Origin of the sequence: Gilliamella sp. wkB171 (genome assembly GCF_001693755.1) — a bacterium.
GTDB classification, from domain to species: Bacteria; Pseudomonadota; Gammaproteobacteria; order Enterobacterales; family Orbaceae; genus Gilliamella; species Gilliamella apicola_F.
Window position 1 is genome coordinate 115344 of sequence record NZ_LYST01000031.1, and the last position, 57671, is coordinate 173014.

The window sequence follows — 57671 nt, forward strand, 5'->3', positions numbered from 1 at the left end:
AAGCGCGTATTCCTGTTATTCAACGGGCAGAAATGTTAGCCGAACTAATGCGTTTTCGCTATGGTATAGCCATTGCTGGTACACACGGTAAAACCACAACAACAGCCATGGTCACAGCCATCTATGCTGAAGCAAAACTTGACCCTACTTTTGTTAATGGTGGATTGGTTAAAGCAGCAGGTACACATGCGCAACTAGGTAGCAGCCGTTATTTTATTGCCGAAGCAGATGAAAGTGATGCTTCATTCCTTCATTTGCAACCAATGGTATCGATTGTCACCAATATTGAACCTGATCATATGGATACTTATCAAGGTAATGTCGAAAATCTTAAACAGACATTTATCTCATTTTTACGTAATCTTCCTTTTTATGGTTTAGCAATAATGTGTTATGACGATCCATTTAATCGTGATTTATTACCTATTGTAGGGCGTAAAATTATCACTTATGGATTTAGTGAAGAAGCGGATGTCGTCATTAAAAATTATCGTCAGGAACAAGGTATCAGCTATTACACGGTGTGCCGACCAAATCATGAAGATTTACAGATAGAATTAAATGCACCAGGAAAACACAATGCGTTAAATTCAGCTGCTGCAATTATTGCTGCCACAGAAGATGGTATTGACGATGAGTCAATTATTCATGCATTAGCTAAATTTGCGGGCACCAGTAGACGGTTTGATTTATTGGGGGTATTCCCTCATGTCAATGGCAGCGATATTATGATGGTGGATGATTATGGTCATCATCCAAGTGAAGTTAATGCAACAATACAGGCAGCAAGAAATGGTTGGCCCGATCGTCGATTAGTCATGCTATTTCAACCCCACAGATATACTCGAACACGGGATTTATTTGATGATTTTGCGCAAGTTCTTTCTCAAGTCGATGCGCTGGTTATGTTGGATGTTTATTCCGCCGGTGAGCAACCTATTGCGGGAGCGGATAGTCGATCTTTATGTCGTTCGATTCGTAATCGGGGTAAAGTTGATCCGATTTATGTTTCCGATTTAGATCTTCTACCTGAGATTATGCAGGAATTATTGCAAGGTGGTGATTTATTATTAACACAAGGTGCTGGTAGTGTGGGTCGCATTGCTCGACAATTGGCCAGTGCTCAATTATATTCAAAAGAGGTATAATAATCATGAACGATAAAGTAGCTGTATTATATGGTGGTACCTCTGCGGAACGTGAAGTATCGATTAAATCTGGCCGTGCGGTGCTAGCCGGATTATTGGCCAGTGGGATTGATGCTCATCTTATTGATACTAAAGATCATGCAATTACGGATCTAAAACAACAAGGTTTTAATAAAGCTTTCATCATACTGCATGGACGTGGCGGTGAAGATGGTATTGTTCAGGCCATTTTAACTTATCAAAATATTCCTTATACAGGCAGTGATGTGTTGTCATCTGCATTGACAATGGATAAATTAAAAACCAAATTAATTTGGAAAGCAATGGATTTGCCGGTTGCCAATTATGTTATGGTTAATAAAACCCAACCTGTTGATGTTGAGTCTATTGTTAAACAACTTGGTTTACCGCTATTTGTAAAGCCAATTCATGAAGGCTCAAGCGTTGGGATGGCAAGAGTTAATGAAATTTCCGAATTGAAAGATGCTATAGATGTTGCTTTTCAATATGATGATGCGGTGATGGTTGAGTCATTTTTATCTGGACCGGAATTTACAGTAGCAATTGTTGGTGAAGAAGTTTTACCTGCAATTTACATTAAACCCGCTACCAAATTTTACGATTATGATGCAAAGTATCTATCTGACTCAACACAATACTTTTGTCCAAGCGGGTTACCAGAAAATAAAGAACAAGAAATTCGTAAATTGGCGCTTGATGCTTATAAAGCAGTTGGATGTCGAGGATGGGGAAGGGTAGATATTATGTTTGATGATAATCAAAATCCCTATTTACTTGAAGTCAATACTGCTCCAGGTATGACAGATCATAGTTTAGTGCCAATGGCAGCCAAGCAATACGGTTGGTCATTTAGTGAATTAGTTACACGAATTTTAAAACTGGCAACTATATAAATGGCCCTATTTCTATGAAACAAGTTAGGCAAGCAGCACATCGACGAGAAGACAAAAAAAGAAGGCGGCTGCTTATATTTCGTAGTACAGAACAATTAATGGGATTTTTGTTCTTTATTATGATTATTTTAATTAGTGCTTGGATTGTGCAAAGTATTAAAGACTGGATGGATGATCCTGAACAAATGGTATTGTCCCAGTTAACATTGAGCGGAGAACACACTTATACAACGGAAAATGACCTTCGGGAAGCGATTTTAGGTTTAGGTCTACCTAATACTTATATTGGACAAGATGTTGATGATATTCAGCAAGAGGTCATGCGCTTTCCATGGGTTAAGCATGCCAGTGTACGAAAACAGTGGCCGGATCGATTGATTGTTTATGTCGAAGAGTATAAACCGGCATTTTATTGGAATGATTTATTTTTACTTGATGAAAATGGCGTTGTATTTAGTGTACCTTTGGATCGTATTAGCGATTTAAAATTGCCAAGGCTATATGGTCCTGAAGGTAAAGCAAAATCAGTACTCGAAACATACTATAAATTAGATAATTTATCTAAAAAACTGGCTAATAATCAGTTGGCATTAAAGATTGACGCGGCAATATCCGATGAGCGAAATGCTTGGCAACTGATGGTAAAACAATGTATTGCTGGTATATGTGTTGAAGATCAGGAAATAAAATTGGTGTTAGGAAGTGAAAACATCGAAGAGCGTTATCAACTATTTATGAAATTATTTCCTGAAATACAATCAAGAATACCAACAAATGAAAGAATAACGGTCGCTGATTTACGTTATGAAAATGGTATTTCAGTAACAAGAGAAAAAATAGCGCAGTAAGGAATAAATAAAGGCTGAAGTATGAAAGCAACAGAAAAAAAATTGGTTGTAGGACTAGAAGTTGGTACATCAAAAGTACTTGCTCTTGTTGGTGAGGTTCTTCCCGATGGTATCATTAATATCATTGGTGTAGGGCATTGCCCATCAAAAGGCGTTGATAAAGGTGGTGTTAACGATCTAGAATCTGTGGTGAAATCAATCCAACGAGCTGTTGATCAAGCTGAGCTAATGGCAGATTGCCAAATATCTTCGGTTTATTTAAGTCTTTCTGGCAAACATATTCGTTGTCAAAATGAGATTGGTATGGTGCCAATTGCAGATGAGGAAGTGACCGCCGAAGATGTTGAAAATGTGGTGCATACAGCAAAATCAGTCAGAATTTTAGATGAACATCGAATCTTACATGTTATTGCCCAAGAATATTCCATTGATTTACAAGAAGGGATAAAAAATCCGATTGGTTTGTCTGGCGTACGTATGAAAGCTAAAGTGCATTTGGTCACTTGCCATAATGATATGGCCAGAAACATTGTAAAAGCTGTTGAACGTTGTGGTTTAAAAGTTGATCAGCTTATTTTTTCTGGTTTAGCATCGAGTTATGCAGTATTAACTGATGATGAAAAGGAATTAGGCGTCTGTGTTATTGATATGGGCGGCGGCACAATGGATGTGACGGTGTATACGGGTGGTGCTTTACGTCACTCTGTTGTCATTCCTTATGCGGGAAATGTTGTCACTAGCGATATCGCTTATGCTTTTGGTGCACCGCCAATGGATGCTGAAAATATTAAAATTCGCTATGGTTGTGCTGTCGGTTCATTAATCGGTAAAGATGAAGTCATCGATGTACCGAGTGTTGGTGGTAGGCCATCTCGTTCTTTACAAAGACAGACACTTGCAGATGTCATAGAACCTCGTTATTCTGAACTTCTTTCCTTAGTTCAAAAAGAATTACTTTCGCTACAAGAAGAACTCAAAAAACAAAATGTCAAATATCAACTCGCAGCCGGTATTGTATTAACTGGTGGTGCAGCTCAAATTAAAGGTATGGTTGAGTGTGCGGAAAAAGTTTTTCAAAATCAAGTGCGTATAGGTCAACCTTTAAATATTTCGGGTCTAACTGATTATGTACAAAAACCTTATTGTTCAACGACAGTTGGGTTATTACACTATGGGAAACAGAGTTTATTAAATGATGATGGCAAAGATAGTGACAAATCATCATTAAAAGGGATAGCTAAACGTTTGACCGGTTGGTTTAAAAAAGAATTTTAGCTAATATATTTCAAGAACTTCGTGGACATTGTAGACGGTTATCTGTACAATGTTCTAAGATCGTAAAATTGGAGATAAGTTATGTTTGAGCCTATGGTTGCAGATGATGAACCAGCAGCAGTCATTAAAGTTATTGGTGTTGGTGGTGGCGGTGGTAACGCCGTTGAACACATGATTGCTGAACATATTGAAGGTGTAGAATTTTTTGCGGCAAATACAGATGCACAAGCATTAAAAAGAATTAAGGTAGGTCAAACTATCCAAATCGGTACCAATGTAACCAAAGGACTTGGTGCTGGTGCTAATCCTGAAGTGGGTAGAAATTCTGCCGAGGAAGATCGTGAGGTCATTCGTAGTGCTATTGAAGGCGCTGATATGGTATTTATCGCAGCGGGAATGGGCGGTGGAACAGGTACAGGTGCTGCCCCAGTCGTTGCTGAAATCGCTAAAGAATTAGGTATTTTGACCGTTGCTGTAGTGACAAAACCATTTGGTTTTGAAGGTAAAAAGCGTATGGCTTTTGCTGAGCAAGGTATTGCTGAATTAGCCAAGCACGTTGACTCGCTTATTACTATTCCCAATGATAAATTACTAAAAGTATTGGGTAGAGGCGTTAAATTATTAGATGCTTTTGCGGCGGCAAATGGTGTGTTAAAAGGTGCGGTACAAGGTATTGCAGAATTAATTACTAAACCTGGCCATATCAACGTGGACTTTGCCGACGTTAGAACAGTGATGTCAGAAATGGGATATGCCATGATGGGATCAGGTCGCGCAAGTGGTGATAATAGAGCCGAAGAAGCTGCTGAAATGGCTATTTCTAGCCCATTATTAGAAGATATTGATTTATCTGGTGCGCGCGGCGTCTTAGTTAATGTTACAGCCGGTTTAGATCTTGGCTTAGAAGAATTTGAAACAGTGGGTAGTACAGTTAGAGCATTTGCTTCTGATAATGCAACTGTTGTTGTCGGGACAACTTTTGATCCTGATATGTCAGATGAAATTCGTGTTACTGTTGTTGCAACAGGCATTGGTATGGATAAGCGTCCAGAAGTTAAAATTGCTAAACCAATTTCACAAAACTCACTATTTGGTCAAAGCAGTAATTTAGGACATCAAGAAGAGAAATTAGCTAAAGTGGTTAACGAGCAGAGCATTTCTCCTCTGGAAGAAAATAAAATTTTAGATATTCCTGCTTTTATCCGTAAGCAAGCGAATTAATGTTGAACTTATTTGGTTTTTTATTGTCTAATGTCAATAGAAACAAATAGAATAGTAGGTGTAAAGTGAAACAAAGAACATTAAAAAGGACAATACAAGCAACAGGTGTTGGTTTGCATACCGGCAAAAAAGTTACTTTGACGTTACGCCCTGCGCCTGAAAATACAGGTGTTATTTATCGTCGTACTGATTTGAATCCATATGTTGATTTTCCGGTGGATGCAAAATCAGTGCGTGATACTATGCTTTGTACATGCTTAGTGAATGAAGATAACGTTCGTATCTCAACTGTTGAGCATATTAACTCAGCGCTAGCAGGTCTTGGCATCGATAACATTATTATCGAAGTTGATGCACCTGAAATTCCAATTATGGATGGTAGTGCAAGTCCGTTTGTTTACTTACTGCTTGATGCAGGTATTACCGAACAAAATGCACTTAAACGATTTTTACGCGTTAAAGAAACCGTTCGCGTTGAAAATGGTGACAAATGGGCTGAAGTTAGACCTTATAATGGGTTTAGATTAGATTTTACTATCGATTTTCATCATCCGGCAATAGATAGTAGTTCACAACGTTATCAGTTGGACTTTTCGTCTGAATCATTTATTCGTCAAATTAGCCGAGCAAGAACATTTGGTTTTATGCGTGATATCGAAGCATTACAATCAAAAGGTTTATGTTTAGGCGGTAGTTTAGATTGTGCAATTGTGGTTGACGACTATAAAGTCCTTAACGAAGATGGTTTGCGTTTTGAAGATGAATTTGTTCGTCATAAAATGCTTGATACTATCGGTGATTTATATATGTGTGGCCATAATATGATTGGCGAAGTAGTTTGTTATAAATCTGGTCATGCTTTAAATAATCAATTATTACAAGCTTTATTAGCAAAACAAGATGCGTGGGAATATGTCACTTTTACCGAAGAGCAAACTGTTCCACTTGCTTTAGGTACGCAGCAACTTGTTTTAGCTTAAAAATTTAAATACATTTATTTATCTAATAAGCGCTTCCATATATTAATGGAAGCGTTTTTTATTTTTAAATCAAAAAGAGTTTTCCATATGAATACTAGTCATTTTTTTGCTCATTTGTCACGATTAAAATTGATTAATCGCTGGCCTTTAATGCGTAATGTGAGAACTGAAAATGTATCTGAACACAGTTTGCAAGTGGCTTTTGTTGCACACGCCTTAGCTATTATTAAAAATAAACGATTTAATGGTAATGTTAATCCTGAAAGAATTGCACTATTAGCTATGTATCATGATGCATCAGAGGTTATCACGGGTGATTTACCCACACCAACAAAATATTACAATCCTCAAATAACGGTTGAATATAAAAAAATTGAAAAAATAGCACAACATAAACTCATTAATATGTTACCCAAAGAGTTACAAGACGATTTTAGATGCCTAATTGATGATGATTTTTATACTGAAGAAGAAAAAAGCATTGTGAAACAAGCTGATGCTTTATGCGCATATCTTAAAACAATTGAAGAGTTAAGTGCGGGTAATAACGAATTTAAACTGGCAAAACAGCGCCTTAAAAAAACTTTATCTGAGCGAAGTAGCCCTGAAATGGATTACTTTTTAGATGTTTTTGTACCGAGTTTTAATCTTTCTTTAGATGAGATCACCGCATAGAGGATTATTGCTATGTCGATTTGATGATGCTCTTTTTTGAAAAAACATTAGAGCATCATCTTTGTCTAGTTAGTTTCAGTGATTAAAAACTAATTTTTGTAAGAGCCGTAATATAATTTGAATTTCTTTTACTCTCACCAAAGTATTGATAATTAATATTTACATCAACTAAATTATATTTATAGGTGATGCCGCTAGCAAAGTTATATTGATTTTTGCTACGGTTGGATGAGTAGGCACGCATTTTAGATAAATTATCAATGCCATTAATAGTGATATCACTATCAAATTCATCATTACTCAAATTAAATGCATAACCGGTTTTTGCGGTTAACAATAATTGACTATCCTGATTTTGCCAAACTAAATAATTTGCTGTTAAATCGACAGGAATCAATAATGATGAATTAGATGATTTATCATATTTAACTAAATCAATACTGTTATAACTGACATTATGTGCGCTATTTTCAGTATACGCATAAGTTAAACCAATCGCAGGTGTTAATGTTAATTGATCAGTACTTTGCCAGTCATAACCAATCGAACCACCAATATTCCACGTATTACTATGGAATTTTTCTTTGATAGTATTGTAATTGTCGTCTGCTTTTAATCGGTTTTTTCCATAAGAGTAGCCGGCGTAAGTTGATGCAATGATATTTGTTGGTGATTTATAAGTAGAATAAAGCTGAATTTGATAATTATCGATATCTGAATCATTGGATGAAGCTGCTTTATTTTTATAATCACCTGACGAATAACCGATTGCCGAGCCTACTAGTAGGTTATCTAGCAACTCTTTGTCATATCCCATCATAAATCCGTTAGAAGAGTATTTATAACCAGAAATACCATCATGGTTATCGGTATTTTCATCATGATGGGTAAGGTTTATCCATAAATTATCATCATTACCAGCTAATTTTTTATTTTGAAAATATTGTCCAACTTGTTTGTCTAAGATTGATTTAGTGTAATTGAAGTTGTTAAGTGCAATTTCAGACAAGTGTAAACCTTGATTATTATTATATAATCCAGCTAAAGCGCGATTAAATTGTAACGTCGTGCCACGATTTTCAATAGCTAAATTACCTCGTCCTATTGCGCTTAATACTGCCCAGTTTAAATCGCCAGCTAACGATTTATCAGAAATCACACTGCCATTGTTAGTCGGATTATAGAATGATTCATACGAAACTTTAGCTACATTTTGTGCAAATCGTTTTGCTACATTTTTTGAATTAGTACCGACTTGTTGATAATAACGGGAAATTTGACGATCAGCAGCAGCTTTTGTTTGAGCGGCATTACTAAAGTCAGTGACATTAGTCGCGTTAACAAATTTTAACTCATTGCCTGTTAATTTGAAGTTCAGATCGCCATAAATGTTTTGAATAAGTGCTTTTGTTTCATTATTTTGAATATTAGCAATTTTCAAAGAATTATTTGCTGATAACACGGTGGCATTGGCTTCAGAAAAGGTATATTTAAATGCGTTCTTTATAAAGTCATCTGTAGCAGAAAATTTTGCTGTTGCATTAACATTGACATTATCACCATTAATTTCATTAATCTGTTTTGTATCAGAAACCCCAAAACTGATAATGCCATCAATATTTAATTGTGATGTTTGGTTATTTTGATCACTAATGAAAAGAGAACCTTTAGATGATTCGATTGTAGCATTTTTACCGATATATACCTGTCCATTTGATGCCAGTTTGACAAAACCATTACCTCGGCTAGCACTTAAAATACCTTGATCAATCACGTTGAAATTACCACCAATGCTGACATCAACAGTTCCCCCTCGCATAATAATCATTTTACCGGTCTTACCTATGGTCACAGAAGACTTATTAATATCGTTATTGGTTGTTTCTAGTACTGTTTTTGCTCCGATGATTTCAATATCACCACCGGTTAAATTAAAGCTACGAGTGATTAACTTAGCTGGTGCTAAAGCGGTACCGGCTAAATGATTATCGCCACTGCGAATATTGGTATCGCCATCTACTTTTACGGTGGTTTTACCTGTCGCATTTACTCCTGTACCCATGACATTACCAGCCAATATCATGAGTCCGCCTCTTTCTTTATCTGCACCTAATTCAACATTAATATCGCCTGTTACATGGACATTAATGTCTTGATTGATAGGGTTAAATGGATAATCTTTATGCAACCCTAAATATTGAGTAAAGAATTTTGTATCAAATTTACCAATCCAAGTATCATTATAAATTTGAAAGTTACCGTTGATATTCATATTGATATCACCTGCAGCAAGTGAAGCTGCTTCACTATCGGTTTTACCACTAAAACCTAAGTGAAATGAACCATCACTATTAACAGTCAAACCGTCAGGAACGCTAATATTAATCGCATTAGTACTATTGTTAGTTATGAAATAACGTTCATTAATTTGGTTAAAAGGTAAAATGACATCAGAGGAAGCGTTATAGTTGTAAGCTTGTGCTTGATTGGCACTAAATACTGTGATTATTAATAAAGAAATTGATTTGAGTTTCATGGTTGATCTAAAAATCCTTTTAAAAATGAGAATAATAAACTATCAATAATAATCAATAATCTTTATTTTTGACAATTAATATTTATTATCAATATGTTAAATAAAAATGATCACAAATTACTTTTGATAAGTATAACGTTTTACAGGCCTACCAATGGATAAATAGGTCAAATAACTTTCAATTTCACCTAGATCTTCTAAATAATCAAGATATTTTTTTAATGATATGCGTGATAATGGTATTAACTCGACAATATCGCTCATCGAAAACTCATGATTATAGTTAATAATAGTTTCACGGACTTTTTTTAATGTTTGGCTATCAATTCCTTTGGGTAATTCTTTATGGTTTATCGGTGGTTTAGCAAAAATACGATCGTCTAATTGATGTTGATTAAGTATTTTTGATGAGGACAATAAACGTACTCGTTCTTGATATGAAATAAGTGCAGTTCTTAAGCGTTCAAAGGTAAATGGTTTGACAATATAATCAATTACGCCCAAACGTAATGCGGTTTGGATATCACTGGTATTACATGCTGCTGTCACCATAATAATATCAATTTGAGGATAACTGATACGAATATGTTGCAACAATTCAAGCCCATTAAGTTTAGGCATAAAGACATCGAGTAAAATGAGATCTACGTGATTGTCATGAATAAAATGTAGTGCTTGTTCGCCATTACTGACATTGGCCATTAAATGAAATCCTGTCATCCTTTGTAGGTATTTTTTATTTAACTCTGCCACCATTGGATCGTCTTCAACAATCAATACATCAACCATTACTCTTTCTCTCTATAAAGTTCACAAAGTGGTAATGATACTTTAAAACAAGCTCCTTTTTTATTAATTGGATCACACAATTGAATATGTCCACCAAGCTCATCAAGGCTAGCCAAAACTAAATAAAGTCCTATACCTCGGTTATCTCCTTTGGTTGAATAGCCTTTGTTGAAAATATATTGTATATCTTGTTGCGCAATACCTTCACCATTATCAATGACTTCAATTTCAAAAATTTCATGGCTTATCAATAAATTAATAATGATCTGTTTATCATCTAAAAATTGAATCGCATCTAATCCATTATCGATGAGATTGCCAAGAATGGTAATTAAACTGTGAGTCACAGAGATATTCGGGATGAGTTTTAATTCACCTTTAACATTTAAAGATAATGATATACCGAGCTCTCGAGCTCGACTAAATTTGCTATTTAAAAATCCCGCAATAATGGGGTCTTTTATCGTTTGACTAATTAGCTTAGATTCAGCTTGTTTGTTACCTATTATTTCTTCAAGATAATCGATTAATTCTTGTTTATTATCATTAAATGCTAACCCATAGATAACATGTAATTTATTATTAAATTCATGAGATTGTGAACGTAATGCATCAGCATAACGATTCACCCCCGTTAGGTTTTCGGCTAATTGGCGTACTTCAGTCATATCCCTAAATGAGGCAATAGCGCCAACGAGTGATTCTTTTACAAATAATGGTGTTCGGTTAGTTAAAATAACAACACCATTGATGTTTTGTTCACAATCATATTCAGGAATACCTGTCATCATGACATCACATAATCGAGTATTAGGAATAATCTTTGCAATTGGATAGCCGATAATATTATCTTTACTATCTGGTAAGCGTAATATTCTTCTCGCTTCATCGTTAATTTGAGTTATCAGCCCTTCACGATTAACAACCACAATCCCTTCTTTGACTGTTCGTATAATTGCATTTCGTTCTTCAAATAAGTGAGCCATCTCTAATGGTTCAAGTCCATATAATATTTTTTTTATGTTTCGAGATAGTAAAGAGGCTAAGATAATGGCGATGATTAATGATGCGGCTAATGATAACCAAATAGGTTGACTGGTTTTAGCTGCTGAATGATTAATTTTTTTTAGCGTTTGTCCAACTAGCACGCCACCAATTTGCTGGTGTGATTGATTAAAAATAGGTCTAAAAGCACGCACTGAATCGCCTAAGGTTCCCTTGGCAATTGATGAATAAGATTCACCTTTTAGTGCTGGTTGCTCATCGCCGCCAACAATAAGTTGCCCAATTTTGTTTTTATCTGGATGGGAAAGGCGTATGCTTTGCATATTAAAAATAACCACAAAATCGACTTGAGTCATTATCCGTGCTTGTTCAGCAATAGTTTGAATGGATGCTAGATTTTCTGGTGTTGGAACTTGCATTTTATTGATAATATCATCGGAGGTTGAGATGATATTAGCAATATTTTCAACCCCTTGACGTGAATGCATTAAATATTCGTCATTAACAACATGTACAATATAAATATTTTGGGCAATAACCGATAGTATAAATACCAAACAAATTAAGCTAATTAATTTAATTTTTAGTGTTAATCGATTAAAAAGATACTTCATATTCATCATTCATGTTAAATCACTAATAGTCTGATTATATTAACTTATTAATGGTAAAAACCTACTACCCAATTATTTTGATAGTAGGTTTTGATTGTTAAGTTTATTTATTAATTCTCTATTACTTATTCACTTTTAGCCGCATTTTTTACACTTTCGGCTACGACTTTGGCGACATTAGGCTCAAAAGCGTTGGGTAATATACACTCTACAGAAAGTTTATCTGGCGTAATAATGTTGGCTAAACCTTTAGCTGCTGCTAACTGCATGGCTAATGTAATATTTTTGGCTCTCGCGTCAAGCGCACCTCTAAAGATGCCTGGAAAAGCCAGTACATTATTAATTTGATTTGGATAATCACTACGCCCTGTCCCGACAATGTAAGCGCCAGCGGCTTTTGCTTCATCAGGAAAAATTTCGGGTGTCGGATTTGCCATTGCAAAGATAATTGATTTTTCTGCCATGGTTTTGACCCAATCGGCTTTTAAAACCCCAGGTGCAGATACGCCAATAAAAACATCGGCATTTTTTACTGCATCTTCAAGTGTTCCTTTTTGTTTTGATTTATTTGTTCTTTTGGCTATCGCTAAATGATGAGGAGGTAAACGTTGATCATCTTCAGATAAAATACCAATTTTGTCGACGATTTTTAGATCGGTAACACCTGCCGCTAAAAGCATATCGGCAATAGCTAAACCGGCAGCTCCACCGCCGTTAATAACAACTTTGGCCGATTCAATTGTTTTACCCGCCACTTTTAATGCATTATATAACGCGGCTAAAACAACAATAGCTGTGCCGTGTTGATCATCATGGAAAACAGGGATATCTAATATTTCTTGCAATCTTTTCTCAATTTCAAAACATCTTGGCGCGCTAATATCTTCAAGATTAATTCCGCCAAAAGATGGGGCTAATGCTGCAATATGCTTAACTAACTCATCAGGATCTTGAGTATTGAGTGATAATGGAATGGCATCAACATTGGCAAATTTTTTGAATAATATCGCTTTGCCTTCCATGACGGGTATTGCCGCTTCAGGTCCTATATTTCCTAGCCCTAATACCGCTGAACCATCAGTTATAACCGCAACCAGATTGCGTTTGCTGGTATACTCGTATACTGATTCAGGATTTTTAGCAATTTCAGTACAAACTGCAGCAACCCCAGGGGTATAAGCCACACTCAAATCCGACATAGAGTTAACCGGGACTTTAGCATTTATTTCAAATTTGCCATGCATTTGTTTGCTGATAGCTAAGGCTTTTTCTTGCACTGTTGTCATAATTATTCCTTTTTAATTATACTCAATCAATTTTTTATAAGAGGTTAGATAATTGGATATCTAAACTGTTAACCTAATCATGTAACATGATAATTATTACTTATTTTAACTCATCTTTTTTGCTACTACATATGTAAATATCTTAATAGTGCTGTTGTGCATATCACCATTAATGCGCCTCCTAAACGTGTTGCGACTTGCGCAAAAGGCATTAGGTTCATTCGATTAGCGGTTGAAAGTATCGCAACATCGCCTGTTCCCCCCATACCACTTTGACAAGATGAAATAATCGAGGCTTCAACAGGGTACATTTTTAGGAAGAAACTACATACAAAACCGGTCATCGAAACAGTTAATACAACCGAAATGATGGTAATAAAATAAGGCACGGTTAATACATTGACTACACTGCCTAAATCAATATACAACAATCCTAATCCTGCCATTAATGGGAAGGTAAAATTACCAGAAATAAACTTATACCATTGCTGGCTACCCCGTTCTACACTTTCAGGTAGCAAACGGAAGTATTTCACTATTGCTGTAGCAATGATCATTAAAACTGGTCCAGGGAAGTGAGTTATCTTTTCTAAAATCATACCGAAAATAAATAAGGTAGCTAGAATCATTATCGCACCGCTCATGGCTCTAGCATCTAATGGTGTTTTATCCTCTTTTAATGCGTCGGCAAGTCCATCAAATTCAATTTTGACTAATTGACCATGACCACTTAACTGCGGTTTTAACTCACCAACTCGACTCATAATAGCGGTGAAAGTAATAGCAAAGAAGTTGCCTACAACTGTTGCTGGGATTAATGCACTCACAAAGGAATCATAATTTTGATTCAGGATATTACTATAAGCATTAGAGAGCTGTAACACACCTTCACCGATTCCGCCAGCCATAACTGGGGATACTGTGTAGAAAAATGCATGTTCCCATGTATCACCAAAAGCGACAGCTACTGCAACGCCAACAACGGCTGCAATGCACATGCCAAGCAGCATAGGAATCATCATACGAATAAAACCTTGAATCAAAATGACTCGATGCATACCAAGAATGCTACCACAAACTAAACTTGCAATATAAAATAGGAGGAAATTAGAATCCTTCATCAACATTTTTGTGGCGGCTAACGTGTTTTCATCAAAAACGCCATAATATACAAGGATTGATGGCACAATTAAGGAAAGTATAGCTGGCGCACCAAATTTTTTAAAAAAAGGAATATTTTGCCCAATAGTGCCTAAACACCATCCAAGGGGTAAAATCACTGCAAAACCACCAATTAATGTTTTAGGTAGCATGTTTAACTGGGCTGCAATGATAACAATAATTGAGCACACAATAAAAATTGGTAAGGGTAACGAACCTACATAAATTTTATTTTCTTGTATTTTCTGCATCATGCCCATAACTGTATCTCTCCTTTCTGTCATTTTATTATTTCTCTAAATAACAGTAGTATAGTTATACAGTTAGAAATCAGAAGAATATGAAACTTATCTAACTAGTTTTGTAATTAATGTAAGTAGTTAATTTGTCTTTATGTTCGTTATTTTACTAAAGCCATTAGCCATCAAGCAGTTTTGGCCTTTTTCACTAAGTAAAAAACCAATAAATAATTTCGCCATTTTATGAGCCGGTTTAAGTAAGGCAATACTATAATCTATAGCAGGATTAAATTTGGCAGGCAAATTAATAATAGTTAATTTCGGATTTTGTAAAATTGTTTGTGCGTAATTAGCATAACCAATATAGGCGTCAACGGTGTTGTTTAGTAAAAAAAATTCAGCCGGATGCATTGCTTTAGGGATATGACTCTCTAGTGATCCCCCGACTAATTGTTTTGCGCGGTGTTTTAATTGCTCACCCATACCCGCATAACTGGTACCTATGTTATCAAATAGCTGAAAAGTATAATCTCCAGATGGATCTTTTTGCGGAGTAGACATACCAATACGTGTTTCAGGATTTAATAATAATTTGATGATATCGCTTGATGTCCATTTTGATTCATTTCTTACTGTTACACATAAGCGATTATGAGCAAAAACATAATCAGATATAGCCTTTCTGTGATCTATGAGTGTTTTAGGATGCAACGTGTTTGCCGATGCAAATAAATGAATATTATCGTCAGGGGTTTTCTGCAATAGTTTTTCACATAGTAATCCGGCCGGTCCAAATTTTATATGAATTTCGGTTGAAAAGCTTTGTTTGAATAGTTCGGCTAATGCAGGAAATGCAATACGTAAACTTCCCGCTGCATAAATATTAAGTGTTGTCATAATGATTACCCATTGTGTAAAGGGGAATGATGGTTTGGCAGTCAGAAAAAACTATTTTTTTCATTGTGATGTTATATAACTGGGTTAATTGTGTCTCGGTTAACAACGTTTGGGTAAGACCATATTGGTAACCTGTTTCATCAAGTAATAATACTTTGTTAGCTAAACTCATTGCATGAGCTGGATCATGAGTCGTAAACACAATAGTTAAATTTTGTTTCTGTACTAATGATGACAAAATGTTTAACACTTTATTTTGATTATGTAAATCTAAGGCACTTGTTGGCTCATCGAGTAATAAAATTTTCGATTCACTCATTAATGCACGGGCAATAAGCACTAACTGTTTTTGACCGCCAGAAAGCTGTGAAAATAGGTGATGACTATAATGTGCTAATCCAAATTGGGCTAACTTATCTTCAACTAACTGCAAAGTGTGTTTATCCGGTTTTCCAAATAATCCCCACTTTTTAGCGCTTCCCATTACTACAATTTCCCATACTTTATAATCTATATTGGGCATGAAATTTTGTGGAACAAAGCTACAATAATAAGGATTGGTGATAGTGCCACTTAAAGGCTTAAGGGTTCCCATTAATGTATTGAGCAAAGTACTTTTTCCTCGGCCATTCACGCCAAGAATGGCGATAATATCATTGGTATGAATTGTAATATTTATCGCTGTAGTTAAGGGCTTACTCTGTTGATAACCACAAATTAAGTTATGTGTTGTTATAATGGCTGATGTCATATTAGGATTTCTGTAAAATTTGATGTCGTAATAACAAAACAAAACATGGTGCACCAACCAGCGCTGTAATAATACCGAGTGGTATTTCAGCCGTGTTGATGGTTCGTGCAATATCGTCAACAATAATCATAAAAGTACCGCCGAACCAAAATGTTATAGGCAGTAGTCGTTGATGATTACTACCGACCAATAATCGCGCGGCATGAGGAATGATTAATCCTACCCAGCCAATGCAACCACTAACTGCAACTTGCATAGAAATAATTAAGGTACACAAAATTAAAATTAACCATCGAGAGAAAAGAATCGATATACCTAAATTTTTAGCTTCACTGTCCCCTAATGATAAAATATTTATCCGCCAACTTAACTGGATTAAAAAATAGCTAGCAATAACAATTGGAATGGCTAATGTCATTAATTTATCCCAATTAGCTGTTGAAAAACTCCCTAATAACCAAAATACAATATTGGGGAGTGTTTCTTCACTATCTGCGAGGTATTGTATTAAACTCACCAGTGCATTAAAAAAACCACTTAATATTAATCCAACTAATACTAGAACTAGCACATTGTTTTGTTTAATAACGTGAGTTAATAATAAGATTAAAAAGAGTATTAATAGCCCAAATGAAAAAGCTGAAACCATCAGTCCAAACGTTGAAAAATTTAACAAAATGGCTAAAGTCCCACCAAAAGCTGCACCTGATGTCACACCAATGACATGAGGATCAACAAGCGGGTTATAAAATAACCCTTGTAATACTGCGCCACAAATTGCTAATCCTGCACCAGCTAGAAAAGCTAATAAAATACGTGGCAACCTTACTTGCCAAATGACTTGATTATCAACCACCATTGTTTGATCTATTTGTGATGTTGGCAATGAAAGCAATACATGGATAACTTGGCTAACAGATATTGAATAGTGTCCAATAATTAATGAAACAACTATTAATATTATAGTTAATATAATCAGGCCAACATGTAAATGGCGATAGGAAAAGCCGATCATATTATCTTGCTATTCCCCTTGATAGTTGACGCGGTAAAATCGCCAGTAATAATCATTGGCTTGTTTTTGCATATCAATATCTTTAAACAAATCTGGGTAAAGTTTTTTTGCCATCCAAAGCTCACCGATAGCTAAAGCTTCAGGCATAGGATATCCCCATGCTTTTGCGTATTCGGGCATTAAATAAACTTTTTTTTGCTTAACTGCATCAATATTTTTCCATAAATCATCGGATAAAATTGTTTCAACGACTTGTGGATATCGATCTTGCACAAAAATAACTTGTGGATTCCATTGTATGACATTTTCTATCGAAACTTGTTTAAAGCCCTGAATCGTTGCCGCAGCAACATTAATGGCGCCTGCATGTTCCATCATTAATCCAGTATATTTGCCCGAACCATAGGTAGTGAGATCTGGGTTAGCCATATAAACGCGTATGCGTTTTTCAGGTGCTATACGTTGTAATCGATCTGTGACAATTTTTCGATGCTCAAAAGTATAGTTGATTAAGTCCTCGGCTTCATTGTTAGCATTAAGCACGTCACCAATTAGGCGTATTGCTTGTTTTAATCCTTCATTGTAAGTTGTCTCTTCATCAACCATAATGGGATTTAGTTTATCTGCCTGCGAGGCTATATCTTTGCGTAACGAGATAGCAATAACCGGAATGTTGAGTTTTTCAATTTGATCGATAACCGCTTTGGGCATGTAGTTTGTGACAAAGACAATTTGCGGTTTGAGAGCAAGTAAACTTTCGATATTAACCGAAGTTAGATCGCCCGGTGTCGGTAGGTTAGATAAAGTTGGAGCAAATCTGACAAAGTCTTTTCCTAATAATTTTTGCCAAGAAGACAAAACACCTACAAGGGTCTGTTGACGGTTTAGTTGTACAATTAGATTTAATGTTTGATGTTGCAAAACGACTACTCTTTCCACTTTATCAGGGATTTGAACAGTGCGGTTAAGTTGATCAGTCACTTGTTTAGCTTCACAGGTGACTGTTAAGCAAAGTGATAAAAACAATCCAAATAGTAGTAAAAACTTTTTATAAATTTCCATCGTTCATCCTAATAGACATATAATGTGTTAATTAATAATTAATTAGTTTAAAATTATATTCGCTATATAATTTTAAATATAGCGAAATTTTAGTTTAATAACAATTAATATTCATTGATGTTTGGTGATAATGGGTTTATGAAAATTCTTTAGCTTCAGATGGGAGAAGTATAAAATCAACGTTATACTGATTCTAAATTAAGCAACTGTAACTAAGGTGAATTATGCTATGTGTTAACGGAGTAAACCTTTACTATCTAAAAACGGGTACAGGTGAGCCTTTGATTCTATTGCACGGTAATGGGGGAGATCATCGGGTTTTTTTGCCTCTCATTGCCAAATTAACATCACATTATACTATTTATGCAGTGGATAGTCGTAATCATGGACGCAGTGATAAGACTGATGTTTATGATTATAACGTTATGGCTGATGATGTTGAGGCGTTAATTAACAAACTAAGTCTTAAGTCAGTGAATATCATCGGTTTTAGTGATGGCGCCATTATTGCATTATTGTTAGCATTGCGTAATAAGAGAATGATTAAAAAAATGGCATTATTGGGGGTGAATTTGAAACCATCCGATTTTACTCAACAAAGCTATCAATACGTACAACAGCACTACGAACAAACAAACGATCCATTATTTAAAATGATGCTTGAACAACCCAATATCGAACTCAGTTCGTTAACTAAAATTACAATACCAACTTTAATTATTGGTGCAGAAAATGATATTTATAATCCTGCAATGTTCGTTGAAATTGCTGACAATATACCCAACTCGCAATTGAAAATTATGACAAACCATGATCATGGTAGCTATATCATTAACAATGATATGTTATATCCTGATTTGGTTAAATTTTTTGAAATAGATTAAGATGTCATTATTTAAAATAGAAGATTGGAAGTTTTAAAAAAATAGTAAGTTAATGTTTATAAAAATAAAACTAGTCAATATCGAATAATGACTAGTTATTTTTGTTACAAAATATGTTGAAACGTATAATCTTTAAAACATATCTTTACAAGATAAGTGTATTGCTTAATTTTGTATTATCGCAATAAGCAAGCTTGAATTTTATCAACCTCTTTATTTAATGCATCAATAACTAAGTTTGGATGCGCGCTTTCTAATGTTTTTACGTTTTCAAAGCCGTCATTGACCACTGAACCAGTAAATTGCTGGGCTTGTTTAATATTACTAAACAGATAACGGATATCATTTTGATTGCGTGTTGTTGTCAGGGTATAACTAACAAAATACTTAATATAATATTCGTAGTCTGTAACTGCGTTAGCGACAACACTATTTCCTTCAACTAATTTAATTGTATCACCACCACTGACTGTGACGGCCTGTTGTTGAACTGGCATGTTATAATATGACCACCAGCGTGAACCAAAATAGTTATCACTGGTTAATACCACAGGGCTATTATCAAGTTCTTGAGCTATACACAGTGCTAAAGAGGAGTGAAGGGCAGTAATAGGGCGTGAAGTAGTATATTTATTCACTATATCAACACCAGATGAATTTTGACCGATTTCTACACCTTGCGTTTGATAAATTGACATCATCTTTTGAGATGTACACCCAGTTAGCATCGTAAATATTGTCACAATACCAATTAACTTTTTCATACCACACCCTTATTAGAATTAACTGATTAATTCTAGCTGGTTATACATAGATTTGCTAGTGTTTCTATGGTTTGAAAAACGAATAAAATGATAATCTATAAACTAGATGGAGGGCTAATTTTTACTAATTAAATCTTCAAAGGCAACAGTATGTATTAATAAATTAAGAGAGAAGTTTTACCTTCTCTCATCTGGTTAATTTAATCTTTTTTACCACGTATTTTTCGTGATAATTTTTTAAAGCCATGGGTAAATTTTTTAATTGCCATTGCTAAAACAGGGACTTTGATTTTGATATTGAAGCGTTCTTTTAATTCAATAGCATCATTCGCTTTCGTTAACCAAATAAAACCAGAATTAGTTAAATCAATCGCTTTAATTTTGCCGTCAGGTGTTAAAATAAAATTACCACCATGTACGTCATTAGAAACTAAATTATAACTGTGTAATTTTTCAATACAGTCTTTTATTTGATCGCCATACTGCTCCATTTCTTCCCATTTTAATGAGCGGCCTTCAATAAAATTGAAAATCATATAATGGCGCTGTGTTTTTTTGTCAAAAGCAACCAAATAAAGCTCATAAGCAATATCACATTTATCTAATGATATTTTTGCCAACTTTCGAATGAGGTTGAAATAAAAATCGCCAGTAATTTTGGCAATAAGCTTGCGCTCTAAACGATGTTCGATCCCACCATCAATTTTAAAGATAAATTTGCTTTGATTGTGATTGATCAAATAAGTATATCGCTCTAGTTTATCACTGGGGTCGAGGAGTTCGCGATGCCCTTCTTCTGCCAGAAATTGGTCAAAAAGGTCTAAATAATTAATTTCATCATTATCAACATAAGCGAATTTCATATCGCCACGTTCAACTTCAATAATTTTTGCAAAGTTATTCAAATTTTAACGCCTCAAAATATATAACATGGGGACTATCTAGAACAGTAAGTTAAATAAAGTAAAAGAAGTAGTAATCTTACCTAAGTGACTATTCTAACAAAATTCACGCAAATAGGCACATGCATATAATGAATTAATAATGATAAACTATAAAAGATAAATGAATTTATCAAGTTGAGATAACTATGAATAGTAAATCAGTTATGTGGTTTTTATATATTATTAGAACCGCTAAACAATCATTGTACACCGGTATCACAACAGATACGAGCCGACGTTTACATCAACACCAAAGCGGTAAGGGCGCAAAGCATTTAAAAGGTCATCAAGATCTTGCAATTGTGTATCAAGTTTGTGTAGGTGATAGATCAACAGCTTTAAGGCTTGAGTATCGGATTAAACAACTTTCCAAACCCAAAAAAGAACAATTAGTTCAACTTCAGCCTAGTTTAGATGTGTTATTAGAAAAGTTAGGACTTTAACATTACAGTGACACTGGCTGTTTTTTAATTTTAGTTTGTCTATTTTATTTACCTAATTTATTTATCTAACCGATAGCAATTGAATTGCTGGTGATTTGATAGCAATAATTTGCTGTCTAAATGTTGCTAATTGTTGAAGCCAAAAATCCTCATCTGTTATCCATGTAAAAGCGGGCGGAAAAGCGGGATCTTGCCATCGCATTATAATCCAAGCTAGATGATGCACCATACGCATTGCTCTTAAAGGCTCGATTAATTTGAGCTGTGCAGTGTCGAAATCATAAAATTCTTGATAGATTTCAATCAAGGTATCTAATTGTAAGCGTTGTTCTTGCTCGGTTCCATAAAGTAGCATCCACATATCTTGGACTGCTGGTCCATTACGTGCATCATCAAAATCAACAAACATAGCATTATCACGCCATAAAATATTACCAGGATGACAATCGGCGTGAATACGAATAGGTTGCCAATCGTTATGCCAATGCTGTTCGATTGTTTGGGTTAATGTTGATAACGTTTCCGTGAGTTCAAATCGTACTTTATTGGGGACCAGATTACTCGATAATAGGATTTCTTTTGGGTGATATAAATACTCGTCTAATCCGATAGTTGGACGATGTAAAAACAGTTGTTTTGCGCCAATTTGATGAATCCGTGCAAGTAAGGTGGCAACCGATTCCATTTGGTTAATATTATCCATTTCATATTGCCGTCCACCTACGCTAGGAAAAACAGCAAACAAATAGTTCTGATTTTCATGTAATGTACAGCCATTGAGTGTTAATGGTGCAATAGCTGGAATTTCTGCGTCAAATAGTTGCTTAGTAAATTGATGCTCTTCAAGGATCTGCTGCCGATTCCAACGATTGGGCCGATAAAACTTTACTACATAGCGAACACGTTGTTCATCCATAAATTGGTAGACGCGATTTTCGTAACTATTGAGCGCTGTTAAGCCTGAGTCAACATCAATACCAATAGTTGCCAAACTATCGATGATCAATTCTGGTGATAATGATTGAAATGAAAAATCTAATTGACTCATCAAATGGTTTCCTTACTGTTGATTAAACCATTGATCTAGTTTTTGCTTTAATGCATCTAATCCAATTCGTTTAGGTGATGAAAAAGGCGCAACAGTAATATCACCTTGAAAAGGTAGGATTGCCTCTTTAACCATATTGACTTGTTTTTTTAACGCGCCAGACGCAAGCTTATCGGCTTTAGTTAGCAATAACATCACCGGAATTTCAACCGATACAGCCCAATCAATCATCTGTTGATCGAGATCTTTGAGTGGATGTCTGATATCCATCAGTATGACTAACCCTTTTAGGCTTTCTCGTTTTTGTAGATATTCACCCAGTGATTTTTGCCATTTTCGTTTTATTGCTTCAGGCACTTGCGCATAACCATAGCCTGGTAAATCGACCAAACGGCAATTTTCTTCTACTTCAAAAAGATTAATTAATTGGGTTCTGCCTGGTGTTTTACTGGTTCGGGCTAATGTTTTTTGATTCGTTAGTGTGTTGAGCGCACTGGATTTACCTGCGTTAGATCTACCAGCAAAAGCAACTTCAACGCCACTATCACTTGGTAGGTGTGATATATCTGGCGCACTTAAAATAAAGTGTGTTTTTGCGTAATTTAAGGGGCGAATATCGGTCATAACAAAGTATCCTTTAAGTGCATTAACGGCACCTAATTGATTAAAATGCCGTTACTGTATAGAAAAACTTAAGCGTTGACAACCTTTTCGACGGCTTTTGCAAAGCGCATCATGCCTTCTTGTATTTCATTTTCAGAGATGATTAGTGAAGGTGTAAATCTTAGTACATTGGTGCCCGCATTTAAAATCATAACTTTAAATTCTGTTGCAACATTAAGAAAGTCTCTTGCTTTATCATGAAATTGCGGTTGAAGTTCGGCGCCTAATAATAAACCTTTGCCGCGATATTCTCGAAACACTTTAAATTGATCATTAATCTCTTCTAGTTTTTCAATAAATATTGCTCTTCGCTGTTGAACGCCTTCTAGCACTTCTGGCGAGTTAATAATATCAAAAGCCTCACAACCAACGGCACAAGCTAAAGGATTACCGCCATAGGTAGTACCATGCACTCCAGGGTGCATTACCGAGGCTATTTCATTGGTGGTCAGCATTGCGCTAATAGGGAATCCCCCCCCTAATGCTTTAGCCGAAGTCAATATGTCGGGTGTTATTCCATATTGTTGATAGGTAAATAAACTACCAGTACGTCCCATGCCGCATTGTACTTCGTCAAAGATTAACAGTGCTTTATATTGATCACAAAGCTCACGCACACCGTGTAAAAATTCTGGGGTTGCGGAAGTTAAGCCACCTTCGCCTTGTACCGGTTCTAATACTACTGCACAAGTATGGTCATCGATTATTGCTTTAACCGCATCTAGATTGTTAAAAGGAACATGAACAATATCTGCCGGTTTTGGTCCAAAACCATCGGAATATTTTGCTTGCCCACCCACAGATACAGTAAAAAAAGTACGACCATGAAAAGATTGATAAAAGGAGATGATTTTTGTTTTATAAGGGCTATATTTTTCAGTTGCATAGTATCGAGCCAGTTTAAATGCTGCCTCATTGGCTTCAGCCCCTGAATTAGCGAAAAACACACGATCTGCAAACGTGTTATCAATTAGTTTTTGCGCAAGAGTCAAGGCCGGTTCATTAGTAAATACATTACTAACATGCCATAATTTTTCGCTTTGTTCCTGTAGTGCTTTAACTAATCTTGGATGGCAATGACCAAGGGCATTAACCGCTATACCACCAGCAAAATCGATATAATCTTCACCATGCTGGTCCCAAACACGGCTGCCTTGACCTTTAACAGGAATAAATTGAGCTGGCGCATAAACAGGTAAAATAACTTTATCAAATAATTCTCGAGTGATTTTGGTGGTCATCATTTTATCCTTATATTTTATCTAAATTGTTACATCTATTTTATGTAATTTAAATGTTTAGTAAAGTAAATAATTATTCATTATATTTGAATTAAAATTCATTTTCCAAACCGTGAGAACGAAATTGATTAAGGCAACAATTTTATTGTTTTTATCGTACCATTTTCGGGTATAATCGTTGGTCAAATGATAATTGTCTCTCAATAGGAATTAAGATGAGCCGTGTTATTTATTGTCATTATTTAAAAAAAGACGCAGAAGGTTTAGATTTTCAACTTTATCCAGGTGAACTTGGTAAACGAATTTATAATGAAATCTCTAAAAGTGCTTGGCAAGAGTGGCTAAAAAAACAAACTATGTTAATTAATGAAAACAAATATAATATGATGAATTCTGAACACCGTAAAAAAATCGAAAGTGAGATGGTAAAATTTTTATTTGAAGGTGAAGATATTGTCATTGACGGATACAAACCTAAAAACTGAGAACTCAAATGAAAAACAAAATAAAAATTATTTCATTATTCGTGACAGTGAGCCTTTTAAGTGGTTGTCCTAGTAAAAATTCCAATAAAATCGACGAAGATTATTATGTAAAAGATACCAATGCGTTTAATATTTTAATTGGTCAATATGCAAATAATATCGAACAAATATGGGGTCCTAAAGAGGTGCTTATAGCAGGGCCTAAAGATTATGTGCAATATGAGGATAATTTACAAACTCGAGTCCATATTAATTTTGTTTCTGGTGTCATTACTGTTGAGACATTATCCAGTTCTCCACTTGATAATTTAAAAGAAGCCATCGTTTCAACACTATTAATGCCTGAACCTGTTGATATTATACGTAAAGATAAAATCAGTCAGGACTTGTCAAAAGAACCTTTTTTATATAACCAAGTTCTTGACCAAGAACGGCAGCCCATTCGTTGGAGTGCGCGAGCTAATAGCTTTGCTGATTATGTGTTAGCGAATAATTTAAAACAGCGTAAATCAGGTTCTCATTTAATTACTTATGTTGAAATCAAACTTGTGCCTAACCACATTAATCAACGTGCTAAAAAGTTTTTACCACTTGTAACTGAAGCTTCGAATCGTTATTTTATTGATGAACGATTAATTTTAGCAATTATGGAAGTTGAGTCAGCATTTAACCCGTACGCAGTAAGTCGAACCGACGCATTAGGTCTTATGCAAGTTCAGCAACATACAGCAGGTCGTGACATTTTTAAATTAAAAGGTAAGTCAGGCGAACCAAGCCGTAAGTTTTTACTCGATCCTCGTAATAATGTCGATATGGGCACAGCCTATCTATCTCTATTAAAGACTAAATATTTAGCAGGCATTAATAATCCAATTTCTTTAAGATATGCCATGATTACTTCTTATAACGGTGGAGCAGGAAGTGTATTGCGTACGTTTTCTAATGACCGTAACGAAGCCATTAACATTATTAATTCTATGACACCACAGCAAGTTTATCGAAAATTAGTGACTTCGCACGTTTCTCAAGAATCCCGAAATTACTTAATAAAAGTGAGTCGAATTTTAGATAATAAATAAGCGGGTTATAGGGTGATAACGCTTCATTTGCAAAATTAGTAATGAAGCGTAAAGGATATATTTCAAACAATCACAACAAATTTGTAAGAATAGTTCTGAAGTGAATCTATCGATTATTTTAAACGGTATTATAACCGTTATATTTTATAAAAATGTTTATATGGATGCTAAAAAAATAAATTTAATTAATTAGATATTTTAAATTTTGGTGAATAATCTTAGATTAATTATTTATAGTAAAAGTGATTTCTTTAACAAATAATGATTTTTTGTTATAAAATTTTTTAATAAAAAAAACGTGATCTGCTTCAAATTTTGAGTATACTATGGCTCTCATAAAACCCTAGTTTTTTTGAGGATGTTAGTTTGAGTACAGATAAACTCGTGGATTCGTTTTCCCCCGCGCAAATGACCCAGATCGCTGAAGACATCGGCAATTACAAAGTAAATAAACACCCTTGTAGCACGCTTCTTTCTGCCATCATTGCAGGTGTTTTTATTTCCATTGCATTTGTATTTTATATCACTGTGACAACTGGAACGGCTGGTGTTGCTTTTGGTTTAGCAAAATTAGTCGGTGGTATCTGCTTTTCATTAGGATTAATGTTAGTTGTTTGCTGTGGTGCAGATCTTTTTACTTCAACAGTATTAACTATTTTACCTAAAATGACTCACAAAGTGAGTTGGCTAAAAATGCTACGCAATTGGATTTTTGTCTATATTGGTAACTTTATTGGTGCTATACTGTTTGTAGCAGTTATTTGGCTTTCAGGTCAATATATGGTAGCTAATGGATTGTGGGGATTAAACGTTTTACAAACCGCAGATCATAAATTGCACCATACTTTTATTGAAGCAGTATTTTTAGGTTTACTGGCTAATTTAATGGTATGTTTGGCTGCTTGGATGAGTTATGCTGGTCGCAGTTTACTCGACAAGATGTTAGTTATGGTATTACCTGTTGCTATGTTTGTGGCAAGTGGATTTGAACATAGTATCGCAAATATGTTTATGATTCCTATGGGAATTGTAATTAAAAATTTTGCTTCACCGGAATTTTGGTCTGCTGTTGGATTGTCGGCAGATGCATTTAAAGAATTAACTGTTGAGCATTTTATTATAAATAATTTAATCCCGGTAACAATCGGGAATATTTTAGGTGGATTAGCTGTTGCGCTACCTTATTGGGCTTTATATTTACGTAAGCCACATTGATTTTAAAATATTTACCCTCATTTATATGAGCGGTAAATAACTATTTTTGTAAACCTGAGGTGAAAAACTATGAGTAATTTAAACGAAGTACAAGCAGTTGCTTGGAAAGGATTTAAAGATGGTGATTGGCAAAATAATGTTAATGTCCGCGATTTTATTCAAAAGAACTACACGCCATATGAAGGCGATGAGTCTTTCTTAGCTGGTGCAACTGATGCGACAACTAAGTTATGGGATAAAGTAATGGAAGGCATTAAAATTGAAAATGCTACCCATGCCCCTGTGGATTTTGATACAAGTGTTATTTCGACAATTACTGCTCATGACGCAGGTTATATTGAAAAAGATTTAGAAAAAATTGTTGGTTTACAAACTGAAAAACCATTAAAACGTGCGATTATTCCGTTTGGTGGTATTAAAATGATCGAGAACTCATGTAAGGCTTATAACCGTACACTTGATCCTTTAGTTAAAAAAATCTTCACTGAATATCGTAAAACCCATAACCAAGGTGTTTTTGATATCTATACTCCAGATATTTTACGTTGTCGTAAATCAGGCGTTATCACTGGTCTTCCAGATGCTTATGGCCGTGGTCGTATCATTGGGGATTACCGTCGTGTTGCACTTTACGGTATTGACTACTTAATGCAAGATAAATATGCGCAATTCAATTCATTACAAGCTGATTTTGAAAATGGTGTTGACTTAGCTATGACTATGCAACGTCGTGAAGAAATTGCGGAACAACATCGTGCACTTGGTCAAATTAAAGAAATGGCCGCTAAATATGGTTACGATATTTCTGGACCTGCTAAAACTGCTCAAGAAGCGGTACAATGGACTTACTTTGGTTATTTAGCAGCAGTTAAATCACAAAACGGTGCGGCAATGTCTCTTGGTCGTACTTCTACATTCTTTGATATTTACTTCCAACGTGACCTTGAAGCCGGCTTAATCACTGAAAAAGACGCTCAAGAAATTGTTGACCATTTCGTTATGAAATTACGTATGGTTCGTTTCTTACGTACGCCTGAATATGATGAATTATTCTCTGGTGACCCAATTTGGGCAACTGAATCTATCGCTGGTATGGGTGTAGATGGTCGTACTTTAGTGACTAAAACTTCATTCCGTTTCTTAAATACACTTTACACTATGGGTCCATCACCAGAACCAAATATGACAATTCTTTGGTCTGAACAATTACCAAGTGGATTTAAAGAGTTTGCATCAAAAGTATCTATTGATACTTCATCATTACAATATGAAAATGATGACTTAATGCGCCCTGACTTTAACAACGATGACTATGCTATCGCATGTTGTGTAAGTCCAATGATTGTTGGTAAACAAATGCAATTCTTTGGTGCGCGTGCAAACCTTGCTAAAACTCTTCTATACGCAATCAATGGTGGTGTGGATGAGAAACTAAAAATGCAAGTAGGTCCAAAAGAAGCGCCAATTACTGACGAATATCTTGATTTTGATAAAGTTTTTGCTCGTTTAGATCACTTTATGGATTGGTTAGCAAAACAATATGTAACTGCGTTAAATGCTATTCACTATATGCACGACAAATATAGCTATGAAGCATCATTAATGGCATTACACGATCGTGATATTATTCGTACTATGGCATGTGGTATTGCAGGTCTATCTGTTGCTGCTGACTCATTATCTGCGATTAAATATGCGAAAGTTAAAACGATTCGTGATGAAGATGGTCTTGCTGTGGACTTTGAAATTGAAGGTGAATACCCACAATTTGGTAACAATGATCCACGTGTAGATGATATCGCAGTTGATTTAGTTGAACGTTTCATGAAGAAAATTCAAAAACTTAAAACTTATCGTAATGCAATTCCTACACAATCAGTGTTAACTATTACTTCAAACGTTGTATATGGTAAGAAAACTGGTAATACACCTGATGGTCGTCGTGCTGGTGCTCCATTTGGTCCAGGTGCTAACCCAATGCACGGTCGTGACCAAAAAGGTGCGGTTGCTTCATTAACATCTGTTGCTAAACTTCCATTTGCTTATGCGAAAGATGGTATTTCGTATACTTTCTCTATCGTTCCAAATGCGTTAGGTAAAGATGATAGTGCACGTAAACGTAACTTAGCAGGCTTAATGGATGGTTACTTCCACCATGAAGCAACTATTGAAGGTGGTCAACATCTTAATGTGAACGTACTTAACCGTGAAACATTATTAGATGCGATGGATCATCCTGAAAAATATCCACAATTAACTATTCGTGTTTCTGGATATGCAGTGCGTTTCAATTCTTTAACTAAAGAGCAACAAAAAGACGTAATTTCACGTACTTTTACACAATCAATGTAATTTAGTTAATTGATGATTTGCATTAAATAGCGTCCAATTTGGGCGCTATTTTTTTGTCAATTGAATTATTTGCTATCCACTTATAGAAATGTTGCTGTAGGTAAGATAAATTTAATACTTGTTAGTATTTATTTTGTATAATTGCAACTAATAACAGTATATTCAATTAATGTAATTGGTAAAAAATAACATTATATGAGTTAAAATACTTAAATAAATATAAAAGCAATGTGAGTAATTATTAGAGAACATTTATGGAACAAAATATTATTATGACAACAAAACAACCGATTAAAGGTCGTATCCATTCTTTTGAATCTTTCGGTACAGTTGATGGACCGGGAATTCGCTTCATTGTTTTTTTTCAAGGTTGTTTAATGCGTTGCTTATACTGTCATAACCGCGATACTTGGGATTTAAAAGCGGGCAAGGAAGTGACAGTTGATGAGTTAATGAAAGAGATAGTTTCTTATAAAAGCTTTATTATGCCCAATGGTGGTGGGGTTACTGCATCGGGTGGAGAAGCGACATTACAGTCTGAATTTATTACTGAGTGGTTTAAAGCTTGCCATAAAGAGGGCATTAATACTTGTTTAGATACCAATGGTTATGCTAGACAGATCGATCATACTCTAGAAGAGCTAATGGACGTGACTGATCTGGTTATGCTTGATTTGAAACAGTTGAATGATGAGATACATCAAAAGTTGGTCGGTGTATCCAATAAACGTGTATTAGAGTTCGCTAAATATTTACAAAAAATCAATAAGAAAACTTGGATTCGATATGTTGTTGTTCCGGGTTGGACGGATGATGATGACTCAGCACATTTATTAGGTAAATTTATCCAAGGCATGAGTAATATCGAACGAGTAGAGTTATTACCTTATCATAAGCTTGGTGCTTACAAATGGGAAACGTTTGGTGATAAGTATCAATTGGAAGGCGTTGAAGCCCCACCAAGGGAGACACTTGATAGGATTCAATCTATTATAGAAAGCTACGGCCAACCTGTGACATTTAGTAAGTAATATCATCCTTAAATTAAACAGGCACAAGATTTGTGTCTGCTTAATTAGCGAATTCTTTTTCGCTTTATCGCTCTTAGTACAAATATACTTCCTTCCAACGCTAATACACAAACAGATAACCAAATAAATCCATATGAAATAATATGCTGTGATGGGATTGATTCGTGTAAGAATAATAGAGAAACACAAGTTAGTAAAACTGGCTCTACATAGCCGAGCAATCCAAATAAGCCCATAGGTAGTAATCTTCTGGCAACAAAATACATGGCAAAAGCAATAGCGGTAATTATCCCAAGCATAGGGATAAAGATATGAAAATGGGTTAAATCATTAATAATTTGTTGTACGTTATAATTGAAAATAAAATAACTAAGACAACCTAAAAAAATGAAGAAAAAATCTGAAAAGGTCCCTGATATGCCTTCTATTTGTAGTTTTCTTCTTGTCATAAAGTAAATTGGATAACCAAGCGCTATCACTGCTGTTTCCCATGAAAAGGCTCTGGTTGTGTAAATTTCTAAACAGACACCAATAGCAGCAAGAGAGACAGCAATTTTTTGAAAAAATGTTAATGTTTCTCCATAGAAAACTTTGCCAAAAATGACCATTGCTAAGGGTAATAAAAAATATCCCAAAGATGCAGATAAACCATGACCATTAAGCGGTGCCCAAATAAAAATAAGCATTTGGATGGTCAAAAGTAATGAGGATGCTATCAATCCCAAAAGTAATACTGGTCGTTGTTTTATTCGCAAAAATAGATCAGCAATAGCTGACCATTGTTTTTCAAAACAGATAAGAATAATAATTGCAGGAAAAGACGTTAATAATCGCCAGCAAAAAATATCGACAACCGAAAGCGGCTGTAGTAATACTGGATAATAATAAAGTAATCCAAAAAGACATGATGCAAGTATTGAAAGGACAACACCTTTTATCATTTTTTCACCTAAATTAATAAAAAAATAGCGCTATTAGTAGCGCTATCTTAAGCTAAATTGATTTATCTTTAACCAATCACTTCTACGCCATTCATGTAGGGTACTAATACTGATGGTACTTTGATAGAGCCATCAGCCTGTTGATAGTTTTCCATAATCGCAACAAGAGTTCGTCCTACCGCTAATCCAGAACCATTTAAGGTATGAACTAGGTAAGTTTTATTATCTGCTTTATTGCGATAACGTGCTTGCATTCGACGAGCTTGGAAATCCCACATATTTGAACAAGACGAAATTTCGCGATAAGTATTTTGAGCTGGCACCCATACTTCAAGATCGTAGGTTTTACATGAGCCAAAGCCCATATCACCGGTACATAATACGATTTTTCGATAAGGTAGCTCAAGTAGCTGTAATACCTTTTCAGCATGCCCAGTTAGCTCTTCTAATGCTTTCATGGACTCTTCAGGTTTGACAATCTGAACAAGCTCCACTTTATCAAATTGATGCATTCGAATTAAACCACGGGTATCTTTACCATAAGAACCCGCTTCAGAGCGGAAACAAGGCGTATGAGCCGTCATTTTTAATGGTAATACACTTTCATCTAGAATTTCATCTCGCACTAAATTAGTAACGGGTACTTCTGCTGTAGGGATTAGTGCATAATTACTGCTTTCGGCCTCTTCATCAAGTGGTTTAGTGTGAAATAGGTCACCTGCGAATTTTGGTAATTGCCCGGTACCAAATAGGGTAGCTTTATTGACGAGGTATGGCACATAGATTTCTTCATAACCATGTTGCTCGGTATGGAGATCTAGCATAAATTGCGTTATCGCTCGATGTAAACGTGCAATTTGTGATTTCATAACAACAAAACGTGCACCGGTAAGTTTTACACCAGCAGCAAAATCAAGCCCACCAAAACGTTCACCTAAAGCAACATGATCAAGTACCGGAAAATCGAATGTTCTTGGTGTACCAAAACGGGATACTTCGACATTGTCATTTTCATCTTTGCCATCAGGAACGGAATCATCAGGAATATTTGGAATATTTGATGCAATATCTTTGATTTGGTTAAGTAGGATTTCAAGCTCTGCTTTTGCGGTATTGAGCTTTTCACCAAGTTTATTGACTTCTTCACGTACAGCCGTGATATCTTCGCCACGAGCTTTTGCTTCACCAATCGCTTTAGAGCGGGCGTTACGTTCAGCCTGTAAGTTTTCAGTTTCAACTTGTAAAACTTTTCGTTTTTCTTCTAGTTGACTTAGTGTTTCAACATCTAATTTAAATCCGCGTCGAGATAATTTTTTGGCAACAAGATCTAATTCATTTCGAAGTAAGTTTGGATCCAACATAAAAAAAGTCCATTATTATTTATTAAAGCTATCTATCTACTTGAACCGTTATTTTAATCTAGCTAACAACATATATAAATAAAAAAGTAGATTGATAAAAGATATAAAGTTTGTGAGCTTAGTATACTAGAATTATGCCGGGATTCAACCGAAATGGCGCACCCGAAGGGATTCGAACCCCTGACCGCTCGGTTCGAAGCCGAGTGCTCTATCCAGCTGAGCTACGGATGCTTGTAAGTTCGTAAAAAAATGGTGCATCCGAAGGGATTCGAACCCCTGACCGCCCGGTTCGTAGCCGGGTACTCTATCCAGCTGAGCTACGGATGCGTTTTAGAATTTTTTTAAAATGGTGCATCCGAAGGGATTCGAACCCCTGACCGCCCGGTTCGTAGCCGGGTACTCTATCCAGCTGAGCTACGGATGCATATTTTAAATTTTTAAAAATGGCGGTGAGAGAGGGATTCGAACCCTCGATGCAGCTTTTGACCGCATACTCCCTTAGCAGGGGAGCGCCTTCAGCCTCTCGGCCATCTCACCAAAACAACTGTGATTTGGTTTCAACAACAAAATCACAATGTGTGGCGCACATATTACGTTCTAGAAAAAATAAGTCAAACATTTTTTCGTTTGTGCGCACTAGTTGTTTATTTCCTGCCCAATATTACTCTTTGGGCTCAGATATCTCATCAATTTTGTCTTGCGAATGATGGATTCTGTTATATATTTCTTCTCTATGGATAGAAACTTCTTTAGGTGCATTGATACCAATTCTGACTTGGTTACCTTTGACGCCTAAAATAGTAATGACTACATCGTCACCAATAATTAATGTTTCACCTACTCTCCTAGTTAAAATTAACATTAGATCTCCTAATATCAGTTAAGTATATATCCAAACAATTTTAAGATATAGCTTCGTCAGCCTTCCATCGGTGAGACAGAAAGACGGAATTTTACAGAATACACTCTAATGTTTAATTAATATTCATTTGAGCATATCTGGCTAACTTGCTTGTAATTTATTACTGATTTCCTTTTTTACAGAAGATAAAGCTTCTGGTAACGCCGAAAGATCCATTCCACCTGCTTGAGCGAAATCAGGCCGCCCACCGCCCTTACCACCTACTTTTAATGCTAATTGAGAAACTAATTCGCCAGCTTTAACAATGCCTAATAAGTCATTAGTTACGCCAGCTGCTAAATTGATTTTGCCATCATTGACAGCAGCTAAAACTATGACGCCTGTTTTTAATTGATTTTTAAGATCATCAATCATTGTGCGCAACAGCTTAGCTTCGACGTTATCAAGTTTAGCAATTAGTAAGTTTTTATTATTGATTTTTTCACATTGATTTAACAATTGTTGACTTTCTTGGCTAGCTTTTTCAGCCTTCAATTGCTCAATGGTTTTTTCTAACACTTTAGTTTGATCAATTAATTGTTCAACTCGTGTTAAAATTGTCGATTTGTCACTTTTTATAAGTAATCCAATTTGATTTAACAAATTAGCTTCATGATGGATGTATTCCATCGCATTTTGCCCAGATGTTGCCTCAATTCTGCGAACACCAGAAGCGATGCTTGACTCAGAAGTGATTTTAAATAAACCTATATCACCGGTTCTACTAACGTGAGTACCACCACAAAGTTCAATTGAAAAATCACCCATAGTTAATACGCGTACAATTTCTTCGTATTTTTCGCCGAATAATGCCATTGCACCTTTGCTTTTTGCTTGATCAATAGGCATTAATTCTATCTCAACTGGCAAGTTACGTCGTATCTGTTGGTTAACCAGATTTTCGATTTCAATCAGTTGCTCGGATGTAATTGCTTGATTGTGCGAAAAGTCAAAGCGTAAGTAACTATCATTAACCAAGGAACCTTTTTGATGAACATGCTTACCTAATATTTGTTGTAATGCTGCTTGCAATAAATGGGTCGCTGAGTGGTTACGACGAATACGTTCTCTTAGTTCAACATCAATAGCTGCTGTTACTGTATCACCAACTTTTAGTGATCCTTTAGTAATATTGCCTATATGTCCAATACTTTTACCGTATTTTTGGCAATCGATAACTTTAAATTCAACGTTTGCAGCAGTTAACACGCCTTTATCGCCGATTTGTCCGCCTGACTCGCCATAAAAAGGTGTTTTATCTAGTACAATGATGGCTTCATCACCAGCATTAATACTTTCGACTTTATGGCCACCTTGGAAAATGGCAATCACTTTGCCTGAAGCTTCAGTTTCCTGATAACCTAAAAATTCGGTTTTATCATCGAGTTTAATAACATTACTGTAATCGACACTAAATGCACTAGATTCACGAGCTCGCTTGCGTTGCTCTTCCATACATTTATTAAAACCATCTTCATCAATTGTGATGTTTTTTTCTCGGCATACATCGGCTGTTAAATCCAATGGAAAGCCATATGTATCATAAAGTTTAAATGCAATATCACCGGGCAACACAGAACCAGTTATTTTACCTAATTCTTGATCGAGTAAAAATAATCCACGTTCAAGGGTTTTTAGAAATTGTTCTTCTTCGGTTTTAAGGGTATTTTCAACCATTTTTTGATTATGCGCTAATTCTGTTGCAGCGCTGCCCATCACCTCAATTAATGGTTTAACTAGTTTGTAAAAGAAAATATCTTTTGCACCAAGCATATGGCCATGTCGTACTGCTCGTCGAATAATACGACGCAATACATAGCCTCGACCTTCATTAGAAGGCATTACGCCATCTGAAATTAGAAAAGCACAAGAACGAATATGGTCCGCTATAACACGTAATGATTTACTTTCTAAGTCTTTAGTTTGAATGATTTGAGCCGTATCTTTAATGAGTTTTTTGAACAAATCAATTTCATAGTTAGAGTTAACATGTTGCAAAACTGCTGCAATTCGTTCTAATCCCATACCGGTATCGACAGACGGTTTAGGTAAAGGTTCCATAGTACCATCAGGATGGCGATTAAATTGCATAAATACAATGTTCCAGATTTCAATGAATCGGTCACCGTCTTCTTCAGCACTACCTGGAGGTCCTCCCCAAATATGATCGCCATGATCGTAAAATATTTCAGTACAAGGTCCACAAGGTCCTGTATCACCCATTTGCCAAAAATTATCTGAAGCATAAGGCGCGCCCTTGTTATCACCTATGCGTATAATACGTTCTTTAGGTATACCAATTTCGTTTTGCCAAATAGAGTAGGCTTCATCATCAGTTTCATAAACAGTGACAGTTAATTTTTCTTTAGGAAGATTAAACCATTCTTTACTGGTTAATAACTCCCAAGCAAAATGAATCGCATCATGTTTGAAATAATCACCAAAACTAAAGTTACCTAACATTTCGAAAAATGTATGATGACGAGCAGTATAACCTACATTATCAAGGTCATTATGTTTTCCACCAGCTCGTACACACCGCTGTGCGGTAGTTGCTCGAGTGTAGGAACGCTTATCTATTCCAAGAAATACATCTTTAAATTGATTCATTCCTGCATTAGTAAACAAAAGAGTTGGATCATTATGTGGAACAAGGGAACTACTTGCGACAATTTCGTGTCCTTTGCTATGGAAAAAGTCAAGAAAATTTTGACGAATTTCTGCAGTGCTTTTCATTTAGGCTTCCATATTAAACGATAGATTTTTAAACATAGTAATATACCCGTTACAACTAAAGTTGAAAAGTAAATATTCTTTATACTGCGGTGAATCTAACTAATATAACAAGTAAATATAAGGAAAAATAAAAATGATATAGTGAGCTTTCTTTGTAATGGGCTGTGTTTAATTTAACTGTATTATATTCTAGGTATTATACAAACTTAAGTCAATAAATTACATGCGGTTTTAATATTATCTTGGCTATAGCCTCTAGCGGTTAAAAATTGAATTACTTTCTGTTTTTGGCGATAATCTTTTTTAATATCAATGAGTTTAAACTTTTTTAATAATTGTTGATGAGCAATTTCACTCCAATTAATGTCTGTTATTTGTAATAGTTCACGGCTTAAATCGACGTCCAGACCACGCTGTTTTAACTCTAATGCAATTTTATATTGACCATAACCTTTATTGGCGCGTATAGCAATATATTTTTCGATATATTGTCTGTCATTCATCCAATTGTGATCGATACAATATTGAATAACATCAGCGGTTTCAATTTTTAATTGATTTAACTGTTCATGATATTCATCTTCTGAGCATTGTATTTTTTTAGCAAAAAATTGCACTATTTTATTTTGTAATTCATAAGATGAATGATCGCGCTGTGCAAGTAATTGCACAGCTTTATTTAAAATTAATTTATTAAGTTTTTTACTCATGACTAAAAGTTGTTGTCTTCTTCTGATACAACTTCGTCATCATCAGCAGAGAAAACAGCAGGGCTGTTTAGCAGTAAATCTCGTAATTTGGTTTCAAGTTCTTGGGCGATTTCAGGATGCTCTTGTAAAAACTTGATAGAGTTAGCTTTACCTTGACCAACTTTTTCACCATTGTAACTGTACCATGCACCAGCTTTATCAACGAGCTTATGTTTTACACCTAAATCAATTAATTCACCTTCTTTAGAGATACCACATCCATAAAGGATTTGGAATTCTGCTTGTCTAAATGGTGCTGCAACTTTGTTTTTGACCACTTTAACACGTGTGTCACTACCAATAACATCTTCACCTTCTTTAACAGCTCCAGTACGCCTTATATCTAAACGAACAGATGCATAGAATTTAAGTGCATTACCACCAGTTGTTGTTTCTGGATTACCAAACATAACACCAATTTTCATACGAATTTGGTTAATAAATACTACTAAGCAATTAGCATTTTTAATGTTAGCAGTTAATTTACGTAATGCTTGTGACATTAAGCGGGCTTGTAATCCCATATGAGAGTCGCCCATTTCACCTTCGATCTCTGCTTTTGGTGTCAGAGCAGCAACGGAGTCGACGATAATGACATCTACAGCACCAGAACGCACTAATGCATCACAAATTTCAAGTGCTTGTTCACCTGTATCGGGTTGTGAAACTAATAAATCATCAACTTGTACACCTAATTTTGCTGCATAAATTGGATCTAAAGCATGCTCAGCATCGATGAAAGCACAAGTTTTACCTTCTTTTTGTGCTTGCGCAATAACAGATAAAGTTAATGTAGTTTTTCCTGATGATTCTGGTCCAAAGATTTCGACAATTCTACCCATTGGTAGTCCGCCAATACCTAATGCGATATCAAGCCCTAATGAACCAGTTGAAACCGCGTCAACATCTAACGTTTGGGTATCCCCTAAACGCATAATTGAACCTTTACCAAATTGTTTTTCTATTTGACTTAATGCTGCTGAAAGTGCACGTTGTTTGTTTTCGTTCATATTATAAAATTCCGATTAGTAAGGATATTGATGTACATTATACTGTATTGTTATACAGTATCAAGTTTTTTTTATGTTTAATAAGTATTTAATTAACAGTAGCAACTAGTTGATAATATTTTACTTATTTGTAATGAAATAATAGCGTTAAGTTTGAGTTTAAAGATACTTGTATTTTAACTTTTATCCAATATAGCTTTCTCATTTTTATAGGGTTAAATTGCGTTTGTGCGTTGCAGGTAGATTAAATTTTATAATCAAATTGTAGCAATTTGCTTAGGTAATACTTTCATAAAAAAAAACCATTTGTTATTATTAGCAGCGAAATATCTTAACCATTATATGTAGTGTGTTGAAGTAATTATTCCCAATAGTCGTTTTCGAATTAATGAATCAATTTTTTAATGAAATATAATGTTAACTAGAAAAAACTCTATAAATTAGGGCTATTATTTATTGTAATAAGGAAAATAATGACCATTGCTCAACCTCATTACGTATTATGTTCAAATTGTGATTTACTCACTGAACTTTCACAGGTCACATCCGGGCACAAAGCTGTATGTCCTCGCTGCAATACAACGTTGGCAAAAAAAAATATTAATATGAAGTTTAGAGCAACGATGTATGCTATTTGTTCTTTAATTATGATTGCCGTTGCTTGCAGATTTATTTTTATTGATATACGCTTAGTAGGCAATTTTAATGGTGTGAGTATTTTAGATATTCCTAGTATTATGTTCTTTGACAAGTACAGTTATCTATCTGCATTATTTATTGTATTTGTTTTAGCTTTTCCTATTTTTAATCTTGCTATTATCACTGTCCTTTGTTCTAAATTGTCATTGTCAAAATATCGAAAAAGAGATCTATTAATTGTTTATGAAAAATTACAACATTGGTGTATGCCTGAAATATTTTTAACCGGTATTTTGGTGAGCTTTGTTAAGTTAATGAGTTACGGTAGCATTGGTGTAACTGAAACTTTTTGGGCCTTTTGTTTGTTTGTCTTTTTTTATATAAAAGCTGATGTGATTTTTTCTCCAGAAACGATTTGGAACGAAATCCATAATAATAATTTTGCTAATGATGAATTAAAAGTAGGTAAGACAGGAATTTGTCAGCATTTAAAACTGTGTCATTATTGTGAGGCGATTTTACCTGAACATTATGTCAAATGTCCTCGTTGTAAACAAAAAAGCCAAACAAGAAATAGAAATAAAATACAATGGACTATTGCTTTATTAGTGACATCGTTAATTATCTATATTCCAGCTAATTTGTTTGGAATTATGATAACAGTTGTTTTTGGTTCGCCATCAAGTTCAACTATTCTCGATGGCGTTATTTATATGTGGCAAGCAGGTGATATACCGGTTGCATTAGTCATTTTTATCGCCAGTGTAGTTATTCCGATTTTGAAAATTATTTCGCTTAGCTGGCTTTGTTATTTTGCTTTAGCAGCCAAGAAAAAACATCGACATAATTGTCTAAAAATGAAGAAACTATATACCGCTGTTGAATTTATTGGTAAATGGTCAATGATTGATATTTTTGTGGTATCGGTTGTCTGTTCTTTGGTTAGAAATCAGCAAATGATGGGCGTTTACCCCGACATCGGCGTAATATTTTTTGCAACAGTGGTGATTATTACAATGATTGCATCACAAAATTTTGATCCTCGATTAATTTGGGATCGTACAACGAATAAAAAAATAGAATAATAGGAACAATATGGTAACAACAAGTAAATTAGCAAAAATAATTAAAATCAGAGCTATTTCAGCAATATGGATAATACCAATTGTCACTGCTGTTGTTGGGCTTTGGATTATTTATTCTCATTATGCTGACCGTGGCACTCCATTTACCCTACTTGCTAAAGATGCAAGTGGTATTGTTGCAGGTAAAACGGTAATCAAAAATCGCAGTGTCGATGTGGGTATTGTTGATGAAGTAACCCTATCGGATGATTACAACCAAGTGGTGGTTAAAGGTCGAATCTATAACGATATGAAACCATTACTTAAAAATGATTCAATATTTTGGGTTGTGAAACCCGAGATAGGTCGAGATGGTGTTACCGGCTTGAACACTATCTTGTCAGGTGTTTATATTGAGTTAGCATCAGGTAATGATACACATAGCTTTAAAAATAATCCTTTTATTTTATCAGATGCGCCGCCGTTATCTGACCCGAGTATCAAAGGTATACGGTTGAATTTAGAAAGTGATCAAAATGGTGTCATTCCTCGTGGTGCTTCGGTTATGTTTCATGGTTATCGTGTTGGCAATGTTGAAACATCACAGTTTGATGTTGCTTCACGTAAAATGAAATATCAAATTTTTATCACTCAACCTTATGATGCATTAGTGACCCAAAACGTACGTTTTTGGAAAGAAGGCGGTATTAATTTAACGTTATCATCACTAGGTGCGAGTTTAAATGTGCCTTCATTAGATGTTTTATTGTCAGGTGGCATTAGTTTTGATTTACCGGATGGATCAAAGTTAGGTGCACCCGCTGAGCAATATTCTGTATATAAGTTATATGAAAATAAAAAATCCATTCAAGATTCACAATATACTGAATATAAAGAATTTCTTATTATGCTATCTGATTCAATATCAGGGCTTTCTGAAGGTGCACCGGTTGAATATCATGGTATTCGATTAGGTACCGTTTCGAAGGTTCCATTTTATACCCCAGAAATGTTAGAACAATCTTCAATTCTTAATCAAAAAGTTCCTGTTCTGATAAGGATTGAACCAGACCGCTTGTCGGAACTTGTAGATCAGAAGATAGATATTGCTACACTTATTATGGATGAGCAAAAAAATGGCTTAAGGGCATCTTTGAAAACATCAAATATGTTTACTGGTGCACTTTATATCGATCTGGATTTCTATTCTGATCTGAAAAATAAGTATGATGTTAAAAAGTCAAAACAATTTGGTTACGACACGATTGACACCACATCAACAGGAATTGCTCAAATACAAGCTAAAATTATGCAATTACTTGATAATTTTAATAATTTACCACTTAATAACACGATGTCTCAATTTAATAAATCACTTGCTTCAAGCGAGCGGTTAATGAATTCGATAAATCAAATTATGGCAAGTAAAGAAATGCAAAATATGCCAAAAGATCTTCAAAAGGCTATGCATTCATTAAATGAGACCATGAAAGGATTACAACCAGGTTCTGATTTGAATAATCAAATGAAAGAAAGTCTACAAAAAGTGCAACAAATGATGGATGAATTAACGCCATTACTTAATACCCTCAATGATAAAAGTAATGCATTGATATTTTCTGCACCGAATAAGAAAGATCAAGAACCTAAAGCTAAAGGTACAAAATGATGGTTAAAATAATACGACACCTAATCTCAATTGTTGTTGCAATATCGCTGAGTTTATTAGTGGGATGTTCTTCTAATGCGCCAAGCAAAAGCTATTTTCAATTAGCGAGTGATTTACCTAACCAAACGTCACACTCAATGAAAAAAACTCAGCATTTTATTTGGATTGAAACGGTAGATGTGGCAAATTTTTTAAATAGACCAGGAATTGTTTTGCAAACAGATGATATTAAATATGTAACTGCAACAAACCATCTTTGGGCATCCACTTTATCGCAACAACTTCAAGATCGCGTAGTTCAAGACTTAAGTGTTTTTCTTCCTGATTATTTAGTTTCCAGTAAATCACTATCAACACCAACTTTAACGGTAAAATTGTTTATTGAGGGTTTCCATGGTAGTTATTCAGGCGATGCGCTTATCAAGGGAAGATGGGTTATAACAGATAGTCATAATAACATCGAGACTAAACCCTTTGAACGCCATATTCCTCTTATGACCAACGGTTATGATGCATTGGTGAAAGCGTTATCTAAAGGTTGGCAAGAAGAAGAGCAAGATTTTGCAAATTCAATAACGCGTTAATTTAAAAATAAATATTCCGTCATTAATATGACGGAATATGAATCGTTATTTAAGTTAAATTGTGTTTGAATTCATTGAATACTTCATTATCTATTTCCACCCATTTACGCACACTATTTATAAAAGCAATTTTTTGTGCTTGTAACAGGTCAGCTTTATTGATGACTTGCTCTACCAAATGGTGATTGTTTATGTAATATTGTCGCATCGTTCCGGGCAATAACCCCGAACTGACAGTAGGGGTAACCCATTGTTGATTGATAAATAAGGCAATATTGCCATTAACGAATTCGGTAATTTCGTCTTTTTCATTAAAATTAATATACTCATGTCCTTTAGTAATATGCGCAAAATGTTGCCTGTTCGTTGTTTTATGGTACAGATAAACATTATTGCTATTAACACACTTTGGCGCCAACGTTATTTTATTTAACGGCATACCACAATCAATTTTATCAATATCTAAATGATAACTACCATCCTCAATTTTCAGTAACAATCTGACTTTATAGTTACCTTTGCGATACCGATTTGCTAACTCAACGAGCTGAAATTCTATTAATTTTGTATCACATTGAACATCAAAATAATTAGTAGAATCAGCAAGTCTAGCTAAATGCTCTTCTAATAAAAAAAATTGGCCTTCTTCAAGTAACAAAGATTCAATAATCGCATCAGGAATTGATGATTTACGGGTTAATATAGCTGTTTTAGCGAGGATTTCGTCGTACTCATCTTCTGCGGTTGAATCCCATGTAATCCCCCCTCCAACGCCATAACTCATTTGTTGATTATGAATAGTTAATGTTCGTATTGGTATATTAAATGTTGCTTGCTGCATATATGGATTAATATAGCCGATTGTGCCACAGTAAACCCCACGTGGTGAATTTTCAATATTGGCAATAATTTGCATAGTACTTGTTTTTGGTGCACCAGTTATTGAACCACAGGGAAAGATAGCTTGAAAAATCTGATATAACCGAATATTTTCTTTTAATGTTCCCTGAATTGTTGAGGTTAATTGCCAAACGGTAGGATATTTTTCTGCAGTAAATAATTGAGGAACAGTGACGGATCCTGGCTCTGATATTTGACTTAAATCATTGCGCAGCAGATCGACAATCATCATATTTTCAGCGAGATTTTTTTCTGACATTAATCGTGATAATTGTTGAGCATCTTGTTGATGATTTATCCCTCGTTTCGTTGTCCCTTTCATCGGTTTTGTAGTTATTAATCTGTTTTCTATTTTAAAAAATAGCTCGGGTGATATCGATAAAATGTGATAATCATCAAATTCTAAATATGCACAATAATTGGCAAAATTATTTTTTTTTAAAAAATGATAGTAATCAAGGGGCGATTGTGTAAAAGGAGCTTTAAATGCAATCGTATAGTTAGTTTGATAAGTATTGCCCAATTCAATTTGTTCACGGATATAATTGATCTTTTGTTGATATTCATTAATTGTAGTGTCACTCATCAATTCAAATGATTGTGGGGTGTAATCATGACATGGCAAAGACTCAACAATGGAATACTGATCAAAAATACCAAATAACAGTAAAGGTAAATCTTGGTTATTATGGCTATTAATTTTGGTTTGATTTGATTGATTTAATCCCACTGCTGCTTCATAAGCTAAATAGCCAACAGCATAATAGCCTTGTTGGATAAACCCTTCGATCTCCTGTAAATATTGATTAACTAATGAGTAATCATTAGTCTTTATTATCGAGATAGGATTGCAAAAATACTTATGCTGACCTTCGAAGTCGATATATATTTTCATGTTATTATTTACCTATGTACAAAATTATGAATGATTTGTAAACCAAACTCAGTTTTAATCGCTTCTGGATGGAATTGTACGGATTCGATAGGTAATATTTTATGACGTAATCCCATAATTATTCCTTGTTTATTGCGCGCAGTAATCATAAGAGGCGATTTGTCTAAAGGTAAATTGTCATAGGCAATTAAAGAGTGGTAACGAACAACTGATAAGGGATTTTTAATGTCTTTAAACAACCCTTGACCATCATGAACTATCTGATCAATTTTGCCATGCATTGGTTGTGGTGCTTTTCCAATTTGATACCCATAGTATTGAGCAATAGCTTGGTGACCAAGACAAATTCCAAGTATTGGGCAGGTATTAGAAAATTCGGCAATAACCTCAAGTGATATGCCTGCTTGGCTCGGCGTCCCAGGTCCTGGTGATATAACGATTTTAGTAAAATCGAGTTGTTTCAATTCAGTAATCGACATTTCATCGTTTTTAATTACTTTTACATTAGCACCGACTCGGCACAAGTAGTCGTAAATATTAAAAGTGAAAGAATCATAGTTATCAATGAGTAAAATCAAAATAGTATCCACTTTCTATCAGTCATTAACGTTATTACAAATTTGCGTTAATAAAAAATCACATGGGTGCCTTCATTATACAAACAACTTTTAAAAAAAGAGATGTTCTTTTCAATTGATGTTTTATTTTCATTCTTATTTTTTGATATCAACCAGTTAGCTTTTCTTGAATTTTTACCAAATTGAGTCTCTTTTTGTGACAGTAATCACAAATACATACAACTCTACTTGTATGGTAGTATTTGATCGATTAATTTGTTGCTACACAAATTAATTATGAGGTATTCAATGAAAATCGTAAAAGCAGACGTTTTTGTTTGTAGTCCAGGAAGGAATTTTGTCACATTAAAAATAACGACAGATGACGGCGTATATGGCGTAGGTGATGCAACACTCAATGGACGTGAGCTTTCCGTCGCATCATATCTTAAAGATCACCTTTGCCCACAATTAATAGGACGAGATGCCAGTCAAATAGAAGATATCTTTCAATATTTCTATAAAGGTGCCTATTGGCGTCGAGGACCTGTGACGATGTCAGCGATATCTGCAATAGATATGGCATTATGGGATATCAAAGGTAAAGTTGCCAATATGCCACTTTATCAATTATTAGGTGGCGCTTCTCGCACCGGCGTAATGGTGTATTGCCATACCACGGGTAAAGATATTGAAGAAGCATTAGATGATTATGCTAAACATAAAGAAATGGGCTTTAAGGCTATTCGAGTGCAGTGTGGCATACCGGGAATGAAAACCACCTACGGTCAAAGTAAAGGTAAAAACTTAGCTTATGAACCGGCAACACGAGGTAACTATCCAGAAGAGCAGTTTTGGGCAACCGACAAATATCTTGATTTCACACCAAAATTATTTGAGGCAGTAAGAAATAAATTTGGTTTTAACGAACATTTATTGCATGACATGCACCATCGTCTAACACCAATTGAAGCGGCTCGATTTGGTAAAAGTGTTGAAGATTACCGCCTGTTTTGGATGGAAGACCCAACACCAGCTGAAAATCAAGAATGTTTCCGTTTAATTCGTCAACACACTGTAACCCCCATTGCTGTAGGTGAAGTATTTAACAGTATTTGGGACTGTAAACAGTTAATTGAAGAACAGCTTATTGACTACATCCGAACCACAATAACCCATGCAGGCGGTATAACTCATATGCGTCGAATAGCTGATTTTGCGTCGCTTTATCAAGTTAGAACTGGCTCACATGGCCCATCAGATTTATCACCGATCTGTCATGCAGCAGCACTTCATTTTGATATGTGGGTACCTAACTTTGGTGTTCAAGAATTTATGGGTTACTCAGAGCAGATGTTAGAAGTCTTCTCGCCAAACTGGACCTTTACTGATGGTTATATGCACCCAAGTGACAAACCAGGTTTAGGTATCGATTTTGATGAAAAATTAGCACAAAAATATCCATACAACCCCGCCTATTTGCCAATTGCTCGTTTAGAAGATGGCACATTGTGGAATTGGTAAGCTCAAGGAGTTTATATGAAAAGTATTGTAATAAAACAGCCTAATGAACTCATGATTGAGGAACGAGAAGTTCCTCAACCAGCCAAAGGTGAGGTAAGAGTTAAAGTAAAACTAGCTGGGATATGTGGTTCAGATAGTCATATTTACCGAGGACATAACCCATTTGCGAAATATCCTAGAGTTATTGGGCATGAATTTTTTGGCGTCATTGATGAAGTGGGTGAAGGCGTGGATCGATCAAGAATTGGTGAACGAGTTTCTGTTGATCCTGTCATTAGTTGTGGCTGTTGTTATCCTTGTTCTGTTGGTCGTCCGAATGTTTGTTCATCTTTAATTGTTTTGGGTGTTCATCGTGATGGTGGATTTAGTCAATATACAACAGTACCAAGTAAAAATGCCTACCGAATTCCTGAGGAGATTAGTGATGAATTTGCTGTGATGATTGAACCATTCACTATTGCAGCGAATGCTACTAGTCATTTAAAACCAACTGAAAACGATGTTGCCTTAATTTATGGTGCGGGTCCAATGGGGCTAACATCAGTACAAGCGCTAAAAGGTGTTTATAAAGTTAAACAAGTTATTGTTGTCGATCGAATTGATGAACGTTTGGCTATGGCACAAACAAGTGGTGCAGATATAGTAATAAACAATACAAATATATTACTAAAGAATGAACTAGAAAAACTTGATATTAAACCGACGATTATAATTGATGCTGCGTGTCATCCTTCGATCCTGCAAGAAGCAATTACTATTGCCTCTCCTGCTGCAAGGATCCTCATCATGGGCTTTTCAAGTGATCCTTGTCAAATCACACAACAAGGCATAACCAGTAAAGAGTTATCTATTTTTTCATCCCGATTAAATGCCAATAAGTTCCCAGTTGTTATTGATTGGTTAAAGAAAAAATTAATCGACCCGCAAAAGTTAATCACGCATCAATTTGATTATACGCAAGTAATTCAAGCTATTGAAACGTTTGAAAAAGATCAAAAACATTGCTGCAAAGTTTTATTGACCTTTGATTAGCACTCAAAAAAGCCTTGTGAATAACCTTTTTAAAGAAAATATTATAAGAGAGAACAGTATGAATAATATGGGAAATAAGAGTGAGAGGGATACTTCGGATTTAGTCAAAGCTGCAGTATCAGGCTGGTTAGGAACAGCGTTAGAATTTATGGATTTTCAATTGTATTCTTTAGGCGCTGCTTTAGTTTTTCATGAAGTTTTCTTTCCAGAACAATCAGCTATTATGGCGTTAATTTTAGCGATGGGAACTTATGGTGCTGGTTATGTTGCACGAATTATTGGTGCCTTTATTTTTGGTCGCATGGGTGATGCAATCGGCCGTAAAAAAGTTCTATTCATTACTATTACCATGATGGGAGTATGTACCACACTCATTGGTGTACTGCCAACTTATGCTCAAGTAGGTATTTTTGCGCCGTTGATGTTGGTTGTTTTGCGTATTATTCAAGGATTGGGTGCAGGTGCTGAAATTTCTGGTGCAGGTACAATGCTCGCTGAATATGCACCAAAAGGGAAAAGAGGGATAATTTCTTCATTAGTTGCAATGGGGACTAACTGCGGGACATTAAGTGCTACAGCAATATGGGCATTTATGTTCTTTTTATTAGACAAAGATCAATTAGTTGCATGGGGATGGCGTATTCCATTTATTGCAAGCGTTGTTGTTATGATTTTTGCAATTTGGCTAAGAATGAATTTAAAAGAAAGCCCTGTATTTGACGAGGTTAATGATACTACTGCACTAAAAAATGATAGTGAAGTAACTAAACATATCTCATTACCTGCAATGTTTAAAAGTAAATCATTTTGGTTAGCTACAGGATTACGTTTTGGTCAAGCAGGAAATTCTGGTCTAATCCAAACTTTTTTAGCAGGATATTTAGTGCAAGCGTTGTTATTTAATAAAAGTATTCCAACTGATGCAATCATGTTTAGTTCAATTGTTGGTTTCTTGACAATTCCTTTCTTAGGTTGGTTATCAGATAGGATAGGTCGGAAAATTCCTTATATTGTACTAACATTGTCTGCAATTATACTTGCTTACCCAATGTTATCGATTATTGTTGATAAAAATCATTCAGTAAATACGATTACAGTATGTTTAATTTTTATTCATAATATTGCAGTTTTAGGTTTATTTGCCTTAGAAAACATCACCATGGCCGAAATGTTCGGTGCTCGCAATCGATTCACCCAAATGGCAATATCTAAAGAAGCCGGCGGTTTAGTTGCTGTTGGATTCGGTCCAATTTTGGCTGGAATTTTCTGTAAAATGGTTAATGATTGGTGGCCAATTGTGGCTATGATTATTGTGTACTCATTTATTGGTCTCATCTCGGCTATGCTTATGCCGGAGGTGAAGGATCGTGATTTAGCTGACCTGCACGATGCGGCAGATAGTAAAAATTAGACGGAACAAATAATGAAATTATCAAATCAAACGTTATCACAACTACCTAAAGAGGTAGTTGTCCCTACTTATGATAGAAGCAAGATTAAAACCAAAATTGTTCATCTTGGCTTCGGGGCATTTCATCGTGCTCATCAGGCGGTCTTTGCGGATATTTTAGCTAATGAACACAATAGTGATTGGGGTTATTGTGAAGTGAATTTAATTGGTGGTGAAAAACAGATTGAAGATTTAAAACAGCAAGATTTTTTATTTAGTGTTTGTGAAATGTCTTATGATAACTGGAATACTCGTGTTGTAGGTGTTGCAAAAGAAGCACTACATGCAGATATTGATGGTATTGAGAAAGTGTTAGGTGTGATGACTCGTCCAGACATTGCAATTGTGTCAATTACTGTAACCGAAAAAGGTTATTGCTATCTACCATCAACGGCATCAATTGATACCAATAATCCATTAATTAATCATGATATTGCTAATCCCCATACACCTAAATCGGTTCCTGGTGTGATTGTAGAAGCCTTACGTTTACGTAAAGAGCAAGGATTAAGACCTTTCACCGTTATGTCTTGTGACAATATGCCTGAAAATGGGCATGTCACTCGTAATGTTGTGCTAGCCTTAGCTAAGCAACGAGATGAAAATTTAGCGCAATGGATTGAGGATAATGTGGCTTTCCCATCCACAATGGTTGATCGAATTGTACCGGCTGCAACGCCAGAAACGATGGCCAAAATAAAAAAACAACTTGGTGGTATTGATGATCCGGTCGGTATTGCTGGTGAACCCTTTAGACAATGGGTGATTGAAGATAATTTTGTGTCTGGCCGTCCAGAGTGGCAAAAAGCAGGCGCAGAATTAGTTAAGGATGTATTGCCTTATGAAGAGATGAAATTACGCATGTTAAATGGTAGTCATTCCTTTTTGGCTTACCTAGGTTATTTAGCCGGTTACTTGCATATTGATGAATGTATGCAAGATCCTAATTATGTAAAAGCAGCCAGACATTTAATGCTAAATGAACAAGCAACTACCCTGCGGGTTAAAGGTGTTGATTTGTCAGCTTATGCTGATTCGTTACTTGATCGTTATCGCAACACCGGTTTAAAACATCGAACTTGGCAAATTGCAATGGATGGAACGTTAAAGCTTCCACAGCGTATGCTTGATTCGGTTCGCTATCATTTGGCTAATGGTACGCCATTTGATTGTTTGGCTTTAGGTATTGCAGCTTGGATGCGTTATGTGAGTGGCGTGGATGATAATGGTAACGTTATTGACGTTTGCGATCCAGCAGCCGAGCAATTAAACGAGTTGGTTTCAAACACTCCTGATAATCAAGATCGCGTTAATGCGCTGTTATCTTTGACACATGTTTTTGGGGAGGATCTACCAACAAATCCATTGTTTATTGAGCAGATAACTAAAGCTTATCTTTCTTTACGCGACCTAGGCGCAAAAGAGACAGTTAAACAATTAACTCAAAATTTTTAATTCCACTAACAATAATTAATAACAAAGTGCAATGATCGTTAGATGATTGCACTTTTATTATTAAATAAAAAACTTTTCTTATATTCAAAAATCCCCTACTATTCTTTTTTATTCTAGTCTGTTATTTAAAAATCATATATGTTCAAATCTGAAGCGTTAACTGTCTCAGAACCAGTTAATCAACAAATTTATCGCCAATTAAGAAAGGCAATCATCACTTGCCAAGTATTACCTGGTGTTTTATTGTCTGAAAAAGACATTGCGGGTCAGTTTAATGTTTCACGCCAACCTGTTCGTGAAGCTTTTATTAAACTAGCAGAAGCTGGATTGGTCCAAATTCTTCCACAACGTGGCACTTATGTAACGAAAATATCAGTTAAAAAAGTCATTGAAGGTCAATTTATTCGTGATGCTGTTGAGTGTGCAATTATTAAACGTGCTGCACAAGAAATTACTGATTCAGATCTTTCATTACTCGAAAAGAATCTAAAAGAACAAATTGATGCTAATAAGCGTAAAGATATTGGTTATTTTCTTGAAAAAGATGATGAGTTTCATCAAATTATAATGAATGTTATTGATTGCCCCATGGCATGGGAAACTGTTGAAAATATCAAAGCAATGATGGATAGGGTAAGATACCTTACTTTAGAAGATATATCCCCACCAGAAGACCTAGTTAAACAGCATGAAAAAATCGTTATTGCATTAAAAAAGCATGATCCAGAAATGGCTACACTTGCACTTCATGAGCATTTAGCAACTATATTAAACACGATAAAAATAGTATCACAACATCATAATGCGTGGTTTGTTGATTAACTTAATTTAACTTAATTTAACTTAGTTCAGTAAAATTTATTTTGACTAATATAATCTTCAAAAATTTTAGCGCTATTGATAATTATACCAATAAATATTAGTAGCTTAATGCATAACCTATAACTTTTACTGTGAATATTGTGTGCTAAGTGTTGAAGCTTTTCTTAAGCGTAATAACTAATGGTTATTTTCTGATTAGCTAATCATAAACATACCAATAAACTAAGGTTTAGTTATCCTTGATGAAGTTGTCTTAAATGTCATTGAATGTGTCTATCAGGGATAGATAAATTGGGATGCATTTTGTTATCAAAAATTTTAAAGTTAGATTAAATAATGAATCAATTTATCATTTAATTATATTTGTGATTTGAACATAATAATGTATTTAATAAATTACCGATTTCTATTTTGTCATTGTTGATTTATTATCAGGAATAAAATAATGGTTTACCTATTTTAATGACCATTACCTTGCGATTAATTATTGCCAACTTTAAAATAAAAATACTCGGTTTTTATATGATAAAACGAATTAAAATATGTGTTAGCGGCCTTGTTCAGGGTGTAGGGTTTCGGTTTTTTACTTATCAACAAGCACAAAAGCTTGGTCTGTTAGGATATGTTAAAAATTTGGATAATGGTAATGTCGAAATTGTCATACAAGGTGATAATTTACAACTGACTCAGTTTACACAGTGGCTTTTGCAAGGGGGGCCGGCTTCTGCCCATATTACGGATATAAAAAGTTGCGAATTATTACCTGAAAATGGATTAACTTCTTTTAATGTCAGATATTAATTTAATAAAAAATAAAGTAAAATGGAAAAATTATTAAACTTCAAGATAATGATTTTTCCTTATAATTGATCAATCTTATTTGCGTGATTAATGTATGTTATGAATAAAAAAAATATAATCTGTATCTTGCTTATTATTGTGGTAATTGGCGTCTATTATAATTATCAAAAAGACAATGACGCAACTCCGCAATCCTCTGTTACTTTAACTGATACGCCAATTTATCAGAGTGATGACATGACAACAGATGTGTATGATTTATCAGGCGAAATTGTATACAAGATTGAATCTAGCAAAGTACGACATTTTGATGATTCAAATAATACGGAATTTGATCTTCCCAATTTAACACTTTATGATCAAGACCACACTGTCACATGGCATATTAAAGCCAAAAGTGCGACGTTGACTGATGATAAACACATTTACCTTTATAATGATGTTCAATTGGATAATTTGACCCCCAATGCTCAATTACAGCGAGTTAACACCGATAATGCTGTTATTGATTTAAATACACAACTTGTAACGTCTAAAGATCCAGTTACTATCAAAGGTGTTGGTTTTTACTCAACAGGTCTAGGATTAGCTGGCGATTTGCAAGCAAAAACTGCAAACATACTTGAGAATGTTAAAACATATTATAATACCGAGGCACAATAGAACATGAAATTGCAACAACAGCTACTTTTTCCATTATTTTTTATGCTATCAACATCGTTTGCTTGTTTTGCCGATGAGCCAGTAAAAACAACAACACAAACCAAAACTGATCAAAAGATGTTTGTTGACAATAAACCAATCACTATTGATGCCGATAATCAACAGATTGATATTGATAAAAATATTATTACCTTTACTGGTAATGTGCAAATTGTTCAAGAGGGATTAACTATCTGGGCAGATAAAGTTGTGATAACTGATATGCAAGACTCGACAAAACAGAAAATTACCGCTTATGGTAACCCAGTAAAGTTTAAACAAATATTGCCAGAAAATAACAAAATTGTTACAGGTCATTCGGATCAAATTATTTACAATGTGAAACAAAGCAATGTTGTTTTACAAGGAAAGGCAGAGTTATTTCAAGAAGATAATCATATAGTTAGCCAAGTTATTACCTATGATGTTAAAAAACAGCTAATTATGGCTCAGCCTAAAAGTGGTCGCGTAAAAAGTACAATTATCCCAAGTCAAATTAAAGAGATAAAAAAATAATATGTCAACTTTAAAGGCTGTAAATTTAGCCAAAGTATATAAAAAACGAAGAGTTGTTGAAGATGTTAGTTTGACGGTCAACTCAGGTGAGATTGTTGGATTGCTAGGGCCAAACGGCGCCGGTAAGACAACAACGTTTTATATGGTGGTAGGAATAGTCACATTGAATGCAGGTAAAATTTATCTTGATGATCATGATATCAGTATTTTACCTCTACATGAAAGAGCGCAAAAAGGGATTGGCTATTTACCTCAAGAGGCGTCTATTTTTAGAAAACTATCTGTAATTGATAATATTATGGCGATTTTAGAGACGCGCCGAGATATCGATAAAAATGAAAAATTAAATCGGGCTGAAGAATTGCTTGAAGAGTTTCATATCACCCATATTCGAGATAGTATTGGTCAGTCTTTATCGGGTGGTGAAAGGCGTAGGGTTGAAATTGCAAGGGCGCTGGCAGCCAATCCTAAATTTATTTTACTTGATGAACCTTTTGCTGGTGTCGACCCTATTTCTGTTATTGATATTAAAAATATTATTAAGCATCTACGTGATCGAGGGCTAGGTGTATTGATTACCGACCACAATGTTCGCGAAACCCTTGATGTATGTGAGCGTGCTTATATTGTTAATAAAGGTCATTTAATTGCTGAAGGAACACCAAATAGTATCTTAAGTAACGAATATGTTAAAAAAGTCTACTTAGGAAATGAATTCCGATTATGATTAAACCAAGTTTACAACTGAAAGTTTCCCAACAACTATCGATGACACCACAATTACAATTGGCGATTCGACTTTTGCAGTTGTCAACTTTAGAGCTACAACAAGAAATTCAAACTGCACTTGAAAATAATCCCTTGTTAGAAGTGGCTGATCAGTATGATGAAATCAGTGTTGAACAAAATACTTCAGATGAAAATATCGATACTCGACAAGCGTTAGATAGTCAGGAGATCCCTGAAGATATACCATTAGATGCTTCGTTAGATGATATTTACACAGCAGGAACACCTTCAGGCACGCATTCTGACTATCGTAATGATGAGTTGCCTATTTATCAAGGCGAAACGCATGAAACATTACATGATTACTTAAAATGGCAGCTTGAATTAACGCCTTTTAGCGATGTTGATCGCGCCATTGCGGTATCGATTATTGAAGCGATTGATGAAAGAGGCTATTTAACAGTTTCGTTAGATGAAATATTAGAAGAGCAGGGTAATAGTGAAATTGAATTGACTGAAGTTGAAACGGTTTTAAAGCGAATCTGGCATTTTGATCCAATTGGCGTGGGTGCTAGATCGTTGCAAGAGTGTTTATCAATTCAAATTCAACATGTTACAGTTCCTTCATTAGTTAAACAAATTATTGATAATTATCTTGATTTATTGGCAACCCATGATTACAGAACTTTAAAAAAAGTATTCAATGCCAGTGATGAACAATTAAAAGAAGCGATTAATTTTATTCAGCATTTACATCCCTATCCAGGTGATGCTGTCAACACAACACCTCCAGATTATGTTATCCCAGATGTGCTAGTCAAAAAAGTAGATGGCAAATGGATTGTTGATTTAAATAATGATACGGTACCGACTCTACGCATTAACCAGCAGTATGCGGCGATGGAAAAGTTAGCCAGTGAAAGTGATAGCCAATACATAAAATCACATCTACAAGATGCCAATTGGTTTATCAAAAGTGTAGAAAATCGCAATGAAACTTTACTTAAAGTTAGCCAATTTATAGTTGAACATCAACAGCAGTTTTTTGAACATGGTGCAGAGTCTATGAAACCTATGATTCTATCGGATGTAGCGGCTGCAATTGATATGCATGAATCAACCATATCCCGCGTAACCACCCAAAAATATTTACAATGTCCAAGTGGCATATTTGAGTTAAAATTCTTTTTTTCTAGCCATGTAAATACCGATTCTGGTGGTGAAGCATCTTCTACCGCCATTCGTGCATTAATTAAAAAGTATATTTCAGGTGAAGATAGTAAAAAGCCATTGAGTGATAGCAAGTTAGTGTCAATTCTTGAAGAACAAGGAATTATTATAGCTCGTCGAACTGTGGCAAAATACCGTGAAGCGTTATCAATCCCTTCATCCAATCAAAGAAAACAACTTTAATAATAAAGCTGTTTGGTTACTACTAATTAATACTAGATTAATTTAGTTGTTTCGATAATCATCATATCTGTCGTAAAAGATCCATCTGTTTGAAGTTCAAAATAGGCCTTTGTATCGTTGGCAGCAGTTTCTTGATACAGTCTTATTGCATCAATTAAGCGTTCAGGTGTTCGCATTCGTTTAACCCATGTGTCAAAGGACAAGGTTAAGCGATGGCGTTTTATATTATCTATACTAAAACCTGCCTCTGTTAAGAATGTTAACCACTCACCTGGAGTATAATCGCGAACATGCGAAGTATCACGCATAGCTTCAATGGTTTGTAGCCAAATATCTAAAACAGGGTGGCCGGGTGACACAACATCCATTATGATTAATTTTCCGTTAGGTTTGATGATGCGGTGTAGTTCTCGTATACTTTTACCTACATCATGCCAGTGATGTGCTGAATAACGACTTACCACAATATCGAATTGGTTATCGGCAAAGGGTGGACACTCTGCATAACCTTGTTTGACTGAAATATTGCTAAAACCACGACTTTCAGCTGTTAAAGCAACCACCGATAACATCTCATCAGATAGATCGTAAGCTGTAACCTGTTTAACATATTTTGCTGCAATAAAACTCACATGACCAGCACCACATCCCATATCGAGTAATTGTGCATCAGAATAGGAACTAAGAAACGTTTCCAAATATTCAAGATCGGGCCCTTGAGCGTGTACTTTACTTGTTAAATAGGCATCTGCTTGCTCACCAAATTGCTTTTTTACGTTATCGTGATGTGTAGCCATAGGTCGTCTCGATATTGGGCACTTTTGTGCCCAAAGTTAAAATTATGCTAAAAATGTCGGTATTTTATGTTCAAATGCACTAATAGCATCTTCATGTTGTAGGGTTAAGCCAATATTATCTAAACCATTTAATAAACAGTGGCGTTTGAATGCATCGATTTTAAACGAATATTGCTTATCTCCAGCGATAACAACTTCATTCTCAAGATCAATCGTAAATTCAATTCCTTCATTGGCTTCAACTATTTTAAATAGTTCGTCAACGTCTTCTTCTGATAAGTTCACTAACAATAACTGATTATTAAACGAATTATTGTAAAAAATATCAGCAAAACTTGAACCAATGATGGTTTTAAAACCATAATCCGCAAGTGCCCATGGTGCATGTTCTCGTGATGAACCACAACCAAAGTTCTCGCGCGCTAATAAAATACTTGCTCCCTTATAACGAGGTTTGTTCAGTACAAAATCGGGATTAGGTTTTTCACCTGCATCATCTAAAAATCGCCACTCATGAAAAGCATGTTTACCAAAACCGGTACGCGTGACTTTTTGTAAAAATTGTTTAGGAATAATGGCATCGGTATCAACATTAGCCGCATCTAAAGGAACGACTAGTCCTGTATGTTTTGTAAATTTTGCCATGACAAGTCTCCTTAAAATGGTTTACGAATATCTGTAAAATGACCAGTAATGGCAGCAGCAGCAGCCATTGCAGGACTGACTAAATGGGTTCTGGCATCACGGCCTTGACGCCCTTCAAAATTACGGTTACTGGTTGATGCGCAGCGATCGCCTGGTGCTAATTTGTCATCATTCATTGCTAAGCACATTGAACAACCAGGTAAGCGCCACTCAAATCCTGCATCGATAAAAATCTTATCTAATCCTTCAGCTTCAGCTTGTTCTTTGACTGGTCCAGAACCAGGTACGACTAAAGCTTGTACGCCTTGCGCAACTTTTCGTCCTTTTGCAATAGCAGCGGCAGCGCGTAAATCTTCAATGCGTGAATTCGTACAAGATCCGATAAATACTTTATTGATCTTAATATCAGACATCTTAGTACCGGCAGTTAATCCCATATAGGCTAATGCACGTTCAGCAGACTGTTTTTCAATCGGATCAGAAAAATCTTGTGGATTAGGTACTTGCTTATCAATAGCGGTTACTTGACCAGGATTTGTTCCCCAAGTGACTTGTGGCGCAATATCTTTAGCTTCAAGGGTGACTACACTGTCAAAATGCGCTCCTTCATCGGTTTTTAAGGTTTTCCAGTAAGCCACGGCTTTGTCAAAATCTTCACCTTTAGGTGAAAATTGGCGACCTTTTAAGTATTCAAAAGTGACTTCATCCGGCGCAACGAGTCCAGCTTTAGCGCCCATTTCAATAGCCATATTACATAATGTCATACGGCCTTCCATTGATAAGGATTTAATCGCATCACCACAAAACTCAACTACGTGTCCTGTACCACCAGCACTGGTCGTTTTACCAATAATCGCTAAAATAATATCTTTAGCGGTAATACCGTCGGCAACCTGACCTTTGACTTCAATTTTCATGGTTTTCGCTCGCCCTTGTTTTAGGGTTTGGGTCGCTAATACATGTTCAACTTCCGATGTTCCAATACCAAAAGCTAGCGCTCCAAATGCGCCATGGGTAGCCGTGTGTGAGTCACCACAAACAATGGTCATACCTGGCAATGTCATGCCTTGTTCAGGCCCAACAACATGAACAATACCTCGTAATGGACTTTGTAAACCATATAAAGATACGCCAAACTCTTTTGCATTCTTAGCTAACTCAGTTAACTGGATTCTAGCCATTTCACTACACGCACTTAAATCATTGCTTTTTGT

General features: G+C 35.2%; 52 protein-coding genes and 4 tRNA genes (2 of these 56 cut by a window edge). 27 read left to right on the forward strand and 29 right to left on the reverse strand.

Going from position 1 to position 57671, the window contains the following annotated elements; translation table 11 throughout:
* The 7 genes from murC to yfbR form a co-directional block, all read left to right on the forward strand.
* Nucleotides 1–1148, forward strand: partial view of a UDP-N-acetylmuramate--L-alanine ligase gene (gene murC, locus A9G03_RS03470; RefSeq protein ID WP_065798417.1) — the 3' portion only. It extends 298 nt beyond the left edge of the window; only the last 1148 of its 1446 coding nucleotides appear in the window; its start codon lies beyond the left edge, outside the window; it ends in the stop codon at nt 1146–1148.
* A gap of 5 nt (nt 1149–1153) precedes the next feature.
* Nucleotides 1154–2062, forward strand: a complete 909-nt coding sequence (locus A9G03_RS03475; protein ID WP_065633873.1) for a D-alanine--D-alanine ligase — start codon at nt 1154–1156, stop codon at nt 2060–2062.
* A gap of 14 nt (nt 2063–2076) precedes the next feature.
* Nucleotides 2077–2910, forward strand: coding sequence for an FtsQ-type POTRA domain-containing protein (locus tag A9G03_RS03480; RefSeq protein ID WP_081297490.1), 834 nt, complete (start codon nt 2077–2079; stop codon nt 2908–2910).
* A gap of 21 nt (nt 2911–2931) precedes the next feature.
* Nucleotides 2932–4185, forward strand: a complete 1254-nt coding sequence (gene ftsA / locus A9G03_RS03485) for a cell division protein FtsA (RefSeq protein ID WP_065633871.1) — start codon at nt 2932–2934, stop codon at nt 4183–4185.
* 93 nt (nt 4186–4278) lie between these two features.
* On the forward strand, nt 4279–5406 hold the full coding sequence (ftsZ, locus tag A9G03_RS03490) for a cell division protein FtsZ (protein ID WP_416379582.1): 1128 nt from the start codon (nt 4279–4281) through the stop codon (nt 5404–5406).
* A 65-nt stretch (nt 5407–5471) separates the two neighbouring features.
* Nucleotides 5472–6386, forward strand: a complete 915-nt coding sequence (gene lpxC, locus A9G03_RS03495) for a UDP-3-O-acyl-N-acetylglucosamine deacetylase (protein WP_065633869.1) — start codon at nt 5472–5474, stop codon at nt 6384–6386.
* 87 nt (nt 6387–6473) lie between these two features.
* Entirely contained in the window at nt 6474–7061 is a 588-nt protein-coding gene (gene yfbR, locus A9G03_RS03500; protein WP_065798418.1) for a 5'-deoxynucleotidase, read from the forward strand.
* 82 nt (nt 7062–7143) lie between these two features.
* Here the strand turns inward: yfbR and A9G03_RS03505 are convergent, their stop codons facing one another.
* From A9G03_RS03505 to A9G03_RS03545, 9 genes are all read right to left on the reverse strand, one after another.
* Nucleotides 7144–9597, reverse strand: coding sequence for an autotransporter family protein (locus A9G03_RS03505; RefSeq protein WP_065798419.1), 2454 nt, complete (start codon nt 9595–9597; stop codon nt 7144–7146).
* Between the two features lie 117 nt (nt 9598–9714).
* A complete protein-coding gene (locus A9G03_RS03510) occupies nt 9715–10386 on the reverse strand; it encodes a response regulator (RefSeq protein WP_065633866.1) in 672 nt (223 codons plus the stop codon).
* Nucleotides 10386–12005 carry a DcuS/MalK family sensor histidine kinase gene (dcuS, locus tag A9G03_RS03515; RefSeq protein ID WP_065798420.1) on the reverse strand — a complete coding sequence of 540 codons (1620 nt, stop codon included), beginning with the start codon at nt 12003–12005 and terminating at the stop codon, nt 10386–10388. Before dcuS ends, A9G03_RS03510 begins: the two co-directional genes overlap by 1 nt.
* Nucleotides 12006–12130: 125 nt before the next feature.
* A complete protein-coding gene (locus A9G03_RS03520) occupies nt 12131–13291 on the reverse strand; it encodes an NAD(P)-dependent malic enzyme (RefSeq protein ID WP_065798421.1) in 1161 nt (386 codons plus the stop codon).
* Between the two features lie 125 nt (nt 13292–13416).
* A complete protein-coding gene (locus A9G03_RS03525) occupies nt 13417–14712 on the reverse strand; it encodes a 2-hydroxycarboxylate transporter family protein (protein WP_065633863.1) in 1296 nt (431 codons plus the stop codon).
* A 120-nt stretch (nt 14713–14832) separates the two neighbouring features.
* Nucleotides 14833–15588: a substrate-binding domain-containing protein gene (locus A9G03_RS03530; RefSeq protein ID WP_065798422.1), complete on the reverse strand. Its 756-nt coding sequence runs from the start codon at nt 15586–15588 to the stop codon at nt 14833–14835.
* Nucleotides 15575–16339 (reverse strand): ABC transporter ATP-binding protein, encoded by a 765-nt coding sequence (locus A9G03_RS03535; protein ID WP_065633861.1) that lies wholly within the window; start codon nt 16337–16339, stop codon nt 15575–15577. The genes A9G03_RS03530 and A9G03_RS03535 overlap by 14 nt, the downstream gene beginning before the upstream one ends.
* Before the next feature lies 1 nt (nt 16340).
* Nucleotides 16341–17354: a FecCD family ABC transporter permease gene (locus tag A9G03_RS03540; RefSeq protein WP_065633860.1), complete on the reverse strand. Its 1014-nt coding sequence runs from the start codon at nt 17352–17354 to the stop codon at nt 16341–16343.
* Between the two features lie 9 nt (nt 17355–17363).
* The gene (locus A9G03_RS03545; protein WP_065633962.1) at nt 17364–18410 is read right to left on the reverse strand and encodes an ABC transporter substrate-binding protein; all 1047 of its coding nucleotides are present in this window, start codon (nt 18408–18410) and stop codon (nt 17364–17366) included.
* 230 nt (nt 18411–18640) lie between these two features.
* On the opposite strand from A9G03_RS03545, the gene A9G03_RS03550 reads away from it, so the two are divergent.
* Nucleotides 18641–19300, forward strand: a complete 660-nt coding sequence (locus A9G03_RS03550; RefSeq protein ID WP_065798423.1) for an alpha/beta fold hydrolase — start codon at nt 18641–18643, stop codon at nt 19298–19300.
* Nucleotides 19301–19476: 176 nt separating this feature from the next.
* Here the strand turns inward: A9G03_RS03550 and A9G03_RS03555 are convergent, their stop codons facing one another.
* Nucleotides 19477–20064 (reverse strand): hypothetical protein, encoded by a 588-nt coding sequence (locus A9G03_RS03555; RefSeq protein WP_065633858.1) that lies wholly within the window; start codon nt 20062–20064, stop codon nt 19477–19479.
* 200 nt (nt 20065–20264) lie between these two features.
* The gene (locus A9G03_RS03560) at nt 20265–20969 is read right to left on the reverse strand and encodes a lipopolysaccharide core heptose(II) kinase RfaY (protein WP_065633857.1); all 705 of its coding nucleotides are present in this window, start codon (nt 20967–20969) and stop codon (nt 20265–20267) included.
* 185 nt (nt 20970–21154) lie between these two features.
* Between A9G03_RS03560 and A9G03_RS03565 the strand changes: the two genes are divergently transcribed.
* On the forward strand, nt 21155–21451 hold the full coding sequence (locus tag A9G03_RS03565) for a GIY-YIG nuclease family protein (protein WP_143425814.1): 297 nt from the start codon (nt 21155–21157) through the stop codon (nt 21449–21451).
* A gap of 61 nt (nt 21452–21512) precedes the next feature.
* On the opposite strand, the gene A9G03_RS03570 is transcribed toward A9G03_RS03565, so the two are convergent.
* The 3 genes from A9G03_RS03570 to argD all read right to left on the reverse strand — a co-directional run bounded on the left by A9G03_RS03570 (nt 21513) and on the right by argD (nt 24406).
* On the reverse strand, nt 21513–22499 hold the full coding sequence (locus tag A9G03_RS03570) for a serine/threonine protein kinase (RefSeq protein ID WP_065633855.1): 987 nt from the start codon (nt 22497–22499) through the stop codon (nt 21513–21515).
* Between the two features lie 12 nt (nt 22500–22511).
* Nucleotides 22512–23123 carry a ribosome biogenesis GTP-binding protein YihA/YsxC gene (yihA, locus tag A9G03_RS03575; RefSeq protein WP_065798425.1) on the reverse strand — a complete coding sequence of 204 codons (612 nt, stop codon included), beginning with the start codon at nt 23121–23123 and terminating at the stop codon, nt 22512–22514.
* Nucleotides 23124–23191: 68 nt separating this feature from the next.
* Nucleotides 23192–24406 carry a bifunctional acetylornithine/succinyldiaminopimelate transaminase gene (argD, locus tag A9G03_RS03580; protein WP_306453246.1) on the reverse strand — a complete coding sequence of 405 codons (1215 nt, stop codon included), beginning with the start codon at nt 24404–24406 and terminating at the stop codon, nt 23192–23194.
* Nucleotides 24407–24618: 212 nt separating this feature from the next.
* Between argD and A9G03_RS03585 the strand changes: the two genes are divergently transcribed.
* The 5 genes from A9G03_RS03585 (at nt 24619) to pflA (ending at nt 30565) form a co-directional block, all read left to right on the forward strand.
* Nucleotides 24619–24888, forward strand: coding sequence for an oxidative damage protection protein (locus tag A9G03_RS03585; RefSeq protein ID WP_065633852.1), 270 nt, complete (start codon nt 24619–24621; stop codon nt 24886–24888).
* Between the two features lie 8 nt (nt 24889–24896).
* The gene (mltC, locus tag A9G03_RS03590) at nt 24897–25967 is read left to right on the forward strand and encodes a membrane-bound lytic murein transglycosylase MltC (protein ID WP_065633851.1); all 1071 of its coding nucleotides are present in this window, start codon (nt 24897–24899) and stop codon (nt 25965–25967) included.
* 366 nt (nt 25968–26333) lie between these two features.
* Nucleotides 26334–27182, forward strand: coding sequence for a formate transporter FocA (gene focA, locus A9G03_RS03595; RefSeq protein ID WP_081297488.1), 849 nt, complete (start codon nt 26334–26336; stop codon nt 27180–27182).
* Between the two features lie 69 nt (nt 27183–27251).
* Nucleotides 27252–29534, forward strand: a complete 2283-nt coding sequence (gene pflB, locus A9G03_RS03600) for a formate C-acetyltransferase (RefSeq protein ID WP_065633850.1) — start codon at nt 27252–27254, stop codon at nt 29532–29534.
* A gap of 254 nt (nt 29535–29788) precedes the next feature.
* Nucleotides 29789–30565 carry a pyruvate formate lyase 1-activating protein gene (gene pflA / locus A9G03_RS03605; RefSeq protein ID WP_218056844.1) on the forward strand — a complete coding sequence of 259 codons (777 nt, stop codon included), beginning with the start codon at nt 29789–29791 and terminating at the stop codon, nt 30563–30565.
* A 44-nt stretch (nt 30566–30609) separates the two neighbouring features.
* On the opposite strand, the gene rarD is transcribed toward pflA, so the two are convergent.
* The 10 genes from rarD to recA all read right to left on the reverse strand — a co-directional run bounded on the left by rarD (nt 30610) and on the right by recA (nt 38263).
* Complete coding sequence (gene rarD, locus A9G03_RS03610) at nt 30610–31506, reverse strand: EamA family transporter RarD (protein WP_065798427.1); 897 nt, start codon at nt 31504–31506, stop codon at nt 30610–30612.
* 68 nt (nt 31507–31574) lie between these two features.
* Entirely contained in the window at nt 31575–32867 is a 1293-nt protein-coding gene (gene serS, locus A9G03_RS03615) for a serine--tRNA ligase (protein ID WP_065633848.1), read from the reverse strand.
* A gap of 154 nt (nt 32868–33021) precedes the next feature.
* Nucleotides 33022–33098 (reverse strand) — tRNA-Arg (locus tag A9G03_RS03620).
* Nucleotides 33099–33117: 19 nt separating this feature from the next.
* Nucleotides 33118–33194, reverse strand: a tRNA-Arg gene (locus tag A9G03_RS03625).
* 20 nt (nt 33195–33214) lie between these two features.
* Nucleotides 33215–33291 (reverse strand) — tRNA-Arg (locus A9G03_RS03630).
* A 20-nt stretch (nt 33292–33311) separates the two neighbouring features.
* Nucleotides 33312–33404 (reverse strand) — tRNA-Ser (locus A9G03_RS03635).
* A gap of 124 nt (nt 33405–33528) precedes the next feature.
* Complete coding sequence (gene csrA / locus A9G03_RS03640) at nt 33529–33729, reverse strand: carbon storage regulator CsrA (protein ID WP_065633847.1); 201 nt, start codon at nt 33727–33729, stop codon at nt 33529–33531.
* Between the two features lie 141 nt (nt 33730–33870).
* Nucleotides 33871–36504, reverse strand: a complete 2634-nt coding sequence (alaS, locus tag A9G03_RS03645) for an alanine--tRNA ligase (protein WP_065798428.1) — start codon at nt 36502–36504, stop codon at nt 33871–33873.
* 206 nt (nt 36505–36710) lie between these two features.
* Nucleotides 36711–37214 carry a regulatory protein RecX gene (locus A9G03_RS03650; protein ID WP_065798429.1) on the reverse strand — a complete coding sequence of 168 codons (504 nt, stop codon included), beginning with the start codon at nt 37212–37214 and terminating at the stop codon, nt 36711–36713.
* Between the two features lie 2 nt (nt 37215–37216).
* A complete protein-coding gene (gene recA, locus A9G03_RS03655; RefSeq protein WP_065798430.1) occupies nt 37217–38263 on the reverse strand; it encodes a recombinase RecA in 1047 nt (348 codons plus the stop codon).
* Nucleotides 38264–38736: 473 nt separating this feature from the next.
* On the opposite strand from recA, the gene A9G03_RS03660 reads away from it, so the two are divergent.
* The 3 genes from A9G03_RS03660 to A9G03_RS03670 are packed head-to-tail and all read left to right on the forward strand — an operon-like array spanning nt 38737 to nt 42219.
* On the forward strand, nt 38737–39987 hold the full coding sequence (locus tag A9G03_RS03660; RefSeq protein WP_065633843.1) for a PqiA/YebS family transporter subunit: 1251 nt from the start codon (nt 38737–38739) through the stop codon (nt 39985–39987).
* 10 nt (nt 39988–39997) lie between these two features.
* Nucleotides 39998–41635, forward strand: a complete 1638-nt coding sequence (gene pqiB / locus A9G03_RS03665) for an intermembrane transport protein PqiB (RefSeq protein ID WP_065798431.1) — start codon at nt 39998–40000, stop codon at nt 41633–41635.
* A complete protein-coding gene (locus A9G03_RS03670; protein WP_065798432.1) occupies nt 41635–42219 on the forward strand; it encodes an ABC-type transport auxiliary lipoprotein family protein in 585 nt (194 codons plus the stop codon). The genes pqiB and A9G03_RS03670 overlap by 1 nt, the downstream gene beginning before the upstream one ends.
* A 49-nt stretch (nt 42220–42268) precedes the next feature.
* Here A9G03_RS03670 and pabB read toward each other — a convergent pair whose 3' ends face one another.
* Together pabB and A9G03_RS03680 are read right to left on the reverse strand one after the other, a co-directional pair.
* Nucleotides 42269–44014: an aminodeoxychorismate synthase component I gene (pabB, locus tag A9G03_RS03675; protein ID WP_065798433.1), complete on the reverse strand. Its 1746-nt coding sequence runs from the start codon at nt 44012–44014 to the stop codon at nt 42269–42271.
* Nucleotides 44015–44022: 8 nt separating this feature from the next.
* Nucleotides 44023–44592 (reverse strand): anthranilate synthase component II, encoded by a 570-nt coding sequence (locus A9G03_RS03680; protein ID WP_065798434.1) that lies wholly within the window; start codon nt 44590–44592, stop codon nt 44023–44025.
* 288 nt (nt 44593–44880) lie between these two features.
* Here A9G03_RS03680 and manD point away from each other — a divergent pair, with 288 nt between their 5' ends.
* The 10 genes from manD (at nt 44881) to A9G03_RS03730 (ending at nt 55015) form a co-directional block, all read left to right on the forward strand.
* Nucleotides 44881–46095, forward strand: a complete 1215-nt coding sequence (gene manD, locus A9G03_RS03685) for a D-mannonate dehydratase ManD (RefSeq protein WP_065633838.1) — start codon at nt 44881–44883, stop codon at nt 46093–46095.
* 15 nt (nt 46096–46110) lie between these two features.
* Nucleotides 46111–47127, forward strand: a complete 1017-nt coding sequence (locus A9G03_RS03690; protein WP_065798435.1) for a Zn-dependent oxidoreductase — start codon at nt 46111–46113, stop codon at nt 47125–47127.
* A 67-nt stretch (nt 47128–47194) separates the two neighbouring features.
* Nucleotides 47195–48538 (forward strand): MFS transporter, encoded by a 1344-nt coding sequence (locus tag A9G03_RS03695; protein ID WP_143425815.1) that lies wholly within the window; start codon nt 47195–47197, stop codon nt 48536–48538.
* 12 nt (nt 48539–48550) lie between these two features.
* Nucleotides 48551–50032 carry a mannitol dehydrogenase family protein gene (locus A9G03_RS03700; protein ID WP_065798437.1) on the forward strand — a complete coding sequence of 494 codons (1482 nt, stop codon included), beginning with the start codon at nt 48551–48553 and terminating at the stop codon, nt 50030–50032.
* A 138-nt stretch (nt 50033–50170) separates the two neighbouring features.
* Nucleotides 50171–50854: a GntR family transcriptional regulator gene (locus A9G03_RS03705; protein ID WP_065798438.1), complete on the forward strand. Its 684-nt coding sequence runs from the start codon at nt 50171–50173 to the stop codon at nt 50852–50854.
* Nucleotides 50855–51376: 522 nt separating this feature from the next.
* Entirely contained in the window at nt 51377–51655 is a 279-nt protein-coding gene (gene yccX, locus A9G03_RS03710) for an acylphosphatase (protein WP_065633959.1), read from the forward strand.
* Nucleotides 51656–51754: 99 nt separating this feature from the next.
* Nucleotides 51755–52318 (forward strand): LPS export ABC transporter periplasmic protein LptC, encoded by a 564-nt coding sequence (gene lptC / locus A9G03_RS03715; protein WP_176700950.1) that lies wholly within the window; start codon nt 51755–51757, stop codon nt 52316–52318.
* Between the two features lie 3 nt (nt 52319–52321).
* Complete coding sequence (gene lptA, locus A9G03_RS03720; protein ID WP_081297485.1) at nt 52322–52873, forward strand: lipopolysaccharide transport periplasmic protein LptA; 552 nt, start codon at nt 52322–52324, stop codon at nt 52871–52873.
* 1 nt (nt 52874) lies between these two features.
* Nucleotides 52875–53600 (forward strand): LPS export ABC transporter ATP-binding protein, encoded by a 726-nt coding sequence (gene lptB / locus A9G03_RS03725; RefSeq protein WP_065633833.1) that lies wholly within the window; start codon nt 52875–52877, stop codon nt 53598–53600.
* A complete protein-coding gene (locus tag A9G03_RS03730) occupies nt 53600–55015 on the forward strand; it encodes an RNA polymerase factor sigma-54 (protein ID WP_065798446.1) in 1416 nt (471 codons plus the stop codon). The genes lptB and A9G03_RS03730 overlap by 1 nt, the downstream gene beginning before the upstream one ends.
* Nucleotides 55016–55047: 32 nt before the next feature.
* Here the strand turns inward: A9G03_RS03730 and A9G03_RS03735 are convergent, their stop codons facing one another.
* The 3 genes in view from A9G03_RS03735 to leuC are tightly spaced (at most 42 nt apart) and all read right to left on the reverse strand, a layout consistent with a single transcriptional unit that may run on beyond the window.
* Nucleotides 55048–55812 carry a class I SAM-dependent methyltransferase gene (locus A9G03_RS03735; RefSeq protein ID WP_065798439.1) on the reverse strand — a complete coding sequence of 255 codons (765 nt, stop codon included), beginning with the start codon at nt 55810–55812 and terminating at the stop codon, nt 55048–55050.
* Nucleotides 55813–55854: 42 nt separating this feature from the next.
* The gene (gene leuD / locus A9G03_RS03740) at nt 55855–56457 is read right to left on the reverse strand and encodes a 3-isopropylmalate dehydratase small subunit (protein WP_065633831.1); all 603 of its coding nucleotides are present in this window, start codon (nt 56455–56457) and stop codon (nt 55855–55857) included.
* Nucleotides 56458–56468: 11 nt separating this feature from the next.
* Nucleotides 56469–57671: the 3' portion of a 3-isopropylmalate dehydratase large subunit gene (gene leuC, locus A9G03_RS03745; protein ID WP_065798440.1), read on the reverse strand. Its footprint extends 207 nt past the window's final position; only the last 1203 of its 1410 coding nucleotides appear in the window; its start codon lies beyond the right edge, outside the window — the gene reads right to left on this strand; it ends in the stop codon at nt 56469–56471.

Bases quoted from the DNA above. Each gene is read 5' to 3' on its own strand.
- A9G03_RS03475 (WP_065633873.1), top strand. From the start codon at position 1,154: ATGAACGATAAAGTAGCTGTATTATATGGTGGTACCTCTGCGGAACGT.
- A9G03_RS03480 (WP_081297490.1), top strand. From the start codon at position 2,077: ATGAAACAAGTTAGGCAAGCAGCACATCGACGAGAAGACAAAAAAAGA.
- ftsA (WP_065633871.1), top strand. From the start codon at position 2,932: ATGAAAGCAACAGAAAAAAAATTGGTTGTAGGACTAGAAGTTGGTACA.
- ftsZ (WP_416379582.1), top strand. From the start codon at position 4,279: ATGGTTGCAGATGATGAACCAGCAGCAGTCATTAAAGTTATTGGTGTT.
- yfbR (WP_065798418.1), top strand. From the start codon at position 6,474: ATGAATACTAGTCATTTTTTTGCTCATTTGTCACGATTAAAATTGATT.
- A9G03_RS03505 (WP_065798419.1), bottom strand. From the start codon at position 9,597: ATGAAACTCAAATCAATTTCTTTATTAATAATCACAGTATTTAGTGCC.
- A9G03_RS03510 (WP_065633866.1), bottom strand. From the start codon at position 10,386: ATGGTTGATGTATTGATTGTTGAAGACGATCCAATGGTGGCAGAGTTA.
- dcuS (WP_065798420.1), bottom strand. From the start codon at position 12,005: ATGAAGTATCTTTTTAATCGATTAACACTAAAAATTAAATTAATTAGC.
- A9G03_RS03520 (WP_065798421.1), bottom strand. From the start codon at position 13,291: ATGACAACAGTGCAAGAAAAAGCCTTAGCTATCAGCAAACAAATGCAT.
- A9G03_RS03525 (WP_065633863.1), bottom strand. From the start codon at position 14,712: ATGGGCATGATGCAGAAAATACAAGAAAATAAAATTTATGTAGGTTCG.
- A9G03_RS03530 (WP_065798422.1), bottom strand. From the start codon at position 15,588: ATGACAACACTTAATATTTATGCAGCGGGAAGTTTACGTATTGCATTT.
- A9G03_RS03535 (WP_065633861.1), bottom strand. From the start codon at position 16,339: ATGACATCAGCCATTATAACAACACATAACTTAATTTGTGGTTATCAA.
- A9G03_RS03540 (WP_065633860.1), bottom strand. From the start codon at position 17,354: ATGATCGGCTTTTCCTATCGCCATTTACATGTTGGCCTGATTATATTA.
- A9G03_RS03550 (WP_065798423.1), top strand. From the start codon at position 18,641: ATGCTATGTGTTAACGGAGTAAACCTTTACTATCTAAAAACGGGTACA.
- A9G03_RS03555 (WP_065633858.1), bottom strand. From the start codon at position 20,064: ATGAAAAAGTTAATTGGTATTGTGACAATATTTACGATGCTAACTGGG.
- A9G03_RS03565 (WP_143425814.1), top strand. From the start codon at position 21,155: ATGAATAGTAAATCAGTTATGTGGTTTTTATATATTATTAGAACCGCT.
- A9G03_RS03570 (WP_065633855.1), bottom strand. From the start codon at position 22,499: ATGAGTCAATTAGATTTTTCATTTCAATCATTATCACCAGAATTGATC.
- yihA (WP_065798425.1), bottom strand. From the start codon at position 23,123: ATGACCGATATTCGCCCCTTAAATTACGCAAAAACACACTTTATTTTA.
- argD (WP_306453246.1), bottom strand. From the start codon at position 24,406: ATGATGACCACCAAAATCACTCGAGAATTATTTGATAAAGTTATTTTA.
- A9G03_RS03585 (WP_065633852.1), top strand. From the start codon at position 24,619: ATGAGCCGTGTTATTTATTGTCATTATTTAAAAAAAGACGCAGAAGGT.
- mltC (WP_065633851.1), top strand. From the start codon at position 24,897: ATGAAAAACAAAATAAAAATTATTTCATTATTCGTGACAGTGAGCCTT.
- pflB (WP_065633850.1), top strand. From the start codon at position 27,252: ATGAGTAATTTAAACGAAGTACAAGCAGTTGCTTGGAAAGGATTTAAA.
- pflA (WP_218056844.1), top strand. From the start codon at position 29,789: ATGGAACAAAATATTATTATGACAACAAAACAACCGATTAAAGGTCGT.
- rarD (WP_065798427.1), bottom strand. From the start codon at position 31,506: ATGATAAAAGGTGTTGTCCTTTCAATACTTGCATCATGTCTTTTTGGA.
- serS (WP_065633848.1), bottom strand. From the start codon at position 32,867: ATGTTGGATCCAAACTTACTTCGAAATGAATTAGATCTTGTTGCCAAA.
- csrA (WP_065633847.1), bottom strand. From the start codon at position 33,729: ATGTTAATTTTAACTAGGAGAGTAGGTGAAACATTAATTATTGGTGAC.
- alaS (WP_065798428.1), bottom strand. From the start codon at position 36,504: ATGAAAAGCACTGCAGAAATTCGTCAAAATTTTCTTGACTTTTTCCAT.
- A9G03_RS03650 (WP_065798429.1), bottom strand. From the start codon at position 37,214: ATGAGTAAAAAACTTAATAAATTAATTTTAAATAAAGCTGTGCAATTA.
- recA (WP_065798430.1), bottom strand. From the start codon at position 38,263: ATGAACGAAAACAAACAACGTGCACTTTCAGCAGCATTAAGTCAAATA.
- A9G03_RS03660 (WP_065633843.1), top strand. From the start codon at position 38,737: ATGACCATTGCTCAACCTCATTACGTATTATGTTCAAATTGTGATTTA.
- pqiB (WP_065798431.1), top strand. From the start codon at position 39,998: ATGGTAACAACAAGTAAATTAGCAAAAATAATTAAAATCAGAGCTATT.
- A9G03_RS03670 (WP_065798432.1), top strand. From the start codon at position 41,635: ATGGTTAAAATAATACGACACCTAATCTCAATTGTTGTTGCAATATCG.
- pabB (WP_065798433.1), bottom strand. From the start codon at position 44,014: ATGAAAATATATATCGACTTCGAAGGTCAGCATAAGTATTTTTGCAAT.
- manD (WP_065633838.1), top strand. From the start codon at position 44,881: ATGAAAATCGTAAAAGCAGACGTTTTTGTTTGTAGTCCAGGAAGGAAT.
- A9G03_RS03690 (WP_065798435.1), top strand. From the start codon at position 46,111: ATGAAAAGTATTGTAATAAAACAGCCTAATGAACTCATGATTGAGGAA.
- A9G03_RS03695 (WP_143425815.1), top strand. From the start codon at position 47,195: ATGGGAAATAAGAGTGAGAGGGATACTTCGGATTTAGTCAAAGCTGCA.
- A9G03_RS03700 (WP_065798437.1), top strand. From the start codon at position 48,551: ATGAAATTATCAAATCAAACGTTATCACAACTACCTAAAGAGGTAGTT.
- A9G03_RS03705 (WP_065798438.1), top strand. From the start codon at position 50,171: ATGTTCAAATCTGAAGCGTTAACTGTCTCAGAACCAGTTAATCAACAA.
- yccX (WP_065633959.1), top strand. From the start codon at position 51,377: ATGATAAAACGAATTAAAATATGTGTTAGCGGCCTTGTTCAGGGTGTA.
- lptC (WP_176700950.1), top strand. From the start codon at position 51,755: ATGAATAAAAAAAATATAATCTGTATCTTGCTTATTATTGTGGTAATT.
- lptA (WP_081297485.1), top strand. From the start codon at position 52,322: ATGAAATTGCAACAACAGCTACTTTTTCCATTATTTTTTATGCTATCA.
- lptB (WP_065633833.1), top strand. From the start codon at position 52,875: ATGTCAACTTTAAAGGCTGTAAATTTAGCCAAAGTATATAAAAAACGA.
- A9G03_RS03735 (WP_065798439.1), bottom strand. From the start codon at position 55,812: ATGGCTACACATCACGATAACGTAAAAAAGCAATTTGGTGAGCAAGCA.
- leuD (WP_065633831.1), bottom strand. From the start codon at position 56,457: ATGGCAAAATTTACAAAACATACAGGACTAGTCGTTCCTTTAGATGCG.